The sequence below is a fragment of the Kluyvera sp. genome, from assembly GCF_047971185.1.
Lineage (GTDB): Bacteria > Pseudomonadota > Gammaproteobacteria > Enterobacterales > Enterobacteriaceae > Kluyvera.
Genome location: NZ_JBKDZH010000114.1, coordinates 1 through 57144 on the forward strand (window position 1 = coordinate 1; position 57144 = coordinate 57144).

General features: G+C 55.9%; 54 protein-coding genes and 1 tRNA gene (1 of these 55 only partly in view). 14 read left to right on the top strand and 41 right to left on the bottom strand.

All coding sequences use genetic code 11. The features are described 5' to 3' along the window. The coding region (gene pta, locus ACK5JN_RS22410; protein WP_416872163.1) for a phosphate acetyltransferase at nt 1-607 on the top strand (607 nt) is incomplete at its 5' end. 63 nt (nt 608-670) lie between these two features. Here pta and ACK5JN_RS22415 read toward each other — a convergent pair. The 4 genes from ACK5JN_RS22415 to yfcF form a co-directional block, all read right to left on the bottom strand. Then, nucleotides 671-1399, bottom strand: a complete 729-nt coding sequence (locus ACK5JN_RS22415) for a hypothetical protein (RefSeq protein ID WP_416872164.1) — start codon at nt 1397-1399, stop codon at nt 671-673. Between the two features lie 233 nt (nt 1400-1632). Beyond that, on the bottom strand, nt 1633-2169 hold the full coding sequence (gene yfcD, locus ACK5JN_RS22420; RefSeq protein WP_416872165.1) for an NUDIX hydrolase YfcD: 537 nt from the start codon (nt 2167-2169) through the stop codon (nt 1633-1635). A gap of 57 nt (nt 2170-2226) precedes the next feature. Then, nucleotides 2227-2778: a phosphodiesterase gene (gene yfcE / locus ACK5JN_RS22425; RefSeq protein WP_416872166.1), complete on the bottom strand. Its 552-nt coding sequence runs from the start codon at nt 2776-2778 to the stop codon at nt 2227-2229. Nucleotides 2779-2834: 56 nt separating this feature from the next. Further along, entirely contained in the window at nt 2835-3479 is a 645-nt protein-coding gene (yfcF, locus tag ACK5JN_RS22430) for a glutathione transferase (protein ID WP_416872167.1), read from the bottom strand. Nucleotides 3480-3696: 217 nt separating this feature from the next. On the opposite strand from yfcF, the gene folX reads away from it, so the two are divergent. From folX to ACK5JN_RS22445, 3 genes are all read left to right on the top strand, one after another. Continuing rightward, nucleotides 3697-4059, top strand: coding sequence for a dihydroneopterin triphosphate 2'-epimerase (gene folX, locus ACK5JN_RS22435; protein ID WP_416872168.1), 363 nt, complete (start codon nt 3697-3699; stop codon nt 4057-4059). A gap of 21 nt (nt 4060-4080) precedes the next feature. Continuing rightward, nucleotides 4081-4974: a TIGR01777 family oxidoreductase gene (locus ACK5JN_RS22440; RefSeq protein WP_416872169.1), complete on the top strand. Its 894-nt coding sequence runs from the start codon at nt 4081-4083 to the stop codon at nt 4972-4974. 240 nt (nt 4975-5214) lie between these two features. After that, nucleotides 5215-5727: a GNAT family N-acetyltransferase gene (locus ACK5JN_RS22445; RefSeq protein WP_416872170.1), complete on the top strand. Its 513-nt coding sequence runs from the start codon at nt 5215-5217 to the stop codon at nt 5725-5727. A 12-nt stretch (nt 5728-5739) separates the two neighbouring features. Here ACK5JN_RS22445 and hisP read toward each other — a convergent pair whose 3' ends face one another. The 7 genes from hisP to ACK5JN_RS22480 form a co-directional block, all read right to left on the bottom strand. After that, nucleotides 5740-6513: a histidine ABC transporter ATP-binding protein HisP gene (gene hisP / locus ACK5JN_RS22450; protein WP_416872218.1), complete on the bottom strand. Its 774-nt coding sequence runs from the start codon at nt 6511-6513 to the stop codon at nt 5740-5742. 7 nt (nt 6514-6520) lie between these two features. Then, nucleotides 6521-7237 carry an ABC transporter permease gene (locus tag ACK5JN_RS22455; RefSeq protein WP_065355807.1) on the bottom strand — a complete coding sequence of 239 codons (717 nt, stop codon included), beginning with the start codon at nt 7235-7237 and terminating at the stop codon, nt 6521-6523. After that, the gene (locus tag ACK5JN_RS22460; RefSeq protein ID WP_416872171.1) at nt 7234-7920 is read right to left on the bottom strand and encodes a histidine ABC transporter permease HisQ; all 687 of its coding nucleotides are present in this window, start codon (nt 7918-7920) and stop codon (nt 7234-7236) included. Before ACK5JN_RS22460 ends, ACK5JN_RS22455 begins: the two co-directional genes overlap by 4 nt. A gap of 64 nt (nt 7921-7984) precedes the next feature. Further along, nucleotides 7985-8767, bottom strand: coding sequence for a histidine ABC transporter substrate-binding protein HisJ (gene hisJ / locus ACK5JN_RS22465; RefSeq protein ID WP_416872172.1), 783 nt, complete (start codon nt 8765-8767; stop codon nt 7985-7987). A 221-nt stretch (nt 8768-8988) separates the two neighbouring features. Further along, nucleotides 8989-9771, bottom strand: coding sequence for a lysine/arginine/ornithine ABC transporter substrate-binding protein ArgT (gene argT / locus ACK5JN_RS22470; protein WP_416872173.1), 783 nt, complete (start codon nt 9769-9771; stop codon nt 8989-8991). Nucleotides 9772-10064: 293 nt separating this feature from the next. After that, on the bottom strand, nt 10065-10634 hold the full coding sequence (locus tag ACK5JN_RS22475; RefSeq protein WP_416872174.1) for a UbiX family flavin prenyltransferase: 570 nt from the start codon (nt 10632-10634) through the stop codon (nt 10065-10067). Between the two features lie 41 nt (nt 10635-10675). Then, a complete protein-coding gene (locus ACK5JN_RS22480) occupies nt 10676-11689 on the bottom strand; it encodes a LacI family DNA-binding transcriptional regulator (protein WP_416872175.1) in 1014 nt (337 codons plus the stop codon). A gap of 345 nt (nt 11690-12034) precedes the next feature. On the opposite strand from ACK5JN_RS22480, the gene ACK5JN_RS22485 reads away from it, so the two are divergent. Further along, on the top strand, nt 12035-13435 hold the full coding sequence (locus tag ACK5JN_RS22485) for an MFS transporter (protein WP_416872176.1): 1401 nt from the start codon (nt 12035-12037) through the stop codon (nt 13433-13435). 7 nt (nt 13436-13442) lie between these two features. Beyond that, the gene (locus ACK5JN_RS22490; RefSeq protein WP_416872177.1) at nt 13443-15410 is read left to right on the top strand and encodes a glycoside hydrolase family 127 protein; all 1968 of its coding nucleotides are present in this window, start codon (nt 13443-13445) and stop codon (nt 15408-15410) included. A 47-nt stretch (nt 15411-15457) separates the two neighbouring features. Here ACK5JN_RS22490 and ACK5JN_RS22495 read toward each other — a convergent pair whose 3' ends face one another. The 4 genes from ACK5JN_RS22495 to ACK5JN_RS22510 all read right to left on the bottom strand — a co-directional run bounded on the left by ACK5JN_RS22495 (nt 15458) and on the right by ACK5JN_RS22510 (nt 20925). Then, on the bottom strand, nt 15458-16843 hold the full coding sequence (locus ACK5JN_RS22495; RefSeq protein WP_416872178.1) for an amino acid permease: 1386 nt from the start codon (nt 16841-16843) through the stop codon (nt 15458-15460). Nucleotides 16844-16906: 63 nt separating this feature from the next. Next, on the bottom strand, nt 16907-18010 hold the full coding sequence (locus ACK5JN_RS22500) for an alanine/ornithine racemase family PLP-dependent enzyme (RefSeq protein WP_416872179.1): 1104 nt from the start codon (nt 18008-18010) through the stop codon (nt 16907-16909). Nucleotide 18011: 1 nt separating this feature from the next. Next, nucleotides 18012-19433, bottom strand: a complete 1422-nt coding sequence (locus ACK5JN_RS22505; RefSeq protein ID WP_416872180.1) for an APC family permease — start codon at nt 19431-19433, stop codon at nt 18012-18014. A 94-nt stretch (nt 19434-19527) separates the two neighbouring features. Next, entirely contained in the window at nt 19528-20925 is a 1398-nt protein-coding gene (locus ACK5JN_RS22510; RefSeq protein WP_416872219.1) for a diaminopimelate decarboxylase family protein, read from the bottom strand. Nucleotides 20926-21137: 212 nt separating this feature from the next. Here ACK5JN_RS22510 and ACK5JN_RS22515 point away from each other — a divergent pair, with 212 nt between their 5' ends. Continuing rightward, nucleotides 21138-22565: a sigma-54 interaction domain-containing protein gene (locus ACK5JN_RS22515; protein ID WP_416872181.1), complete on the top strand. Its 1428-nt coding sequence runs from the start codon at nt 21138-21140 to the stop codon at nt 22563-22565. 36 nt (nt 22566-22601) lie between these two features. Here ACK5JN_RS22515 and purF read toward each other — a convergent pair whose 3' ends face one another. The 9 genes from purF to pdxB all read right to left on the bottom strand — a co-directional run bounded on the left by purF (nt 22602) and on the right by pdxB (nt 31747). Then, on the bottom strand, nt 22602-24119 hold the full coding sequence (gene purF, locus ACK5JN_RS22520) for an amidophosphoribosyltransferase (protein ID WP_416872182.1): 1518 nt from the start codon (nt 24117-24119) through the stop codon (nt 22602-22604). A gap of 33 nt (nt 24120-24152) precedes the next feature. After that, on the bottom strand, nt 24153-24641 hold the full coding sequence (gene cvpA, locus ACK5JN_RS22525) for a colicin V production protein (protein ID WP_416872183.1): 489 nt from the start codon (nt 24639-24641) through the stop codon (nt 24153-24155). 285 nt (nt 24642-24926) lie between these two features. Further along, the gene (dedD, locus tag ACK5JN_RS22530) at nt 24927-25604 is read right to left on the bottom strand and encodes a cell division protein DedD (protein WP_416872184.1); all 678 of its coding nucleotides are present in this window, start codon (nt 25602-25604) and stop codon (nt 24927-24929) included. After that, nucleotides 25594-26862, bottom strand: a complete 1269-nt coding sequence (folC, locus tag ACK5JN_RS22535; protein WP_416872185.1) for a bifunctional tetrahydrofolate synthase/dihydrofolate synthase — start codon at nt 26860-26862, stop codon at nt 25594-25596. The genes dedD and folC overlap by 11 nt, the downstream gene beginning before the upstream one ends. A 74-nt stretch (nt 26863-26936) precedes the next feature. After that, complete coding sequence (gene accD / locus ACK5JN_RS22540; protein WP_416872186.1) at nt 26937-27851, bottom strand: acetyl-CoA carboxylase, carboxyltransferase subunit beta; 915 nt, start codon at nt 27849-27851, stop codon at nt 26937-26939. A gap of 196 nt (nt 27852-28047) precedes the next feature. Then, the gene (locus ACK5JN_RS22545; RefSeq protein WP_416872187.1) at nt 28048-28707 is read right to left on the bottom strand and encodes a DedA family protein; all 660 of its coding nucleotides are present in this window, start codon (nt 28705-28707) and stop codon (nt 28048-28050) included. A 24-nt stretch (nt 28708-28731) separates the two neighbouring features. Continuing rightward, nucleotides 28732-29544, bottom strand: a complete 813-nt coding sequence (gene truA / locus ACK5JN_RS22550) for a tRNA pseudouridine(38-40) synthase TruA (protein WP_416872188.1) — start codon at nt 29542-29544, stop codon at nt 28732-28734. After that, nucleotides 29544-30557: an aspartate-semialdehyde dehydrogenase gene (locus ACK5JN_RS22555; RefSeq protein WP_416872189.1), complete on the bottom strand. Its 1014-nt coding sequence runs from the start codon at nt 30555-30557 to the stop codon at nt 29544-29546. The genes truA and ACK5JN_RS22555 overlap by 1 nt, the downstream gene beginning before the upstream one ends. A gap of 62 nt (nt 30558-30619) precedes the next feature. Beyond that, nucleotides 30620-31747, bottom strand: a complete 1128-nt coding sequence (gene pdxB / locus ACK5JN_RS22560; RefSeq protein ID WP_416872190.1) for a 4-phosphoerythronate dehydrogenase PdxB — start codon at nt 31745-31747, stop codon at nt 30620-30622. Between the two features lie 108 nt (nt 31748-31855). On the opposite strand from pdxB, the gene flk reads away from it, so the two are divergent. Continuing rightward, nucleotides 31856-32872, top strand: a complete 1017-nt coding sequence (gene flk, locus ACK5JN_RS22565) for a flagella biosynthesis regulator Flk (protein ID WP_416872191.1) — start codon at nt 31856-31858, stop codon at nt 32870-32872. 150 nt (nt 32873-33022) lie between these two features. Here the strand turns inward: flk and ACK5JN_RS22570 are convergent, their stop codons facing one another. Beyond that, nucleotides 33023-34354 carry a PTS sugar transporter subunit IIC gene (locus ACK5JN_RS22570; RefSeq protein ID WP_416872192.1) on the bottom strand — a complete coding sequence of 444 codons (1332 nt, stop codon included), beginning with the start codon at nt 34352-34354 and terminating at the stop codon, nt 33023-33025. Nucleotides 34355-34652: 298 nt separating this feature from the next. On the opposite strand from ACK5JN_RS22570, the gene ACK5JN_RS22575 reads away from it, so the two are divergent. After that, on the top strand, nt 34653-35390 hold the full coding sequence (locus ACK5JN_RS22575; protein WP_416872193.1) for a GntR family transcriptional regulator: 738 nt from the start codon (nt 34653-34655) through the stop codon (nt 35388-35390). A gap of 3 nt (nt 35391-35393) precedes the next feature. On the opposite strand, the gene ACK5JN_RS22580 is transcribed toward ACK5JN_RS22575, so the two are convergent. Then, nucleotides 35394-36569, bottom strand: coding sequence for an MFS transporter (locus ACK5JN_RS22580; protein WP_416872194.1), 1176 nt, complete (start codon nt 36567-36569; stop codon nt 35394-35396). A gap of 206 nt (nt 36570-36775) precedes the next feature. After that, entirely contained in the window at nt 36776-37987 is a 1212-nt protein-coding gene (gene fabB / locus ACK5JN_RS22585; RefSeq protein ID WP_416872195.1) for a beta-ketoacyl-ACP synthase I, read from the bottom strand. Nucleotides 37988-38147: 160 nt separating this feature from the next. Here fabB and mnmC point away from each other — a divergent pair, with 160 nt between their 5' ends. Beyond that, nucleotides 38148-40148 (top strand): bifunctional tRNA (5-methylaminomethyl-2-thiouridine)(34)-methyltransferase MnmD/FAD-dependent 5-carboxymethylaminomethyl-2-thiouridine(34) oxidoreductase MnmC, encoded by a 2001-nt coding sequence (gene mnmC, locus ACK5JN_RS22590; RefSeq protein WP_416872196.1) that lies wholly within the window; start codon nt 38148-38150, stop codon nt 40146-40148. 40 nt (nt 40149-40188) lie between these two features. Here mnmC and ACK5JN_RS22595 read toward each other — a convergent pair whose 3' ends face one another. The 6 genes from ACK5JN_RS22595 to prmB are packed head-to-tail and all read right to left on the bottom strand — an operon-like array spanning nt 40189 to nt 44733. Continuing rightward, nucleotides 40189-40464 carry a YfcL family protein gene (locus tag ACK5JN_RS22595; protein ID WP_416872197.1) on the bottom strand — a complete coding sequence of 92 codons (276 nt, stop codon included), beginning with the start codon at nt 40462-40464 and terminating at the stop codon, nt 40189-40191. Between the two features lie 26 nt (nt 40465-40490). After that, nucleotides 40491-41036, bottom strand: a complete 546-nt coding sequence (locus ACK5JN_RS22600; RefSeq protein ID WP_416872198.1) for an elongation factor P hydroxylase — start codon at nt 41034-41036, stop codon at nt 40491-40493. Beyond that, nucleotides 41036-41845: a sulfite exporter TauE/SafE family protein gene (locus tag ACK5JN_RS22605; RefSeq protein ID WP_416872199.1), complete on the bottom strand. Its 810-nt coding sequence runs from the start codon at nt 41843-41845 to the stop codon at nt 41036-41038. The genes ACK5JN_RS22600 and ACK5JN_RS22605 overlap by 1 nt, the downstream gene beginning before the upstream one ends. After that, nucleotides 41845-42669, bottom strand: coding sequence for a penicillin-insensitive murein endopeptidase (gene mepA, locus ACK5JN_RS22610; RefSeq protein WP_416872200.1), 825 nt, complete (start codon nt 42667-42669; stop codon nt 41845-41847). Before mepA ends, ACK5JN_RS22605 begins: the two co-directional genes overlap by 1 nt. Nucleotides 42670-42671: 2 nt before the next feature. Then, entirely contained in the window at nt 42672-43757 is a 1086-nt protein-coding gene (gene aroC, locus ACK5JN_RS22615) for a chorismate synthase (RefSeq protein WP_416872201.1), read from the bottom strand. A 43-nt stretch (nt 43758-43800) separates the two neighbouring features. After that, entirely contained in the window at nt 43801-44733 is a 933-nt protein-coding gene (gene prmB / locus ACK5JN_RS22620; protein ID WP_416872202.1) for a 50S ribosomal protein L3 N(5)-glutamine methyltransferase, read from the bottom strand. A 164-nt stretch (nt 44734-44897) separates the two neighbouring features. Between prmB and smrB the strand changes: the two genes are divergently transcribed. Next, complete coding sequence (gene smrB, locus ACK5JN_RS22625; RefSeq protein ID WP_064543774.1) at nt 44898-45449, top strand: endonuclease SmrB; 552 nt, start codon at nt 44898-44900, stop codon at nt 45447-45449. A 104-nt stretch (nt 45450-45553) separates the two neighbouring features. Here smrB and sixA read toward each other — a convergent pair whose 3' ends face one another. The 4 genes from sixA to ACK5JN_RS22645 form a co-directional block, all read right to left on the bottom strand. Next, entirely contained in the window at nt 45554-46039 is a 486-nt protein-coding gene (gene sixA, locus ACK5JN_RS22630) for a phosphohistidine phosphatase SixA (RefSeq protein WP_416872203.1), read from the bottom strand. 172 nt (nt 46040-46211) lie between these two features. Continuing rightward, entirely contained in the window at nt 46212-48371 is a 2160-nt protein-coding gene (gene fadJ, locus ACK5JN_RS22635) for a fatty acid oxidation complex subunit alpha FadJ (protein WP_416872220.1), read from the bottom strand. 8 nt (nt 48372-48379) lie between these two features. Beyond that, nucleotides 48380-49690, bottom strand: a complete 1311-nt coding sequence (fadI, locus tag ACK5JN_RS22640; RefSeq protein WP_416872204.1) for an acetyl-CoA C-acyltransferase FadI — start codon at nt 49688-49690, stop codon at nt 48380-48382. A 185-nt stretch (nt 49691-49875) separates the two neighbouring features. Then, nucleotides 49876-50160 (bottom strand): YfcZ/YiiS family protein, encoded by a 285-nt coding sequence (locus ACK5JN_RS22645; RefSeq protein ID WP_416872205.1) that lies wholly within the window; start codon nt 50158-50160, stop codon nt 49876-49878. A gap of 372 nt (nt 50161-50532) precedes the next feature. Here ACK5JN_RS22645 and fadL point away from each other — a divergent pair, with 372 nt between their 5' ends. Next, nucleotides 50533-51897, top strand: coding sequence for a long-chain fatty acid transporter FadL (fadL, locus tag ACK5JN_RS22650; protein WP_416872206.1), 1365 nt, complete (start codon nt 50533-50535; stop codon nt 51895-51897). A 51-nt stretch (nt 51898-51948) separates the two neighbouring features. Here the strand turns inward: fadL and mlaA are convergent, their stop codons facing one another. Then, nucleotides 51949-52704, bottom strand: a complete 756-nt coding sequence (mlaA, locus tag ACK5JN_RS22655; protein WP_416872207.1) for a phospholipid-binding lipoprotein MlaA — start codon at nt 52702-52704, stop codon at nt 51949-51951. A 289-nt stretch (nt 52705-52993) separates the two neighbouring features. On the opposite strand from mlaA, the gene ACK5JN_RS22660 reads away from it, so the two are divergent. Together ACK5JN_RS22660 and ACK5JN_RS22665 are read left to right on the top strand one after the other, a co-directional pair. Beyond that, a complete protein-coding gene (locus tag ACK5JN_RS22660) occupies nt 52994-53899 on the top strand; it encodes a formate/nitrite transporter family protein (protein WP_416872208.1) in 906 nt (301 codons plus the stop codon). 75 nt (nt 53900-53974) lie between these two features. Then, nucleotides 53975-54049: transfer RNA gene (locus ACK5JN_RS22665), tRNA-Arg, on the top strand. Nucleotides 54050-54083: 34 nt separating this feature from the next. Here the strand turns inward: ACK5JN_RS22665 and ACK5JN_RS22670 are convergent. The 3 genes from ACK5JN_RS22670 to ACK5JN_RS22680 all read right to left on the bottom strand — a co-directional run. Then, nucleotides 54084-54317 (bottom strand): YgdI/YgdR family lipoprotein, encoded by a 234-nt coding sequence (locus ACK5JN_RS22670; protein ID WP_416872209.1) that lies wholly within the window; start codon nt 54315-54317, stop codon nt 54084-54086. Between the two features lie 222 nt (nt 54318-54539). Beyond that, the gene (locus ACK5JN_RS22675; RefSeq protein WP_416872210.1) at nt 54540-55943 is read right to left on the bottom strand and encodes an amino acid permease; all 1404 of its coding nucleotides are present in this window, start codon (nt 55941-55943) and stop codon (nt 54540-54542) included. An 11-nt stretch (nt 55944-55954) separates the two neighbouring features. Then, nucleotides 55955-57144, bottom strand: partial view of an aromatic amino acid transaminase gene (locus tag ACK5JN_RS22680; protein ID WP_416872211.1) — the 3' portion only. The gene runs 4 nt beyond the window's last position; only the last 1190 of its 1194 coding nucleotides appear in the window; its start codon lies off the right edge, out of view; its stop codon occupies nt 55955-55957.

Below are 57144 nucleotides of genomic sequence, written 5' to 3' on the forward strand. Positions count from 1 at the left end.
AGTACACACCACCGCGAACACCATCCGTCCGCCGCTGCAGCTGATCAAAACGGCGCCGGGCAGCTCGCTGGTGTCTTCCGTGTTCTTCATGCTGCTGCCGGAACAGGTTTACGTTTACGGTGACTGCGCGATCAACCCGGATCCGACTGCTGAACAGCTGGCAGAAATCGCTATTCAGTCCGCTGAATCCGCGATTGCCTTCGGTATCGAACCGCGCGTTGCGATGCTCTCCTACTCCACCGGTACCTCTGGTGCAGGTAGCGACGTAGAGAAAGTGCGTGAAGCGACTCGTCTGGCGCAGGAAAAACGTCCTGACCTGATGATCGACGGCCCGCTGCAGTACGACGCCGCGGTTATGGCTGACGTAGCGAAATCCAAAGCGCCGAACTCTCCGGTTGCCGGTCGCGCTACCGTGTTCATCTTCCCGGATCTGAACACCGGTAACACCACCTACAAAGCGGTACAGCGTTCTGCCGACCTGATCTCCATCGGGCCGATGCTGCAGGGTATGCGCAAGCCGGTGAACGACCTGTCCCGTGGCGCGCTGGTAGACGATATCGTCTACACCATCGCTCTGACCGCGATTCAGTCTGCACAGCAGCAGTAATTCTGCCGTTATAAAAAAAGCCCCGCACAGCAATGTACGGGGCTTTTTATTTAAGCGAACGAATTAAATATCATCCACCTCAATTTCACCACTCAGATACAGGTCTTTTTCCGTGCCTTCAAAAAGCACGTAGCTTTCGCCGGTATTATCATCAATCGCCTTCAGCACAAATACGCTATTAATATCCATGCTGTCGGTATCATAAATAACGCTGGCTTTAACCTGCGGATAATCTTTAATCATTACACCATCACGATACAGCTGATAGTGCTGAGTATTTGAATTCGCGCGCGACTTGAATTCAAAAACCTCGGTCCCATCAACCTGGTCGACCAATTTCACCCATTGCGGGGCATGGCACTCAAATTCAGTTTCCAGCAGCTTAACATTATCAACATCAACCGGTGCGCTCGCCGAATTCCATGGGACCTGGATGTGCAAACGTACGCTGAGGGTTCCTTCGAAATCAGTGGTCTTGAAACCATAGGATTCGGTATGCCATGCGGTGTTTTTATCCGGGTTAATATCCCATTCAATCATCGTCTGCAGGTCAAGCAACGTCACAATCGCCAGGGTACCCGTGGCGCCACCGCAGCAATCCAGCATCACTTGATACTTTTTATTCGGCTTCAGCTTGACGGTTTGCATAATCGAGGCCGTTGGATTGATTTCGCAGTAATGGTTCTCTGAATCACCTTCATATTCAATCTGAGATGCACCAGAAAGGGTCCATACTTTATCCGTCGTGTTTTCGAAATCGCCATTCACAATTAAATTAGTGCTGATAATCATATTATTTTCTCCAAAAAATGAGTTTTGCGTTAGTGCCAGAAAATAATAATCAGGAAGGGACGGCGAAAGCACATCACAAAAAACGACGTGAGTTATATTGATAAGATAGAAATATATCACCAGTGGTATATATTCGAAGATGAGGGCTGGTGATGGTAAGGCCATCTATGTTCAGATAAAAAATAGCCGCGATGGCTATCGCGGCTATTATTGGCAGGGGTAAGATGAGGTCGTTAATCGTCAGTCGCGCTATTGTTGTTAGCGTTACGACTGATCCACAGCGACAGCGCTTTCAGCGAATCATCGGTGAATTCATCGCAGCGGGCGGTGATCTCATCCGGCGTCATCCAGCACACTTCGCTCACCTCTTCTTCCTGTAAGGCAAACGGCCCGTGAGAGACGCAGCTGAACAGGCTTCCCCAGACGCGGCAGTTCTTGTCTTCAAAGTAGAACTGCCCGTGGTCGGCGAACGGCACGCCGGCAATACCTAGCTCTTCTTCCGCCTCGCGGCGAGCGGAGTCCAGCAGCGGTTCATCAGCCTGAACGACACCCCCAGCGGTGGCGTCCAGCATACCCGGCTGGTAGTCTTTCGTTTCGGTGCGGCGTTGTACCAGGATTTTGCCCATACCGTCGTGGACGACGATGTAGGTAGCCCGGTGACGCAGGCACTGCGCGCGCATCTGTTCACGGCTCGCTTGCGCGATGACCTCATTGTCTTCGCTGACAATATCGACCCATTCCGTGCTTGCCAAATGATTCTGCTCGACCATCCGAAAACCTTACCTTGAAAGCGCTCTTTACGGCGCGTTTTGTGATTGATGGGTAACTTACGGGTTAATAGCAACCTCTGCAATAACCTGTTGATCATTGAGTGCTAAAACTTGCAGTTTATGCCCGTCAAGCAGCCCATAGCTGGCAGCAAAACCGCCCTTGGGAATGCTAACTGAACCGGGGTTAAATAAAAATATCCGATCGCGTTTTTCTGCCACCGGAAGATGCGTATGTCCGTAAACCAACACATCACCCTCGGCGAGCGACGGAAGATGCTCAGGACTATAAAGATGCCCGTGGGTCAAAAACAGGCGCTGATGTTCGGTGAGCACCTGCTGCCAGGGGGCAGTAATCGGAAATTGCAGCAGCATCTGGTCGACTTCGCTGTCGCAGTTGCCGCGCACGGCGATGATGCGGTCCGCCACGCTATTGAGGCGCTCGGCGACCTGCGCCGGCGCGTAGCCTTCCGGTAGCGCGTTACGCGGCCCGTGGTTGAGCACATCACCCAGAATCACCAGCCAGCGCGCCCCGCTCTCGGCGAACAGCGCCAGCACGCGTTCGGCTGCCGGTAAGGAGCCATGAATATCCGATGCAAACATCAGCTTCATTAATCAAATCCCCACAATGATAAACCCTGATATCATAATGGATTTCATCAACTTTTTCAGCCTGCGCGTTTTGCCGATAGCGCCACATAACGCTGTACCGACGCCCGCTGCCACTGGAAGGCGGCGTAATCAGCCAGCGCCTCCGGGACATCATCACCGTTGAGTACCAGACGGTTGAGCATCAAGGCCAGGTCCGTATCGGCCAGACACCATTCGCCGAACAGGTTGGGTCGTCCATGGGCCAGTAGCGCACCGGCGGTGTCAAACAGTTTAGCCGCGCTTTTACGTCCTGCGTCGGACAGCGACGCTTTTTTCTCTCCGGCAAAAATGACCGACGTTGGCCGCTCTTCGCGAATCGGCATCAGGTCGCTGCGCAGCCACGCCTGAATTTGCCGGGCGCGGGCGCGCTTTTGCAGGTCGTGCGGGTACAGGCGCTCCCACTCCGGCGGGGCGAAGCGCTCATCCAGGAACTCGGTAATCGCGGAGGATTCGCTCAGCTCAAAGCTATCAACCTCCAGCAGCGGCACGCGACGGGTCGCCGAATAGCCTCGCCAGCCCGGCTGTAAATGTTCGCCAAGATCGAGATTGACGGTTTTCAGGGTGAAGGGCAGCCCCTTCTCCTGCAAAGCGACATAGACAGACATCACGTAGGGCGAGAAGAAATCGGCATCGGACCAAAGCGTAAGAGTGGGCTGGCTCATAGTTTCCTCAATGGCGGGCAGGAGAGATGTGAACGATGGACGCCGCAGCGGGTGTCCATCAGACCTGACTGCCAACATAGCCTGTCTTTTCAGCGATGTCACTTGCCCGCGACATGAGGATTTTGCAATCAGCAATGACCGACACCAGACCTTGCGGCGTGACTGACGCTTTCGTGTATGATGGATGAGAAAACAATAATTAGGGAGAACACCTGCAATGTCTCACTCAGACGCGATCATCCGCATCAAAAACCTGCGCCTGCGCACCTTCATCGGCATTAAGGATGAGGAGATCGCCAACCGCCAGGACATCGTGATTAACCTGGAAATTCGCTACCCGGCGGAGAAGTCGCGCAACAGCGAAGATATCAACGATGCGCTGAACTACCGCACCATCACCAAAAGCATTATTCACCACGTGGAGAATAACCGTTTCTCTTTGCTGGAAAAATTAACTCAGGATGTGCTCGATATCGCACGCGAACATCACTGGGTCACTTATGCTGAAGTGGAGGTCGATAAACTTCACGCGCTGCGCTACGCCGATTCGGTGTCAATTACCCTGAACTGGCAACGCTAGGCGCTCCCTGCGGGAGGTCGCATGAAAATTCTGCTTACCGGCGGTACCGGGCTGATTGGTCGCCATTTAATTCCGCGTCTGCTGGCGCTGGGCCACGCGGTTTGCGTCGTGACGCGTTCACCGGAGAAAGCCCGGCAGCGGCTCGACGCCAGCGTCGAGATCTGGCCGGACTTACAGCATGTGTCCAGCCTTGACGGCATCGACGCGGTGATTAACCTCGCCGGCGAGCCGATTGCCGACAAGCGCTGGACCGCCGCGCAAAAGCAGAAGCTGTGCGACAGCCGCTGGACAATCACCCAGCGCATCAGCGACCTGATTCAGGCCAGCCAGACGCCGCCGGCGGTGCTGATTTCCGGTTCCGCCATTGGCTACTATGGCGATCTGGGCGAAGTGGTGGTCACCGAAGAAGAGCCGCCGCATAACGAATTTACCCACAAGCTGTGCGCTCGCTGGGAGCAGATTGCCTGCTCCGCGCAGAGCGAGCGCACCCGCGTCTGTTTGCTGCGCACCGGCGTCGTGCTGTCATCCAAAGGCGGCATTCTGGGCAAAATGGTGCCGCCGTTTAAGCTCGGCCTCGGCGGCCCAATCGGCAACGGCAGGCAGTACCTGGCGTGGATTCATATCGACGATATGGTCAACGGTATCCTGTGGCTGCTGGATAACGACCTGCGCGGGCCGTTTAATATGGTGGCGCCTTACCCGGTGCGTAACGAACAGTTTTCCCACGCGCTGGGCCATGCGCTAAACCGCCCGGCCATTCTCCGTGTCCCCGCGACCGCCATCCGCCTGCTGATGGGGGAATCATCTGTACTGGTGCTCGGCGGCCAGCGCGCGCTGCCTAAACGGCTGGAAGCCGCCGGTTTTACCTTCCGCTGGTACGATTTAGAAGAAGCGCTGGGCAATATTCTGGCTTAGCGTCATTCGTGTCTATCCGGTGATAGCGTTTGGCTATCACCGGCCCTCCTCATCTGGAAGCCGACTCGCATTTGCAGCAAGTATTAGCGCTGCGCGACACAAACCGTGAAGCCCATTCCAACGAGCTTTACCATGCTTTGTCATAACGGTCTGCGCACAGCGGCCCGCGGTTAATAGGCTGTTATCACTCGTTTTCTGGTGCTAAGGTTATCCCTTACGATTTCGCGCAATGGCACTCTTATGGCAATCATCACCACTTCACGGCTACAGCTTTCCCCCTTCAATGAACACGACTGGCCCTTCTTTTTACAGCTGCGACAAAACCGCGAGGTGATGCGCTATATGGGCGAAGTGCTGGATGAAGCGGCGATACGGACGGTGTTTAATGCGCGCTGCCGGGAAGCGGGGATTTTCGTGATCCGCGATGCCGAGGGAACGCCGCTGGGTGATATTGGCCTGCGCGTCAGCAGCAAAAACCCGCATGAGGCCGATGTTGGCTACGCGCTATTACCGCAGGCGCAGGGCAAAGGCTATGCCAGCGAGGCGCTGGCGGCAATTTGCGACTACGGTTTTCAGCAGCTCTCGCTGTGGGCGATTAATGCCTGGGTACTGGGTGATAATCAGAGTTCGGCGCATCTGCTGGAAAAGCACGGTTTCACGCGCACGCAGGTGCTGGAAAAAGCCTATCAGCTTAACGGCGAGTACTTTGACGACTGGGTGTACCGGCGGGAAAACGCCCTCACTCATTCGTGAGGGCGAGCGTAATTATTTCAGCGCGCCGCTGAGGAACTGCTGCAAGCGCGGGCTTTTCGGGTTGCCAAATACCGCTTCCGGGTTTCCTTCCTCTTCAATTTTCCCCTGATGGAGGAAGATAACGTGCGAAGAGACGTGGCGCGCAAAGCCCATTTCGTGGGTCACCACCACCATGGTTTTGCCCTCTTCCGCCAGCTGCTGCATGATGCGCAGCACTTCACCCACCAGCTCAGGATCGAGCGCGGAAGTCGGCTCGTCAAACAGCAGCACTTCCGGCTCCATCGCCAAAGCGCGGGCAATAGAAACGCGCTGCTGCTGACCGCCGGACAGATGCACCGGATACTTACCCTGCTGGCGCTCGTCGATACCCACCTTCGCCAGATACTTCACCGCCCGCTCCCGCGCCTCCTGCTTGCTCAGGCCCAGCACCTGAATCGGCGCTTCCATCACGTTTTCCAGCACCGTCATGTGGCTCCACAGATTGAAGTGCTGGAAGACCATGGTCAGGCGCGTACGCAGCAGACGCAGCTGGTTCTTATCGGCCACCTTCAGCTGGCCGTCATTATCGCGCACCAGGCCAATATTTTGCCCGTTGACGATAATCGTGCCTTCACTCGGCTTTTCCAGAAAGTTAATGCAGCGCAGGAAGGTACTTTTACCCGAGCCCGACGAACCGATAATGCTGATGACGTCACCAGCGGACGCCTTCAGCGACACGCCCTTCAGCACCTCGTGCTCGCCGTAGCGTTTGTGCAGGTCGATTACGTTAAGTTTTTTATCAGCCATCATGTTCTCAGTGCGTAGAAGTCGGTTTCATATGCTGTAGCCAGCGCTTTTCCGCTTTGCGGAACAGGCGAATCAGCACATAAGAGATAATCAAATAAAGCACCGCCGCAATGCCGAAGGCGGTAAACGGCTGATAGGTTGCCGAGTTGATATCGCGGGCAATCTTCAGCAGATCGGGGACGGTGGCGGTGAACGCCAGCGCCGTCGAGTGCAGCATCAGGATCACCTCATTGCTGTAGGCGGGCAGCGCGATGCGCAGCGCCGACGGTAAAATAATACAGCGATAGAGCTTAAACGATGAGAAGCCGTAGGCGCGCGCCGCTTCAATTTCCCCCGCCGGTACCGAGCGAATCGCCCCGGCGAAAATCTCGGTGGTGTAGGCGCAGGTGTTGAGCGTTAAGGCCAGCACCGTGCAGTTCAGGCCGCTGCGGAAAAAGGCGTTCAGCAGCTCGGTGCCCTTAACGATTTCCAGCGTATACATGCCGGAGTAGAACACAAGCAGCTGTACATACAGCGGCGTACCGCGAAAAATATAGGTGAACAGCCACACCGGAAACTTAATGTATTTGTTGCTCGAGACGCGGGCAATGGCCAGAAACAGCGCCATGATGCCGCCCATCACCACCGACAGCACCAGCAGCCACAGGGTGATCGCCACGCCGGTAAAGCGGTAGCCGTCGCTCCACAGCAGCGCTTTCCAGTATTCCTGAATAATCTCAATCACAGGTCAGCCCTCTTAACGCCCACGGAATAGCGGCGTTCGAGCAGCAGCAACACGCCATTGGAAACGGTAGTAAACAGGAGATAAATCAAGCCACAGACGATGGCAAAATAGAACGGTTCCCAGGTGCTTTTCCCGGCAAGCTGGGTCGCTTTAACGACATCTTCCAACCCCAGCAGCGACACCAGCGCGGTGGCTTTGAGGATCACCTGCCAGTTATTGCCGATCCCCGGCAGCGCGTAGCGCATCATGGCCGGAAACAGAATGCGGCGGAAGGTTTGCCCGCCGGTAAAACCGAAGGCGGTGGCGGCTTCAATATGCCCTTTAGGCACCGCCATAAACGCGCCGCGGAAGGTTTCGGTGAAGTACGCGCCGTAGATAAAACCCAGGGTGATGATCCCGGCGATCATCGGGTCGATATCGAACTGCCCGATGCCGAGCGAGTCCGTGATAACGTTGAGCGCCATCTGCAGACCATAAAAGATCAGCAGCATCAGCACTAAGTCGGGCACCCCGCGAATCAGCGTGGTGTAGCCCTCAAAAATTAACGCCAGTACGCGATTTCGGGAGAGCTTGGCTCCCGCGCCGACCAGACCAATAAGCACGGCCAGAACCACTGAGCTGACGGCCAGCTCAAGGGTGACAAGGGCGCCCTGAAAAATTACCTGTGAAAACCCGTACAGCATGCTGCCAGTCCTGTCTTTGCGCCCATCGCCTCGTGCGTGCGAAGCGATGGGTTACTCGTGATGATTATTCGCCGTAAACGTTAAAATCGAAGTACTTCTTCGCCAGCTTGTCGTAGGTGCCGTCAGCACGCATTTCCGCAAACGCCTTGTTCAGCGCGTTCAGCAGTTCAGTGTCGTCTTTACGCAGGCCCATACCGGTGCCCACGCCAAACAGCTTCTCGTCTTTAATCGACGGGCCGCCGAACTGGTAGTCTTTACCGATAGGCTGCTTCAGGAAACCTTCGCTCGCCGCCACTTCGTCCTGGAACGCCGCGTCGATACGACCGGCGGTCAGGTCGGAGTAGATATTGTCCTGGCCCTGATAGGAGACAATTTCAATTCCTTTCGGCGCCCAGTGCTCGTTACCGTAGGTTTCCTGCGTGGTGCCCTGCAGCACGCCCACGCGCTTGCCTTTCAGCGTAGCGAGATCCGGCGTAACCGGGGAACCTTTTCTCACCACCAGACGCGAGTCGGCGGCGTACAGTTTGTCGGTAAAGGCGATTTCCTGCTGACGTTTTTCGGTGATCGACAGCGATGACATGATGGCATCGATTTTCTTCGCTTTCAGCGAGGGGATCAGGGCGTCCAGCGGGTTCTCCACGAAGGTACATTGTGCCTGGATGCGCTTACACAGCTCTTTTGCCAGATCAATGTCAAAACCCACTAATTCACCCTGGGCATTTTTCGACTCGAACGGCGCGTACGTTGGGTCAGTACCGATACGCACTTTTTGCGGGATTGCTGCAAATGCGCTTGAAGCAGAAGCAAGCGCTAAGACCAGAGAAAGCGACAACGCCAGTTTTTTCATAATCATCCTCAACAGACCGAAATTCTTGTGGGTTTTTAGAAATTATCTGAGCAGTTATCGTGCCATCTTTCGGCCCATCAAGGCAAAGTATTCTGCCCTTCCGGCTGGCTTTTTTCTCATTAAAAATGCTTAATTATGCAACCATGCGCAACTTTCGAGCAAAAAACGCACCATCATGGTGCATCGCAACATTCATGCACCATGATGATACCTCTGCCGGTTTAGTCGCCGTAGACGTTAAAGTTGAAATACTTCTTCGCCATCTTGTCGTAGGTGCCGTCGGCACGCAACTCCGCCAGCGCTTTATCCAGCGCCGCCTTCAGCTCGACGTCGTCTTTGCGCAGGCCCACGCCCGTGCCGTCGCCGAAGTATTTTTTGTCTTTCACCGACGGGCCGGCAAAGTCAAAATCTTTCCCGGCGGGCTGCTTCAGGAAGCCTTCGCTGGCGGCGACTTCGTCCTGGAACGCGGCATCAAGACGCCCGGCGGCCATATCCGAGTAGATCAGGTCCTGGTTCTGATAGGCGACAACGTCAACGCCTTTGCTGCGCCAGTTTTCATTGGCATAGGCTTCCTGCGTAGAGCCCTGCAGCACGCCGATATGCTTGCCTTTCAGCCCGTCCAGCGTCGGCTTAATTGCCGAGCCCTTTGCGGCGATCAGCCGTGAATCCGCGGCATACAGCTTGTCGGAGAAGGCGATCTCCTGCTGGCGTTTTTCGGTAATGGACAATGAAGAGATAATGGCATCGATTTTCTTCGCTTTCAGCGAAGGGATCAGCGCGTCAAAGTCGCTCCCCACCCAGGTACACTTGATGCTGGCGCGTTTACACATTTCGTTGCCCAGATCGATATCAAAGCCAATAAAATCGCCTTTGGCATCTTTCGATGAGAACGGTGCGTAGGTGGTATCGGTACCGATGCGAATGCTCTGCGGCAGTGCGGCAAAAACGCTGGCGGCGCTGCTGAGACCCAGCAGTAAAGAGAGAGCAAGAACCGTCTTCTTCATACGTTCCCCTATGAAATCGTGATGTTGTGAACTGCGATATCGTTATGTTGTGTTGTGCTTGCCAGCCTTGTACTGCATCTTCTGTGCCATATTTTCCGTCTTACCGCTAAACGACGTTAAATATGTTAATAAGAAGATAACAAAAGGTGAGCAAGAGGAAAGATATCAGCGGCAGCGTATAAATCGAGCACAAAACCACAATCGGGATGATTAAATAGCGAGGATTTGATCGGCGTTGCAGATTTGCCCTGAAACAGGGCAAAAGATACATAACGTGCGCTTTTGCTACCCGGTCAGGCGCCTGACCAGCGGGTGAACAGATCGTCCGGCAGCGCGATATCAAACTGATCGAGCACCCGGTTGACGGTCTGGTTGATCACGTCATCCAGCGTCTGCGGGCGATGATAGAAGGCCGGGACCGGCGGCATGATAACCGCGCCCATTTCCGCCGCCTGGGTCATCAGCCGCAGATGCCCCAGATGCAGCGGCGTTTCCCGCACGCACAGCACCAGCGGGCGGCGTTCTTTCAGCACCACGTCGGCAGCGCGCGTCAGCAGGCCGTCGGTGTAGCTGTTCACGATGCCGGAAAGGGTTTTGATGGAACAAGGTAAAATCGCCATGCCTGCGGTTTTGAACGAGCCGGAGGAGATGCTGGCGGCGATATCGCGCGCATCGTGCACCACATCGGCCAGCGCCTGCACTTCACGCAGCGAGAGGTCGGTTTCCAGCGCCAGCGTCTGCCGCGCCGCCTGGCTCAACACCAGGTGCGTTTCGACATCCGCTACAGATTGCAGCACCTCAAGCAGACGTACGCCGTAAATGGCGCCGCTGGCGCCGGAGATTCCAATGATGAGTCGTTTCACGCAGACCGCCCTGTTGCCCTAATGGCGCCAACTTTGCCGGATTATGGTGCCAGACGCAACCGTGATGCGCTGGCGTCGGTTACCGAGCTTTCGCGCGCCACCAGACGAACCGGCAGCAGCAGGTTTCTTTCGCTCTCTTCGTTGAGCAGCAGCTGGAAGGCATCGCGCCCCAGCTCGCGTTTATCGACCGCCACCGTCGAAAGCGGCGGATGCGCCCAGGCCGCGGCATCGATATCATCGAAACCGACAATCGCCACGTCTTCCGGCACGCGAATTCCCCGGCGTGCGCATTCACGCATCGCCACCAGCGCCGCCACGTCGTTGTAGGCAAAAATCGCATCCGGCGGCTGCGCCAGCGCCAGCAGCTGCGACATCCCTTCCACCAGCGCCTGCTCGATATCTTTCACCGGCGGCACCTCAATACGGTAGGCCTCAGGCAGAGCCAGTCCGGCATCGAATAACGCCTGCTGGTAGCCCTCGACGCGCTGGCGAATACTGTAGTGGCGCTGAGACGTGCCCAGAAACGCGATGCGCGTTCTCCCCTGCTCCAGCAGATGGCGCGTTGCCACAAAGCCGCCGTGGTAGTTGTCCGGGTTCACGCAGGGAAAGTCGGCCGCCCACAGGTCGACCAGCGCCACCGGCAGCGCCGCCTGACGCAGCTCGGCCAGCACCTCCGGCTCCAGATATCCCGCGCAGATCAGCGCGTCCGGCTGGTGCAGATTAATCAGATCCGCCACCGCGTCTTCCGGGCCAATCGGCTGGAAGCTCATCGCAATGTCGTTCTCGCGGCAGGCGTCCGCCACGCCCAACATCACCGTAGAGTAGAACGGCAAAGCGCTGGCGATATTGTGCTCGCGGTGTAGCAAAAACAGCAGCCGCTTGATACGCCCGCTGCGCAGCCGGCTGAAGTCATAGCCCTCGGCCTGAGCAATCGCCAGAATACGCTGCCGCGTGTCATCGCTCAGCCCTGGCTGCCCCTTCAGCGCACGAGAGACCGCCGCAATCGAGACGCCGCATGCGCTGGCAATGTCTTTGATTCGGGTTTTCTTCGCCATTCTTTCGCTTTACCTCATTCATCGCCTGACGGGACAAAGAGTATCACGAGCGGTCGATCTCCTCGCAATATTAAGTTTAATTTTTACTAAACATTTTAATAAAAAGACAGACAACTGCTCTTGCCTCGCCTGTATCGCCATTATAACCGCCTTTATTGTGACGCATATCACTATTATTATTTTATTTATAGTAAAAACAAGATCAAATTCACTCTTTAAAAAGTACGCTATATACCCGCATTTCGCTCAGGATCTATCCTCACAGCCGTTAGTTATTTACTAAAAATTCGTCAGAGATACGCCGTAATGACTTTTTGAATCATCACCCCTGTCCGAGGATTGGTTATGACCGTTGCTGATAACCTGAACACTGATGTACAGAACGTTGATGCGGGAGAGACGCTCTCTACCCGCGAAAAAATAGGCTATGGACTAGGCGATGCCGGCGGGCATTGCATCTCCGATTTGATAAGCGGTTTTTTGCTCTTTTTCTACACCGACGTCTTTGGCCTGAGCCCGGCTATCGTCGGCGCGATGTTCTTCACGCTGAGGATTTTCGACGCCGTCTCCGACCCGGTGATGGGCGTCATCGCTGACCGTACCCGCAGCCGCTGGGGGCGCTTTCGCCCATGGCAGCTGTGGACGGCGGTGCCGCTGGGGATCATCGGCATTCTGACGTTTACCGTGCCGGATATGGGCCCTAACGCCAAAATCGCCTGGGCCTTCGGCACCTACTTCCTGCTCTCCATCGGCTATACCGCCAACAACGTTCCGTACTGCGCGCTGATTAACGCCATCACCAACCGCCACGACCAGGTGATGTCCTGCCAGTCCTGGCGCTTCGTGCTCAGCGGCGTTGCCGGTTTCCTCGTCTCCGTGGGGCTGCCGTGGATGGTCGAATACTTCGGTAACGGCAATCTGGCGAAAGGCTATCAGTACGGTGTCACCGTGCTGTGCACCATCGGGATGGTGATGTTCCTGCTGTGCTTCTTCTGGGTCAAAGAGCGCGTGCCGCTGTCGCTGGCGGGCAATTTCACCCTACGCGAACACCTGAAAGGGCTGCGTAAAAACGATCAGCTGCTGATGATGCTGGTGATGTCCTTCCTGCTGGTGAACATCCTGTGCATTCGCGGCGGCTATATGTACTTTATCTCCTACGTCCTGCAGGGCGGCGCCGCCTATATGTCGCTGTTCTTCGGCGTTCTGACGATTGCCGGGATCGCCGGCGCGGTGATCGTTAACCCGCTCTCGCGCCGCGTGGACATGGTACGCCTCTACTACTGGACCAACCTGGTGCTGGTCGCTTTCGGGCTGGGCATGTACTTCCTGCCAACCGGCCCGCAGTATCAGACGCTGTGGCTGGTTTGCATCGCCGTGAACAGCGTGATTCAGGGCTTCACCCTGCCGCTGCACTTCTCGATTATGGCCTTCGCCGACGACTACGGCGAATGGAAAACCGGCGTGCGCTCCTCCGGCATGAACTTCGCCTTTAACCTGTTTTTCATCAAGCTCTCCTGGGCCTCTTCCGGCGGCATTATCAGCCTGATCCTGATTATGGTGGCCTACCAGCCGGGGCTGGAAAACCAGACCGCCGCGTCAATTCAGGGCATTACCCTGCTACAAAGCGTGGTACCGGCGCTGTTCCACCTCGCGCTGGCGCTATGCCTGCTGAAGTGCCGTCTCAACGGCCCGATGATGAAGCGTATTTCTACCGATCTTCACCAAAGACATTCACACATTTCCTGAGGTAAACATGATGCAGTCTGATGTGATTGAAGCCGATCTCAAGCGTATTACCGTCACCGACCCGTTCCTGGGCGAATACCAGCGGCTGATCCGCGAGGTGGTGATCCCTTATCAGTGGGAAGCGTTAAACGACAACATTCCTGAAGCCGAGCCGAGCCACGCGCTGGCCAACTACCGTATCGCCGCCGGGCTTGAGCCAGGCGAGTTTTACGGGATGGTCTTCCAGGACAGCGATGTGACTAAATGGCTGGAGGCGGTTGCCTGGTCGCTGAGCCAGAAGCCGGATGCGCAGCTTGAACAGACCGCCGACGAAGTGATTGAGCTGCTGGCGCAAGCGCAGTGCGAAGATGGCTATCTCAATACCTGGTACACCGTTAAAGAGCCGGGCCAGCGCTGGACTAACGTCGCCGAGTGCCACGAAATGTACTGCGCCGGGCACCTGTTTGAAGCGGCAGTGGCGTTTTTCAACGCCACCGGTAAGCGCCGTCTGCTGGATATTGCCTGCCGGTTCGCCGACCATATCGACACCGTTTTTGGTCCGAGCGACGGCCAACTGCGCGGTTACCCTGGGCACCCGGAAATCGAGCTGGCGCTGATGCGGCTGTATGAAGTCACACGTGAGCCACGCTATCAGGCGCTAGCCAGTTTCTTCGTCGAAGAGCGCGGTAAGCAGCCGTACTATTACGATATTGAGTTTGAAAAACGTGGCGGTACCCGGCACTGGATCGGCTGGGGCGATGCCTGGCCGGGCATGATCAAAGATAAAAGCTACACCCATGCGCACAAGCCGCTGTCAGAGCAGAACGAAGCGGTCGGCCACGCGGTGCGTTCGGTGTACCTGATGACCGGCCTGGCGCACATTGCGCGCATGACCCAGGATGAAGAGAAGCGTCAGACCTGCCTGCGTATCTGGAACAATATGGTGCAGCGCCGCATGTACATCACCGGCGGCATCGGTTCGCAGGGTATCGGCGAAGCCTTCACCAGCGATTACGACCTGCCGAACGACACCGCCTACGGCGAGAGCTGCGCCTCCATTGGCCTGATGATGTTTGCCCGCCGCATGCTGGAGATGGAGGGCGATGCCCACTACGCCGACGTGATGGAGCGCGCGTTCTACAACACGGTTCTCGGCGGCATGGCGCTGGACGGCAAGCACTTTTTCTACGTTAACCCGCTGGAGACGCACCCGAAAAGCATTCCGCATAACCATATTTACGACCACATCAAGCCGGTACGTCAGCGCTGGTTCGGCTGCGCCTGCTGCCCGCCGAACATCGCGCGCACGCTGGTCGCCATCGGCCACTACCTCTTCACGCCGCGCCCGGATGCGCTGTTTATCAACTTCTACGCCGGTAGCGAAGCGCAGTTTACGGTGAACGATCGGACGCTGGCGCTGAAAATTGAGGGCAACTATCCGTGGGATGAGCAGGTCACAATTCGCTTTAACCACCCGCGGGCGGTCGAGCATACGCTGGCGCTGCGCCTGCCGGAATGGTGTGAAGCACCGCGCGTACAGGTGAACGGTGAGGCCGCGCAGGGTGAGATCATCAAAGGGTATCTGCACCTGCACCGTCAATGGCAGGAAGGCGACGTGGTTACGCTGCATCTGCCGATGACCATCCACCGGGTTTACGCTAACCCGCTGGTGCGTCACGCCGCCGGGAAAGTGGCGATTCAGCGCGGGCCGCTGGTCTACTGCCTGGAGGAGGCGGATAACGGCACCGAGCTGCACAACCTGTCGCTGCCAAAAACAAGCGCGTTCCGTGAGATTCAGGGCGTGGGCGTGCTGAAGGGGAAAGTGTTGCTACAAGCGGAAGGGCTGCGCGTGCAGACCGCCGAGGGCGATAAGCCGCTGTACAGCTTCGATAACCGCCAGACGGCAGCCGAAAAGCAGACCTTAACCTTTATTCCGTGGTTTAGCTGGGCCAACCGCGGCGAGGGCGAAATGCGGATTTGGGTGGACGAGGCATAATCCGTCCTGAAGAGTAAAGCGTTCTCGCGATGCGGGAACGCTTTTTCCTATTTCAACGCGGGCCTGAAGCAAAACCATGATGCGATAATGCAGGCCATCAACAGCAGTTCGATCAACATAATCAACAGCCCCTGCTTGCTAAACCAGGTGCCAATAATAATCGCGATATTGGTGACCACCACAAAACCTGCCACCCAGGGAAATAACGGCGATCGGTAACGCAGTAAGCTGCGCGAATACACTCCCTGATTGACCGCACGTCGAAAGCGATACTGGCACCAGCCAATCACAATCCACGCCAGACACCCGACCTGCCCGGTACTCGCTATCAGATAGAGATAAAACTGCTGTGCAGAAATATAACGCGTCAACATTGAGACCAGCGCCAGAACGACGGTCAACATAATGGCGTTTACCGGCACGCCATTGCAACTGACTCGACTAAAACACGCCGGGGCAAAACGGTCGCCCGCCATCGACCATAGCATGCGCGAGCTGGCATAAATGGCCGAGTTTGCCGCCGATACCGCAGCAGAAAAAATAACCAATGTCATTAATACCTCAGCCCCGGGGATCCCCGCATGAGAAAATACCCAGACAAAGGGACTTTGCCCATTGGGGATACTGTCTCGGGGATACACCAGTGCCAGAATGGCGATAGCCAGGCCATAGAATAAGATGATCCTCATACCAATGCCAAGAATCACTTTCGGTAAAATAGTCTGTGGTGACTCAGTTTCCCCCGCAGCATTCCCCACTAACTCAACGCCCTGAAAAGAGTAGATAACAACGGTCATACAGACCAGAATTTGCCACCAGCCGTGTGGAAACCATCCGGCAGATGTTTTCAGCGTCGGATGCCAATGGGCTTGTCCGGCCAATGAATAGATCATTACGGCCCCCGCCACAATAAACAGTACGATGGCAAAAACTTTAATGGCTGAAAGCCAATACTCACATTCACCGAAACTTTTCGCCGAACAGAGATTAATGAGCGTTAACGTAACAAGGATAATAAGGCAAAAATAATGTACAGGAATGGAGGGGAAATAGTGATGCGCGATAAAACCTGCGGCGGTTAAATCGGCAGCCAGAGAAAAGACCCAGCTGAACCAGTAAAGCCAGCCGATAGTATAGCTCCACAGCGGATGAGGAATAAAAATCAAGGCATAGTGCTGGAAAGAACCTGAATGGGGAAACGCGCACGACAGCTCCCCCAGACACATCATGGTCGCCAGCATAATTCCGCCGGCCAGAAGATAGGCCAGCAGCGTACCCGCTGGACCAACGTTATACAACGGTTCGGCAATACCGATAAATAATCCCGTGCCGATGGTGCCACCTAAGGACATCATCAACAGATGACGTTTTTTTAAGTTACGACGAAGCTTGCCCTTATGCTCAATAAGAGAGGGCTCTTGCAGGGTACTCATGGTTTCTCCCTGTCTTTTCCAGGATTCGGAATGACGCTACGGGCCCTGCCCGTAGCGTGCTTCTTATCGAGTAAATCGCATGGCAACACCTTTGGTCTGACAAGCCATTAGCAGCCCGGTGTAATCCAGCTCAAAGCGAATCACATCCCCCACCCGTAACGGCTGGGTACACGCCTCAATATCCACAAGCGTATGGTCGCTGGTTTGTCCCAGAATGCTGATCCCATCATCACAGGGAACACAGTTATCCGATGGAACATCCTGGCGGCCAAATGCCAGCAGCGCCCGTTTGCGTACGCCGCTATCGACAAACGTTTTACTTTGCAAAAAGGCATCAACCCCCAGTTCGCCAACGGGAACCGTCGGTTTACTATTCAGCTCAATAATTTCTGCCTCTAGCACGTACATATCCGAGCAGGCCTTATCGACCGGTTTTATCGAGTGGTGAAACTCATCCAGATATTTCATCTCGACGTATTCGATGCCAAACTCATGCAGTCCGCCAATACGGAGATGGTTCAGCCCGCGCGGCCAGATGCCCTTATCTAATAGGTGATAGCTGGTACAGTTACCTGCGGAGAGACGGCGAATGGTAACGCCGCTGTCCTGTTCGAGCCGCGCGGCAAGCGCCAGGAAATCCTCGCCGTTTTTGACGGTTGGCAGGACGGTGCCATAGCAATTGAAGTTAGTCCCAAGACCGTAGAGATCCAGACAAGGTAATTCTTTAATCAAAGAAATTGTGGAGAGAATTTTTTGATATTCGCTAAACCAGATACCTTCGCGTAAATCGCCCATATCAACCATCAGTAAAACCTGATGTGTTTTTTGCTGACGCTGCGCTTCCTGCGAGAGCGCGCGCAGAATAACAGGCTCGCTATTTAAACTGATATCGGCATAACGAACTACATCTTCAATTTCACTAAGACAAGGACTACGTAGCAGGCAGGTGGTACAACCAATATCACGTATTTTTTTCAGGTTATAGGTTCGGGACTCCGCAATAACCTTGATCCCACCATCAAAAACAGCCTGTGCAGTTTCAACGCAGCCGTCGAAAACTTTATTTACCGCCATCACTTCAATACCGCTGCTTGCTAAGAGTGCTTTTTCGGTACGCGCATTCTCTTCAAGCTTCCGTAAATTGATGTGCAGAGTTGGCATATACACTTTACTTTCCCTCAACCACGTTCAGACGTGCATTACGTTTCATTGCCCGATGGTAAATCCATTCAGCGACCAGCACTGCTAACAGCGCACCACCAATAATTTTGCCGGCATATTGAAAGTAGCCGCCCATATCAATTTGTGACGGTGGAATAAACAGAAGAGCTACAGCAAAGGCGATGGAAATAAAGCCCAACGCAGGCAGCAAAGCGGGAAGGATTGTTCCTGGAATTTTAAAGCTTCTTGGGGTATCTGGCTGAGTCTTACGCAAGCGCCAGAACGCAGGGAACATCACCAGATAAGGGATAAAATAAGTTATGGTTGTCAGCGCAGTTAACATCCAGTATGCCGCGGCAACGCTCGGGGAGATAAAGGTTGAGAAGCACAGGACGGTGACAATAATTGCCTGTACGACAAGCGCAAAGGCAGGTGTTTTCCATACCGGATGCAATTGCGCAATTTTATCGCCTAACAGATTATCCTCACGGGAAGCTTCCTGAAGCATATAGATAGGGCCAACAAGCCAGGAGTTAATCTGACCAAGCGCCCCAAAAAACATGCAGATCGCCATCACAGGAATCAGCCATGGCATATGCAGCGTATCGGCAGCGGAATGCATGGCTTGCATCACCCCGGCCACAATATCAGTTTTACCCGCAGGCAGCAGGGTGTTTAGCGCCCACGTACCGACCATGTAAATGCCCACAATCACTGCGGCGGACACGGCCATCGCGCGCGGGAAATCACGCTGTGGATTACGTGTGCGTCCGGCAATCATCGGCGCCACTTCCAGCCCTGCAAACGCGAACATCATGCTGGATAGGAACACTATCGTATCCCAATGACTCAGATCTGGCACCCAGTTTGCCGCTGTTGCATAGTCCGTTTGCATCGGATGCCCGGTGGCTAACCAGACAATGGCCAGAATAATCAAAATAGCAGACGGAATAAATACGCCGCACCAGGCGCTCACGCTATTAATGATTTTAGTCCATTCCATACCGCGAATATTCATCAGCGTCAGCAACCAAAATATAACGGCTGATCCGATGCCAATAAAGGCTTTATTCTCCGCCAGACCATTACCAATCATGTAGCCCAGGGCAGTAAAACCAAATTGCAGCATGAGTGGGAAGAACAGTACGCATGAAAAAAGGAAGCAAACCACGACTATCCACGCAATACGTTTACCAAACGCTTCTTTAATCCAGACAAAAATACCGCCATCTTTCGGCCAGCCGGTAGAAAGCTCACCACACACCATTGCCAGTGGGAAAAACAGACAAAATGCCGCAATAACCCATAACAGCATTGCTGAAGCGCCGTAAGGGGCAACGTTGGGTATTTGTCGTAGACTTAGTATGGCAATGACATTCATAAAAACAATGTCCTTAATGCCAAGTAAGCCAGAACTGTTGTTACTCATGGCCATCTCCTGTTATTCGTACGGAACTTGTCGCACCGTCAGAATCGTTATATCCAGGGGCTTTAGACGCGTGCTAAAGCCCGACAAACCAGAATTAGTAAATATCGTACTTGACCATATCGTCGTAGGTATCTTCCCGGCGGATTAAGCGGTCATTACCCTCTTTATCTATCATCACAACGGCTGAACGTGGGCGGTTGTTATAAACGGTCTGACTTTCAATGGTATAAGCACCTGCATCCAGGAATGCCACAATATCGCCCGGCACGGTGGTTTCCGGCATCAGAAACTCTTCACCTTTTACCCCCATATGGAAATAGTCACCACCATCACATAATGGGCCGGCAAGCTTAATCCATGCATCGTGCGCTTGCGTAATGCGTGAGGCGTTATAAACGTAGAAGAACCAGTCGAAGTGCTGGCTATCGGAAAGAATGCTGTATCCGGCATCAACAAATTTCCATTCAACATGGCACTCTACATTGCCGTTGAGATCGTAATTGGTTTTCCGTTTTTCGCAGGCGACTTCCGTTAGCAGGACCGCGGCTGAACCGGTCACTTTACGTCCCGGTTCAATACAGATCTCCACATCCGTGCGCCATTTATGGACTTCGCTAATCACCGCATCGGCAAAATCCTGTGCAGTAATCCCGGCGTACATATTATCTTTCAGCGGATCGCCGTTTTCTTCATCATATTTATAAGGAACCGGAATCCCGCCGCCGACATTAATCAGATCAAACTTAATGCCCAGCACCTCTTCCAGGCGACGAGACTCATCGACCAGCACTTTGGTGGCTTTTGCAAACGGTTCAGATTCCGGAACCTGATCGCCTACGTGCATGTGCAAACCGCGTAAGTGGACATAAGGCATCTCAAGGATGCGCCGACAGGTTTCTTCCGCCTGTTCCAGATCCAGCCCTGATTTGGCATGGAAAGCCGTCACCAGCTCGGCATGCGTGGCGGATGGAACATTGGGTTCTACGCGCACACAAACATTAGCGACCTTCTTCAGCTTTCTGGAAATAGCATCGATATGGTCCAGTTCATACAGGCTATCGACGTTAATCAGATAGAGATCGTTGGCAATTGCATATTCCAGGTCGGCCGGTTTTTTCACTACGCCGTTAAACACAATCTGGTCGCCACGAAAGCCAATTTCCAGGCATTTACGCACTTCGTACTGCGAGTTAGCTTCCGCGCAGATACCCGCGTCGTGGATCGCCTTTAAAACCCCCATGACGGAACAGGTTTTTGATGCAAAGAACGTTTTCGTTTTTTTATGCGCAGCAAAAGCCTGCTGAATTTCGCTGATATTGCGAATGATCTCAGGTTCAGAGAAAACATAGAACGGCGTGGGATACTTCTGTGCAAGGGCATCCAGATCCACCCCTTCGAAACAAAGATGCCCATCTTTTTGCTGAAAGCGGCGATCGCCCTCCACGACTTTGCTACGTAATTGATTGTAATTTTCAATGTTCATGTCAGTCATAACATCCTCTGCTTTATGTTCACCATAAAAACCCACACTTTGATGATGGATATAAAGCAACAACCGTGCCACATGATTTATACAGTAAAATCAATTAGTTATTTTTTAACGCGTTTTATTATTTTCGTCATTGAGTGTGTTATTCATCACAACGACGAAAATTTGTCACTTATAAAATAGGGTTATTTATTAGGGAGGGAATAAAATTTCACATGGCATCCACTAACGAAGAGCTAGCGACTGCACTCAAGATGTTTTCCCGATTTTTCGACCTGATACACCAGCCACTGGCAGTGATTAATGAGCGAGGGGAATACATCTACTACAACCAGGAAAGCGCGGATCTGGACGGGTACAGCATTAAACAGGCGATGGGTAAGCATATGCTGGATGTGTACCCGAATATGAAAGAGAACCAGAGCACCATGCTTTCCTCGCTGAAAGAGGGGGTGGAATACATTGGTCACTACCAGATTTATTACAATGCTCGTGGCCAGGCCGTCGATTACCAGCACACCACCGCCCCGCTCTATTCCAGCCAGGGCGATATGATAGGCGTCATCGAAATTGGGCGAAATATGTCTGGCGTCAGGCGCCTACAGGAGCAGGTCGTTGAGCTAAACCATCTTCTTTATTCCGATAATCACGAAAAACAGCACGCGATTATTACCGAAAGCCCAGAGATGCTGAGTAATATCGCCAAAGCAAAACGGCTGGCAGTGAGCAATATTCCCGTGACCATTGTCGGGGAAACGGGAACAGGCAAAGAGCTCTTTTCACGCCTGATTCACCAATGCAGCACGCGTGCTGACAAACCCTTCATCGCCCTGAACTGCGGTGCTCTGCCGCCTACTCTGGTTGAAAGCACCCTTTTCGGCACCCTGCGCGGTGCCTACACCGGCGCAGAAAATAGCCAGGGTTATCTAGAGCTCGCCAACGGAGGTACACTGTTCCTCGATGAACTGAACGCGATGCCCATTGAGATGCAAAGCAAGCTCCTGCGCTTTTTACAGGACAAGACTTTCTGGCGACTCGGTGGCCAGCAGCCGATTCATTCTGACGTCCGGATTATTGCGGCAATGAATGAAGCACCCATGCAGTTAATTCAGCAGGGGCGTTTGCGCGCAGACCTCTTTTATCGGCTGAACGTCGGCATGCTCACCCTACCGCCGCTACGTACACGTCCAGAAGACATCCCGTTGCTCGCGAACTATTTCATCGATAAGTATCGACGCGAGGTACCGCAAGATATTCATGGCCTCAGCGAATCCGCACGTATCGCACTTCTTGGACACGCATGGCCGGGTAACGTCAGGATGCTGGAGAATGCGATTGTCCGCAGCATGATCATGCAGGAAACCGATGGTATGCTGAAAAAAATTGTCTTTGAAGAAGAAGAACTTAATTTAGGTATAACGGATAATCCCGCAACCGTTAACCACATCCCTCCTATCGAACAGGGCAATGAGGGCTCTCTGGAGGAGCGGGTTGCAAGCTACGAAAGGGGGCTGATTGAAACGGCACTCGATACTTATCAGGGAAATATCGCGGCGGCGGCGCGTCACCTTAATGTTTCGCGGACAACGCTCAACTATAAGGTACAAAAATATGGGATCCGTTTTGGTGTGATACGGCAATAAAACAAGCCAGCGGCGAGACACCGCTGGCTACAGGACTTACCCTTCGTTATGCATCTCTAAATTCTCTACTTCATTCTGCAGCTGAACGGCTTTCGCATCGTCGTTACGCAGTGAGTCGAGGAAATCGAGATACGCCTGGTCAACGTCTTTGGTCACGTACACACCGTTAAACACCGAGCATTCAAACTGCTGAATGTCCGGGTTTTCCGCACGCACCGCGTCAATCAGATCGTCGAGATCCTGGAAGATAAGACCGTCGGCGCCGATGATCTGGCGAATCTCATCCACTTCACGCCCGTGAGCGATCAGTTCGTTGGCGGTCGGCATGTCGATACCGTAAACGTTCGGGAAACGAATTTCCGGTGCCGCAGAGGCCAGGTAAACCTTCTTCGCCCCGGCTTCGCGCGCCATCTCGATAATCTGCTCGGAGGTGGTGCCGCGCACGATGGAATCGTCCACCAGCAGTACGTTCTTATCACGAAACTCCGCGCGGTTGGCGTTCAGCTTGCGGCGCACGGATTTACGGCGCAGCTGCTGGCCCGGCATGATAAAGGTGCGGCCAACGTAGCGGTTTTTCACGAAGCCCTGGCGGTACGGTTTACCCAGAATACGGGCGATTTCCAGTGCGATATCGCAGGAGGTTTCCGGAATCGGGATCACCACGTCGATATCCAGATCTTCCCACTCGCGCGCAATCTTCTCGCCCAGCCTGGTGCCCATGTTCACACGGGCGCTGTAGACGGAGATTTTGTCGATAAAGGAGTCCGGACGCGCAAAGTAGACGTATTCGAACAGGCACGGGTTGCTGACCGGGTTATCGGCGCACTGACGCGTAAACAGCTGCCCTTTCTCGGTGATGTAAATTGCTTCGCCCGGCGCCACGTCGCGCAGGAACTCAAAGCCCAGGGTATCCAGCGCGACGCTTTCGGAAGCGACCATATACTCGGTACGGCCATCGCCCACGTCGCGTTTACCCAGCACCAGCGGACGGATACCGTTCGGGTCGCGGAAGGCGACCATGCCGTGGCCGATAATCATCGCCACGCAGGCGTACGCACCGCGAATCTGGCGGTTAGTCGCGGCGATAGCGGCGAAGATGTTGTCGGCTTCCAGCGGATAATGGCGGAAGTTATCCAGCTCGCTGGCGAAGATATTGAGCAGGATTTCTGAATCAGAGGTGGTGTTGATGTGGCGGCGTTTTTCTTCAAACAGCTTCTGACGTAACTCATGCGCATTGGTCAGGTTACCGTTATGCGCCAGCGTAATGCCGTACGGGGAGTTCACGTAGAAAGGCTGAGCCTCAGAGGCGCTGGAGCTGCCCGCCGTTGGGTAACGCACGTGGCCAATACCCATATTGCCCTGCATACGCTGCATGTGGCGGGCTTCAAAGACATCGCTCACCAGGCCGTTGGCCTTGCGCAACCGGAAGCAGTTGTTGGCATCAATGGTGATGATGCCAGCGGCATCCTGTCCACGGTGCTGCAGCACCGTTAGCGCATCATAAATCGACTGGTTTACCGGCATGACACCGGCGATACCGACAATACCGCACATACGTCTTTTCCTCGTTAAGCAACGACCCAAAGCTTATACTTTGGGCAAGAAACTTGACGAGCTTTGAAGGTATTCAAAAAACCATCTGATAACCGGCGAAAAATAGGGAATAAACTGCGACTGCTGCCAGTCTTCGCTTTTTGCCATGCCGGTAAAGGTGTCGAGGAAAAACAGGATAGCGGCGATAATCAGCACCCCGCGCAGCGCGCCGAAGCAGACCCCCAATACCCTGTCGGTACCTGACAAACCGGTCTTCTCCACCAGTTGGCCTATCACGTAGTTGACGATAGCGCCGACGATGAGCGTCACGATAAACAGCGCCGCAATAGCAATCCCATTTCGAACCCGTTCGTCTTCAAAGCCCGTAAACCAGACAGACAGGTCGGTGTAGTAATGGCTGGCCACGTAAAAAGCACAACCCCACGTTACCAACGATAGCGCTTCACGAACGAAGCCACGGATAAGGCTCACTAAGCAAGAAAAGCCCAGCACCGCGATAATGGCGTAATCAATCCAGACCATAAATGTCCCACGATTCTACGCCCTGTCATCCAGTTCGGGCGCATTCTAACAGAAAAAGAAAACGTTTGCGTAGGGATTTCCTTCCCTGGCATAAATAAAAAATGGCGCTGAAAAAATGTTCAACGCCATCGTTTTTCTGGTCGCTTTTGGCGTTGTCTGGGCCCCTCACCCTAACCCTCTCCCCAGAGGGGAGAGGGGACCTTAGGGAGCCGTCGATGAGCTTCGCGCCGACTTGCTCCCTCGCCCCTTTGGGGAGAGGCCGGGGTGAGGGGAAAACCCCACGCCTTAGTTTGGCGTATACCCCATCACCACGCCGCTCAGCCCCGACAGCTGCTTCAGCTCGCCAAGCGAACCTTTCAGCTTATCTTTCGAGGCATCCGGACCAACCAGAATACGGGTAATTTTACCCTGAACCGGCGTCGAAGGCGACGTGAAAGCGTGATAGCCCGCACCGCGCAGGTTAGCCACGATCTCGTTAACCTTGTCGGCGTTCTTCAGCGCGCCGAGCTGCACTACGTAGGCTTTACCCACCGGCGCCGGCTTCTCTTCCGGCGCGGCTTTTGGCGGCGGCGTTGTGGCGGCAACCTGTTCGGTCACCGGCTGCGGTTTCGGCTTCGGTTTTTCAACCGGCTTCGGTTTCGGCGGCTCGGCGGTCGGCGGGATCTGCTCCAGATCGCCGTTGCCGTTCACTGCCAGACGGCTGGAGTCGAGCGACGGTGCGGCGGCATCGCCGGCCCGAATTTCTTCCGCCGCGCCTTCCGGCGGCTGCGCAGGCAGCGCCTGCGTCGCCGTCGGCAGCATATCAGGCTCGTCACGGTCGCCAGGCTTCGGCACCAGCGGGATCGCCGCAAACTCATCCTGATAATGTTTTTTTTGCCCATCAAGCAGCCCTGGCAGCACGATAACCCCCAGCGCAACTAACACTATCGTCCCGACAAGACGGTTCTGAAACTTACTTGCCACCGGCTCTCCCCGCGTCCAGCTCTTCCATCACATGCGCTACCGTGTGGAAGGACCCACACACCAGCACCGTATCTTCCGGCGCGGCGTCCGCCATCGCGGCATGCCACGCCTGCGCCACGCTGTCGTACACCGCGCCCGCGCGCAGATGTTCGTGCAGCTGCTCTGCCGTCGCACCGCGCGGCCCTTCAAGAGGGGCACAGTACCAGCTGTCGACAACGCTTTCCAGACACGCCAGCGTACCGGCGATGTCCTTATCATGCAGCATACCAATAACCGCCAGCACTCGCCCGGTTTTCGGCAATGATTTGAGACGCCCGGCAAGGTAGCCTGCGGCATGCGGATTATGCGCCACGTCGAGAATCACCCGCGGTTGCTGCTGGATGGTCTGGAAACGGCCTGGCAGAATCGCGCTGGCGATGCCCTCGCGAATGGCCTCTTCGCTCACCTTCAGCTTGCTGGCGCGCAGCGCAGCCAGCGCGGTGGCGGCATTCGGCTGCGGAACGTTTGGTAAGGGCAGATCGCGTAGTTCGCCCTGAGCGTCGCTGAAGGTCCAGCTCTGGGCCTCAACCGTATAGCGCCAGTCGACGTCGCGCTGCATCAGCTGCGCGCCTTTTTCCCGCGCCACGTCGGCGATAGTGTGCGGCATATCCGGCTCACCGACAACTGCCGGTCGGCCACCGCGGAAGACGCCCGCTTTTTCGCGGCCAATACTTTCCCGATCCGGGCCGAGCCAGTCGGTGTGGTCCAGCGCGATGCTGGTCACCACCGCGACGCTGGCATCGACAATATTGGTCGCGTCCAGCCGTCCGCCGAGGCCAACTTCCAGAATCGCCACGTCAACCTGCTGCTGCTTAAACAGCCACAGCGCCGAGAGCGTACCGTATTCAAAATAGGTCAGCGAGGTGTCGCCACGCGCGGCTTCAATCGCGGCAAACGACGCGGTATGCGCGCTTTCCGCCAGCTCTTCCCCCTGCACACGCACGCGCTCGGTGTAGCGCACCAGGTGCGGCGAGCTGTACACGCCAACCTTATAACCGGCGGCCATCAGAATGGTTTCCAGCGTGCGGCAGGTGGTACCTTTGCCGTTGGTGCCCGCAACGGTAAACACAAACGGCGCCGGTTGCAGTACGTCGAGCGCCCCGGCGACCAGGCTGACGCGCGCCAGCCCCAGATCGATGGTTTTTGAATGGAGGTTTTCCAGATAAGAAAGCCACGTAGCCAGGGGCGACGTGGCCTGAGGAATAAGATGTTTGTCCATGGTGCCCGCAACTTTCAACGGTGAATACAATAAAAGCAAAAGGGCAGAGCCAGCTGGCCCTGCCCTCGATATTATCAGGCCTCTGGTTCCTGATCCGGTACCGGCGGTACCACCACGCTTTCGCGCGGCGCGTCCGGATTCGGTGCCGGGAGATTCATCAGCTTCGCCAGAATGCTGGCCAGCTTGAGACGCATTTCCGGGCGGCGAACGATCATGTCGATCGCCCCTTTTTCGATGAGGAACTCACTGCGCTGGAAGCCCGGCGGCAGTTTCTCACGCACGGTCTGTTCGATAACGCGTGGGCCGGCAAAGCCGATCAGCGCTTTCGGTTCCGCGATGTTCAGGTCGCCCAGCATCGCGAAGCTGGCGGAGACGCCGCCCATGGTTGGGTCGGTCAGCACGGAAATATACGGTAAACCGCGTTCCTGCATTTTCGCCAGCGCAGCGGAGGTTTTTGCCATCTGCATCAGAGACATCAGCGCTTCCTGCATGCGCGCGCCGCCGGAGGCGGAGAAGCAGATCAGCGGGCAGTTGTCTTCCAGCGCCTGCTCAACGGCACGGACGAAGCGCGCGCCGACGACAGAACCCATCGAGCCGCCCATAAAGGAAAACTCGAAGGCCGCCGCGACAACCGGCATCTCATGCAGGGTACCCTTCATGACTACCAGCGCGTCTTTCTCACCCGTCTCTTTCTGAGCGGAAGCCAGACGATCTTTATACTTTTTAGAGTCACGGAACTTCAGCACGTCTTTCGGCTCAAGTTCGCTACCCAGTTCTACCAGGGACCCTTCATCCAACAGGCTATGCAGGCGATTACGCGCTGACATACGCATGTGGTGATCGCACTTCGGGCAAACCTCGAGGTTACGCTCCAGCTCGGCGCGATACAAAACCTGACCACAGCTATCGCACTTGGTCCATACCCCTTCCGGGATGCTCGCCTTGCGGGTAGGTGTGATGTTGCTTTTAATTCGTTCAATCCAGCTCATTGATAACCTTTCTGCCTGAACCTGGTCGATGCCAGTTTTGCCATTAAGGGGCCGCGCATAATGCCACTTTTCCCCTTCATAGACCATGAATGTTGCACATTAAAACATAACAGCCCGAAACTTGGCATAAAAAAGTGGTCGAACCGCGAAACATGTCGTAACAGGGCACGGCTGAATCGTGCCCCGTGTGCAGGGTTTATTTTGCCTGTTTCGCCGCCTTGCGACGGTGGCGAATCACTTCGATTACCCCCGGCAGCACCGACAGAACGATGATAGCCACAATCAGCAGCTTCAGGTTCTCTTGCACCACCGGCAGGTCGCCGAACAGATAGCCTGCGTAGGTGAACAACAGCACCCACAGCAGCGCGCCCGCGACGTTATAGAGCGCAAAATGACGATAGGACATGTGGCCCATTCCCGCCACAAAGGGCGCAAATGTTCTGACGATGGGGACAAATCGCGCCAGAATAATGGTTTTCCCACCATGTTTATCGTAGAAGGCGTGAGTCTTATCCAGGTAGCTGCGCCGGAAAATTTTCGAATCCGGATTGCTGAACAGCTTCTCGCCGAACAGCTTGCCGATGGTGTAGTTCACCGCATCGCCAATAATCGCCGCGATCACCATCAGCACCACCATCAGGTGCACGTTGATGTCGTTGGTCGGCAGCGCGGAGAGCGCACCGGCCACAAACAGCAGCGAATCGCCCGGCAGAAACGGTGTCACCACCAGCCCCGTTTCACAGAACAAAATCAGGAACAGAATGGCATACACCCAGACGCCATACTGCGCGACCAGCTCCGCCAGATGCACATCAATGTGCAGAATGAAATCAATTAAAAAACGGATAAGATCCATATTGTTTAGCCCCAAATGACTACGTTAGTCCGCCAGGAAAAGCGGGCCCATCGGCACGGAAGGCAGCGCAAAGTGCGCGGGGTAGTCCACCGCCACCAGATACAGCCCTTCCGCTTTCGCCGTTGCGGCGGCAAGCGTCCTGTCTTTTGCCGCCAACAGTTCTGCAATCCAGCTCTCCGGCTGGTTTCCTGCGCCAACTTCCATCAGGCTGCCAACAATATTCCTTACCATGTGGTGTACAAAGGCGTTCGCCTTGATATCCACAACAATATAAGCACCGTAACGGGTCACGTTAATGTGCATGAGATTACGCCACGGCGTACGCGACTGGCACTGCACCGCGCGAAACGAAGTGAAGTCGTTTTCGCCCAGCAGGCTTTGCGCCGCGCGGTGCATGCGCTCGGCGTCCAGCGGCTGGTGATAGTGCGTCACCCCCTGACTCAGCACCGCCGGACGCAGCCGGTGGTTATAAATCACGTAGCGGTAGCGGCGCGCCGTCGCGCTGAAGCGCGCGTGAAAATCGTCGGGAACAGCTTTCACCCAACGCACCGCAATGTCACCAGGTAAATTCGCATTTACGCCGAGCGTCCACGCCGCATCTTTACGCGCCGCGTGGGTTTCGAAGTGCACAACCTGCCCCGTGCCGTGAACGCCCGCGTCGGTACGACCGGCGCAGAAGACGTTAATCGGCTCGTTGGCCACCTGCGAGAGCGCCTTTTCCAGCTTCTCCTGCACGCTGCGCACTTCATTTTGCCGCTGCCAGCCATAGTATTTGCTGCCGTCGTACTCAATGCCCAGCGCAATTCGATAGACCGGCAGTTGCTCCATCTCAGACATCAGTACAGATACTCCTGCACCAGCTTCTCGGCGACTTTCACCGCCATCAGCGCGCCGCCAAAGCGGACGTTATCGGCAACCGACCAGAACTGAACCTGCTCCGGCATGCCGTAATCGTTACGCACGCAGCCTACGGAAAGATGCGCGCTGCCGGTAGCATCGCCGACCTGAGTTGGGAACTCGCTCTCTTCGGAGAGCACGATATCTTCGCCGCGCGCAAAGGCGTCACGCGCTTCTTCCGCCGACAGCGGGCGCATCGCTTCGAAGGTCACCATCTGCGCATGGCCGTAGAACACCGGCGACTGAATGCAGCTGGCGGAGATCATCAGCCCGTCGTCCTGCATGATTTTGCGCACCTGATCAACGATACGGCGCTCGTCGCGCACCGCGCCTTCGCGGTCCGGCAGCATCGGCAGCATGTTGAAAGCCAGCTGGCGACCGAAGAAATCGTCTTCGTCGATCGGCATACCGTTGAGCAATTTGGCGCTCTGCCCGGCCAGCGCGTCGACGGCCTTTTTACCGTGAGCGGAGGCGGAGATCAGGCTGGTGACGTTGATGCGCGACAGGCCGCCGTCATCAATCAGCGGCTTCAGCGCGGCCAGCAGCTGGCTGGTCTGGCTGTCCGGCACGGCAATCACGTTACGGTTGCGGTAGTCGGCCAGCACAAACGGGTTCACTTCCGGTACCACCAGCGGTACGTCCGGCTCCAGCGCAAACAGGCCGCTGAGGTCGATAACCAGGCAGCCGGAGTTGGTGGCTTCTTCTACATAGGTGGCGCTGGCTTCCGCACCGGCGGCAAAGAACGCCAGCTGCGCCTGCGTCCAGTCAAATTCCGCCGCGTCCTGCACTCTTACCGATTTACCGTTAAAACGCAGATGTTCACCCGCGCTCTCATTGCGCGCCAGCGCGTAGATATCACCCACCGGGAACTGACGTTCAGCTAGGGTTTCAAGCAGGGCTTCGCCTACGGCGCCGGTTGCGCCCAGGATGGCAATATTCCAGCCTTCAGACATGGTGATTTACTCCAGAAAAAAGCGGCTCTGCCGGCGTATCCGGCAGAGGCATTAAGAAGACATTAACAGCGTACGGCGTTAAACCCGAGTTTTTGCAGCAGCGCGGCCGCCTCGGCGTCATCACACTCGACGGTCAGCGATGACCATTCGCGACGCTCAAGGTAATTCTTGCGCAGCTTGTCGAATTCGCCCGGGATCCCCGCCACTTTTCGCAGTGGCGCGTCATCGCGGCGCACATCATACACTAAATGGACCAGTCTTTTCAGCGTAGGCTGATCGAGCGGGCCATGCAGGCTGATACGCCCGAACTCCGGCGCGGGCAGCAGCGATGAAAGCGCCACCTCCTGCGGCTGGCCGATAAACTGGCTATAGGCTTCAAACACCTGGGTGGTGCCGCGCGCTTTCCCTTCCAGGGTGTAGCCCGCAATGTGCGAGGTACCGAGATCCACTTTCTCCAGCAGCGCCAGGTTGAGATCCGGCTCCGGCTCCCAGACGTCGAGTACCACGCTCAGCGCCTGCCCTTCTTGCAGGCACTTCAGCAGCGCGGCGTTATCCACCACCGGGCCGCGGCAGGCGTTGATCAGAATCGCGCCCGGCTTCAGGCGACGAATCAGCGCCTCGTCGGCCAGATGCAGCGACTTATACGGGCCGTCTTTATACAGCGGGGTGTGGAAGGTCAGCACGTCGGCCTCGGCAACCAGCTCGTCCAGCGAGCGGAAATCGCCCTCTTCTCCGTTGTCGGCACGCGGCGGATCGCACAGCAGCGTTTTGATGCCCAGCGCCTCCAGGCGTTTTTGCAGACGGCCGCCAACGTTACCCACGCCGACGATACCCACCGTGCGATCGGCCAGCGCAAAACCGTCGCGCTCGGCCAGCATCAGCAGCGCCGAGAACACATATTCCACCACCGCAATCGCGTTACAGCCCGGCGCGGCGGAGAAACCAATCCCTGCTTGTTGCAGCCACGCCCGATCGACGTGATCGGTGCCCGCCGTCGCGGTGCCGACAAACTTAATCGCCTTATCGCCGAGCAGCGCTTCATTCACCTTCGTGACTGAACGGACCATCAGCGCATCGGCATCGGTTAACGCATCGGTCGGGATCGGGCGGCCAGGAACAGCCTTGACTTCACCCAGGCGGCTAAAAAGTTCGCGGGCGTAGGGCATATTTTCATCAACAAGGATTTTCACGGTTCAGTACCTGTCTGAGAACGAGAGTAAACCGGGGAAGTGTGCCATAATCTGGCCGCCAGGCATACTTGCGCCGGGCATGAGTATTCGGTTTGGAAAGGATGAATCATGACGCAACCCATTTCAGGTATGCCCGCGCGCCCTCCGGGGACAGGCACCCCTCCGCTCTCCACCGCCGGAGAACAGCCGCTTAGTACCCAGCAGCGCACGGTGCTGGAACGACTGATCACGCGCTTAATTGCGATGACCTCACAGCAAAATGCTGAGGTGTGGGCAGGCGTAAAGCACGATCTGGGGCTGAAAAATGATACGCCGCTGCTGGCGCGTCACTTTCCCGCCGCCGAGCAAAACCTGAATCAGCGCATTGGCACCGCCGAGCAAAATCTCAGCACCCGCCAGACGCTGTCGCAGCTGACCGAGCTGCTGAGCCAGGGCAACAACCGCCAGGCCGTCAGCGACTACATCCGTCAGCAGTTTGGGCAAACCGCCCTTAGCCAGCTGACGCCGCAACAGTTGAAAAACGTGCTGCTGCTGCTCCAGCAGGGGCAGCTATCGATTCCACAGCCGCAGCAGCGCCCGGCGACCGACAGGCCGCTGCTGCCCGCCGAACACAATACGCTGAACCAGCTGGTGACCAAGGTTTCCGCCGCCACCGGCGACTCCAACAAGCTAATCTGGCAGTCGTTGCTCGAGCTTTCCGGCGTGAAGTCGGGCGATCCGCTACCGGCAAAGCACTTTAACGCGCTGGTCACGCTGCTGCAGGCGCGTCTGACCCTCAGCACGCATCCGGCGCCGACGCTCAACGTGCTGCAGGCGGCGCTGAAACAGCCGCTGGAGCCGCAGGAGGCCCAAACCCTGCGCGATTTCGCCCAGCAGAACTGGAACGCCACGCCGCAAACGGTGCTCACGCAGGTACAGGTGCAAGAGTTGCTGAACCTGCTGTTCCTCAAACGCATCGAGCGCGAACGCGTCGCCCACGCCCAGACGCTGGAAGCGCGCGATATCCAGCCGATTTATGCGCCGTTCGTGCCGGTCATCACCACGCTAAAATCGCTGTCGGCGCGTCCGGGGCTGGCCTTTGTGGTGCTGCTCGCGGTGATGCTGCTGCTGTGGCTGCTGCTGTAGTCCTCTCCTTATCCCGTTCTTATTATTCAATAAAAAAACCCGGCCGTTACGTCTAAGATCGCGAACGGCCGGGTCTGTCAGAAAGAACGTATTCCCATTTTTCTATTTCCCCCGCCGATTACAGACAGGGGAAATAGCGCTGACAGAATATTATGAATTCTGTTCTGCTGCGGCTGACATATTGACCTTGTTAGCGGCAATGACGAACGGCAGATAGATAAGCGTCGCCACCGCCAGGCACAGGATGCCAACAAACAGCGCCATCCAGTTACCGCCGGTGCCAAAGAAGGCGATGAGCGGCCCCGGCGTTGTCCACGGCACGGCGTAGGCAATGGGCGGAATAATTTCCAGAGTGATGAAGAAATAGCCAATCAATGCGTTCACGAATGGCACCAGAATAAAGGGAATCACCAGAATCGGGTTCAGCACGATCGGCAGGCCAAACATCACCGGTTCATTAATGTTAAACAGCCCCGGCACAAAGGCCATTTTCGCTAAGTCGCGGTAGTCTTTACGGCGGGAGGCGATAAAAATAGCCAGCAGCAGGCCCAGCGTCATGCCTGAACCGCCACAGTTGGCGAAGGCATCGTTGATGCCGGTCCAGGTAATCGGATACGGCGCACCCCAGGTCGAACCGTGGGAGGCCGCATACGATAGATTCTCCAGGTTGGCTTCCGAGAAGATGGTTTCACGAATGGCCGCCACGGTATTCGGCCCATGAATCCCCAGGATCCACAGGAAGTTAGCCACCAGCCCCAGAATCAGCACCGTCACGATATTGGTGCCCATGTCCTTCATCGGTGCCTGAATCAGGGTATAAATGAGATCGTTCAGGCCGTTGGGCGAGACTTTCGACAGCAGGAAGTTCAGCACCGAGAAAAAGATCATCACGAAGAAGATCGGCAGCAGGACCTTGAAGGAGCGCGCCACCGCTGGCGGTACCGCATCAGGCATGGAGATAGCCACCTTAGGGTTTCGCGCCAGACGGCAGAAAATTTCGCTGGAGAGCAGCGCCACAATTACCGCGACAAACAGTCCCTGCGGCCCAAGATATTTAGTGGTGAGATAGGCCTGACCATCAATAATCACGTATGGGGTATACACCACGAAGAACGCGCCAATCGCCGTCAGGCCACACAGCAGGTCGTCCTGCTGGTAGCTAATCGCCACATTGCGCGCCACCAGGAAGGTAATCAGCACCGCCATAATATTGACCGAACCGTTCATCACTGGTGTAAATATTTGCTGTGCGTCGGCGAGATTAGGGAATAGCGTACCCAAATGCAGAATACTGGCGATAAAGCCGTCCGGCGACAGGATAGCAAAGTTGATAAGAATAATAAGCGAGCTTGCCATAACTATCGGGAATGACAAAATAAAAGCATCGCGAATGGCCGAAACGTGTATCTGCGAGTTTAATTTAATAGCAACCGGAACGAGGATTTTTTCCATTCCCCGTTCAAATGAATTCATTAACCCCATAGTGATCCCTTAGATTTTAAGCAAAACGATTTTTAATTAATTCGCTAACCGCACTCTCAGAAATAAAATCCAGTCCATCCCTGCGGATATCATTTCTCCTGTTTCTTATTCCTCGCGTTAAATAGGTCATTAATTGACGACCACTTTAATTATTGTTAATTTTCGTAACCCGTGGTCCGATCACAGTTAACCATACTTAAGTTGTTCAATAATCATGAAGTTTATGAACATGTCATCCCACTTTTGCGAAAATGAATTCATAACCAATTGTTTAAAAAGGATTTAAGGAGGTTCAAAAGTGGTGTATCAGAACATCGTTAATTTGCTGAAAAACCGATTAAACAGCCCCATTTACAACGTCGGCGATCTGCTGCCATCGGAAAAAGCGCTGGCAGAGCTTTATGACGTTTCGCGTAATACGTTACGCAAAGCGCTTAAAGCGCTGGAAGAAGAAGGGATGATTGAACGGCGGCACGGGTCGGGAACCTACCTGCGCAACAAACAGTTTCAGGCATCGGTGACGCATCTCGATAGCTTTACCGAAATCGCCAAAAATGAAGGGAAAACCCCGACCAGCCAAATTCTGAAATTTGAGCTGCAGAAGGCATCAGAAGAAATAGCGGCGAGCCTGCGCGTTGCCTATGGCGAGCCGGTCTATTACGCCAAACGGCTGCGCTTTATCGACAATATCGCCATGCAGGTTGAAGAGACCTGGCTGTCGGCCAGCCGCTTTCCTGACCTGACCATTGCTCATATGAAGAACTCAAAATTCTCATACATTGAGAACGAATGTGGAGTGAAGATACTCGGCTGCTATGAGTCTATTCAGCCCATCCTGCCGTCGCCGGAGGTGGCGAAACTGCTACATATCAGCGCGCTGGATCCCATCATTCGTATGCAAACCCAGGCCATTGACGAGCAAAAGAATCCCATCGATTATTCGATTCTCTACACCAATATGTTCGAGTTTCAGGTGAAATATTTTCTGCCGCGCAAAACCCTTTCCGGCCCTCATGCACTGAGAGCCGGACAGTAGCATTTACTTGCGGAATGACCAGAGAGTAACGCCAATTCCCAGTACGGCGGAGATGGCGCCACCGAGGAACACGGACGGATAGCCGAACGAGGTCGCCAGCATGCCCGCCAGCGGCCCGGAGACGCCGAGCGCGATATCCTGGAACGCCGCATAGCCGCCGAGCGCCGTGCCGCGCACCTGCTGGGGCACGCGTTTGACCACTTCCACGCCCAGCGCCGGAAAGATCAGCGAGCAGCCCGCCCCGGTTAACGCCGCGCCGGCCAGCGCAAACCACGCGTCAGGCGCCTGCCACAGCAGCAGCAGCCCTACGGTTTCCACCAGCAGCGAACCGACCGCAACCTTCACACCGCCATACCGGTCCGGCATCCAGCCAAACAGAATACGTACCAGCACGAAGGTGCCGCCGAAGGCCGTCAGGGTAAAGCCCGCCATCGACCAGCCTTTGCTGACGAAATAGAGCGAGACGAAGGTGCCAATCACCGCAAAGCCCACGCCCTGCAGCGCCAGCCCCAATCCCGGCTTCCAGATAAGGCCAATCACGCTGAACAAGGACGGCCGCTCCCCGGCCATCGCCGCGACCTTACGCACCGAACCGTTAAACGCCCACGCCAGCAGCGGCAGCATCATCGTCACCCCGGCCAGCACGGCAAAACCGTAGCGGCTGTTGATGAACAGCCCCAGCGGCGCACCGGCCGCCAGCGCGCCGAAAATCGCCATTCCGTTCCACGACATCACTTTGCCGGAGCGCTTCGGGCCAACCAGCCCCATGCCCCAGGTGAGGGTGCCGGTCAGCAGCTGGCTTTCACCAAAACCGAGGATTAAACGCCCGACGATCAGCAGGCCAAATTTAACCATGGCATCCACCGGCAGCAGCGCCGCGCCAAGCCACGCCGCCCCGGCAAAGGCACAAGCAAACATGCCCTGTAGGGCAGAACGCTTGCCGCCGTACTGATCGGCAAGACGGCCCGCATAGCCGCGGGTTAATACGGTGGCGAAGAACTGAATGCCCACCGCGATACCGACCATGGTGTTGCCGTATCCCAGCTCCTGGTGCACAAATAGCGGAATGACCGGCAGCGGAATGCCGACGGTTAAATAGGTCAAAAATACCGCGAACGCGATGCGAAATAGCGGCCAGTTTGAAGAAGATGTTGCTTCAGTTTGAGTTACTGCGGTCATGCTTTACTCCGAATGCTGAGTAAGGCGAGGATCTGTAGCCACGCCCCCTCTACCTGGTAATCAGGATTAAGGTGCGTTGGATGACGTTAAACGCTTACGCACTATCATGATGATAATGTTGAGCCGGGAGTTTGCCTGTTCTCTCAGGCCGTTGTCAACGCATAAAAAAAGGAGCCAGAAGGCTCCTTTTTTCGTCAGCCGTCAAATTACAGCTTACGCATCACCAGCGTGGCGTTGGTGCCGCCGAAGCCGAAGCTGTTGGACATCACGGTGTTCAGCTCGCGCTCGGTCGGTTCGGTCACGATGTTCAGGCCAGCCGCCTGCTCGTCCATCTCGTCAATGTTGATGCTCGGGGCGATAAAGCCATGTTCCAGCATCAGCAGCGAGTAGATAGCTTCCTGTACGCCCGCGGCGCCCAGAGAGTGGCCGGTCATCGCTTTGGTGGCGGAGATAGCCGGGCTGTTGTCGCCGAAGACTTCACGGATCGCGCCCAGTTCTTTCACGTCGCCAACCGGCGTAGAGGTGCCATGGGAGTTCAGGTAGTCGATTGGGGTATCAACGCCGTGCATCGCCATCTTCATGCAGCGTACCGCGCCTTCGCCAGATGGAGCAACCATGTCTGCGCCATCGGAAGTTGCGCCGTAGCCAACGATCTCTGCATAGATATGCGCGCCGCGTGCCAGAGCGTGTTCCAGCTCTTCCACGACGACCATACCGCCGCCGCCAGCAATGATGAAGCCATCGCGGTGCGCGTCATAGGTACGGGACGCTTTTTCCGGCGTTTCGTTATATTTGGTGGACAGTGCGCCCATCGCGTCGAATTCGCAGGCCATTTCCCAGCCCAGCTCTTCGCCGCCGCCGGCAAACACGATGTCCTGTTTGCCCAGCTGAATTTGCTCTACCGCGTTACCGATGCAGTGTGCGGAGGTTGCGCAGGCGGAGCTGATAGAGTAGTTAACGCCGTGGATTTTGAAGGGTGTCGCCAGGCACGCGGAAACCGCAGAACCCATCGCTTTAGTCACCACGTACGGGCCAACCGCTTTCAGGCCACGCGGGCTACGCATAGCGTCAGCGCCGAACACCTGCGCTTTGGAAGAACCGCCGGAACCGGCAATCAGGCCGACGCGCGGGTTATTCTGGTAGTCTTCTGCTTTCAGGCCAGAGTCTTCCACCGCCTGCTGCATGGAGAGATAAGCGTAGATAGAGGCATCGTTCATGAAACGGACCACTTTACGGTCGATAAGACCCGTGGTGTCCAGTTTGACGTTACCCCATACGTGGCTACGCATACCAGAATCTTTGAACTCTTGAGAGAAAGTGATCCCAGAGCGTCCTTCACGCAGGGATGCCAGGACTTCCTGCTGGTTGCTACCGATGCTGGAAACGATACCCAGGCCAGTAATCACTGCACGTTTCATTCAATACCTCTGTAAGTCATCACTATTTTAAAGTTTCGAGTCGCAAGATAGCGTACACTTGTACGCCGAACAAGTCCGATCAGCAATTTTATGCAGAAATTTGCGCCAGCGGGCACGCATCGTTAAGATCGGCTGACTCCTTGCCGCACGAGTAACTTACGTGAAACATAACGCCATACAATCCGCCAACCTCGAATTTAACAGTGAGGGTACACCTGTTTCCCGAGATTTTGACGACGTCTATTTCTCCAACGACAACGGTCTGGAAGAGACCCGCTACGTCTTTCTCGGCGGTAACCACATCGAGGTACGCTTCCCTCGCCACCCGCATCCGCTTTTCGTGGTCGCAGAGAGCGGCTTTGGCACCGGTCTCAACTTCCTGACGCTGTGGCAAGCTTTCGACGCCTTTCGCCGCCAGCATCCTGACGCTACGCTACAAAGATTGCATTTCGTCAGTTTTGAAAAATTCCCGCTGAAGGCCGAAGACCTGCGGCTGGCCCACCAGCACTGGCCGGAGCTGGCGCCCTGGGCCGAGCAGCTACAGGCGCAGTGGCCGCTGCCGCTGGCGGGCTGCCATCGTCTGCTGCTCAATGAAGGGCGCGTCACGCTGGATCTGTGGTTCGGCGATATCAATGAGCTGACCGATAAGCTCGACGATACCTTTAATCAGCAGGTTGATGCCTGGTTCCTCGACGGCTTCGCCCCGGCTAAAAACCCGGATATGTGGACGCCGGCGCTGTTTTCTGCGATGGCGCGGACCGCGCGCCCGGGCGGCACGCTGGCCACCTTCACCTCGGCGGGCTTTGTGCGCCGGGGGCTGCAGGAGGCCGGGTTCACCATGCGCAAAAGCAAAGGTTTTGGCCGTAAGCGCGAAATGCTGACCGGCGAAATGATTGAACCTCAGCCAGACGCCACCCGCGCACCGTGGTTCGCCCGTACCGGTAGCCAGGCGCGGGAAGCGGCGATTATCGGCGGCGGCGTCGCCAGCGCTCTGCTGTCGCTGGCGCTGCTGCGCCGCGGCTGGTCGGTCACCCTCTACTGCGCCGATGCGGAGCCCGCGCAGGGCGCATCCGGCAACCGCCAGGGCGCGCTGTACCCGTTATTAAGCGCGCATGACGCGGCGCTGGCGCAGTTCTTCCCGGCGGCCTATCTCTACGCCCGTCGCCTGTATGACACGCTGCCGGTCGCCTTCGATCATCAGTGGTGCGGCGTCACGCAGCTTGGCTGGGATGAAAAAAGCGCGCAGAAGATTGCGCAGATGCTGACGCTGGGCCTGCCCGAAGAGGTAGCCCACGCTGTGACGGCCGAGGAGGTGTGCGACAGCATTGGCCTCGACACCGGCTGCGGCGGCATTCAGTACCCGCTCGGCGGCTGGCTATGCCCGGCGCAGCTCACCGCCAGCGCGTTTGAACGGGCGCGCCAGCAGGGGCTACAGGCGCGCTGGGGGAAAACGCTGACCGCTCTCACCCGCCAGGACGACGGCTGGCAGCTGACCTTTAGCGACGGTGATACCGCCATCGCACCGTGCGTGGTGCTGGCGAACGGCCACAATATCAACCAGTTCGCGCAAACCGAGGCGCTGCCGGTGTATGCCGTTGGCGGCCAGGTCAGCCATATCCCGACGACCGAAAGTCTCGCTCAGCTCAAGCAGGTGCTGTGCTACGACGGCTATCTCACGCCGCAGAACCCGCAAAATCAGCAGCACTGCATCGGGGCCAGCTATCATCGCGGCGAGCGCGAGATGACGTTCAACGCGCAGGACCAGCAGCATAACCGCCAGAGATTGCTGGACTGCTTCCCGCAGGCAGCCTGGCCGCAGGAGGTTGACGTCAGCGCTAACGACGCCCGCTGCGGCGTGCGCTGCGCCACGCGCGATCATCTGCCGATGGTCGGCAACGTGCCGGACTATGCCGCGACGCTCGCCGGGTACGCCACGCTGAACGACAGCCCGGAAACGGCGATGTCGTCACCGGTTTATCCCGAGCTGTTTATGCTGGGTGGGCTGGGTTCGCGTGGGCTGTGCACCGCGCCGTTAACCGCAGAAGTGCTGGCGGCGCAGATGAGCAACGAGCCGCTGCCGCTGGACGCGCAAACGCTGGCAGGCCTGAATCCAAACCGTTTGTGGGTACGAAAACTGCTGAAGGGAAAAGCGGTGAAGTAGCGGAGGAAACTTGCCCGGCAGCGATACCGGGCAAGTAAACTTAGCGGGAGGCCTGCTGGTAGAGGTTGTCCCACATGTCTTTGACCAGCGCCTGGTCGCGCGGCGACAGCTCGCCCGCGCCGATAGCCGTTTCCAGGCTTCGCGTGACGTTGCGATACAGCGTTTCAGCAGAGTGCGCTTCGCCATCGCCCAACTCGGCGACCGCCAGCGTCAGGTGACCGCGCAGATAACCGCTGGCAAACAGCTCATCATCACTGGCGTGTTCCACCATGTCATCAATTAACGCCAGGATGCGTTCTTCAAACTCCGCGATCATCGTCTTTCCTCTTTCTGTAACATGGCTTAGAGATCCTCCGGCCATGGGAAGTGTTCCGCCGTTAGGGTCGGCGTCTGGTAATAATTCTGTAGGGCCTGGATAAATTTGGCCGGGCGCGGCGGAATGCCTTCGTTAAGATAGGCCATCACCTGCGCGTGCACGCGTCGCTGAAAGACGATGCGGTCCGGCTCAAAGTCGCCTTCGAGGTTGTCGCAGCTGACGTTAAACGGGAAACCCGCCGCCACGCAGAACAGCCAGTCAAAGGCCTGCGGTTTTACCTCAACGTCTTCAAACTGCCCCTGGGTTTTAGCATCGCGCCCATCCGGGCAGTACCAGTAGCCAAAATCGACCTGCTCCCGGCGCGCCTTGCCGGCAATGCACCAGTGGGAGATTTCGTGCAGCGCGCTGGCATAAAAACCGTGGGCGAAAACGATGCGGTTGTACGGCACCTCGTCATCTGCCGGAAGATAGATCGGTTCGTCGTCGCCTTTAATCAGACGAGTATTAAACTCATCGGCAAAGCAGCTATCGAAGATGGCAATCAGCTGCTGATAATCATGTTTAGCGGTCATCAATTCATCCCTAACCATTGCAAAATTTCCTGTCCGTGGCTGTCATACAGCAGTTTGGCGCTCATCACCGCCGAAACCACCACAATCATCGGGCGGATCAGCGACTGGCCCTTACTGAGCACCAGACGGGAGCCCATGCGCGCGCCGAAAAACTGCCCGACCATCATCACAAAGCCGGTGGCCCAGATAACCTTGCCGCCGATAATAAACAGCAACAAGCCGCCGACGTTAGAAGTCGCGTTCAGCACCTTGGCGTGCGCGGTGGATTTAGCAAGGTTAAAGCCCATCAGCGTAACGAAGGCCAGGGCGTAAAATGACCCCGCGCCGGGGCCGAAGAAGCCGTCGTAAAACCCGACGCAGCCGCCGGCAACCAGCGCGAACGGCAGACCATACAGACGCTGCTGGCGATCGGCTTCGCCAAGCTTCGGCGTGAGCAGAAAATAGAGGCCAATGCCGATCACCAGAATCGGCAGAATCTGCCGCAGGATATCGGACTGCACGTGCTGCACCAGCAGCGCGCCGCTCATCGAGCCGATAAAGGTCATCAGGATATTGAGCTTCTGGTCGGCCAGATTCACCACTTTGCGGCGAATAAAATAGAGCGAGGCGGAAAGCGAGCCGCCGCAGGCCTGTAGCTTGTTGGTCGCCAGCGCCTGCGCGGGCGGCATGCCCGCCGCCAGCAGCGCCGGGACGGTCAGCAAACCGCCGCCGCCCGCCAGAGAGTCAATAAAACCCGCCAGAATGGCAATGAAAAACAGCGCCACCAGCATCAGCGGCTCAACCATAAATAACGCGGAGAAACTGTCCATCAGAGTACGTGTTCATCCAGTAGCGCCTGGCAGGAAGGCGGCAACGGTGGCGGCGTCTTCTTCACAGGTTTGGTGGTGCCAGGTTTTGGCGGTTCGAACCAGCTTTGCAGCTCAGCGCCGCAGCCGTCGCCCGCAGGCGGTGGCGCCTGCTCTTCACATTCGAAGCTGTTGGCCGGGCACTTCAGCCGCACGTGCATATGCGCACGGTGCTGGAACCACGGGCGCACTTTGCGCAGCCAGTCACGATCGCTGCCGGCTTCCAGGCACAGCTGTTGTTTGATTGCCGGGTTGACGAAAATGCGCGTCACTTCGCTGTCCTGCGCCGCCAGCTTGATTAACTGGCCGATTTCCGGTTTCCACAGCGCAGGCGTTACGCCTTTGCCGTCGACGCGGACTAAATCCAGCGCCTGCGGCTTCAGCAGCTGCGCCGAGCTCCAGCGCGTTTTCGGTAATTGCAGGAAAATATCGACATCCAGCCCGCTCTGGTGGCTGGCGTGTCCGCCGTTAAAGCGCCCGCCAGCGGGCATCCCCATGTCGCCAATCAGCATCGTCCCCATTCCGTGCTGCTGCACGCTGCGGCCCAGACGCTGGATAAACTGCACCAGATCCGGGTGGCCGAAATAGCGGCGCTGATCGGTCCGCATCACCTGGTAGGTTTCGGACTGCAGCGGCAGCGCTTCGGCGCCGACGATGCAGCCGTTGGCAAACGCGCCGATAGACTGGGCGCTGCCGCTGATAGGCTGGGTGATTTTTTGCCACGGCGTTGCCGCCAGCGCGGTGCTGCTGGCCACCAGAGCCAGCAGCGCAATAACGGTTTTTTTCATGTTTACCAGCGTGGAATTGACGTCGTCACATCGGCATTCTGCGCCCGTTGGCGCATAAAGTGATCCATCAGCACGATCGCCAGCATCGCTTCGGCAATCGGTACCGCGCGGATGCCCACGCAAGGATCGTGACGACCTTTGGTGATCATCTCAACTTCTTCGCCAAAACGGTCGATCGTTTTTCCCGGAACGGTAATGCTCGAGGTCGGCTTCAGCGCAATATTGGCCACGATCTGCTGGCCGCTGCTGATACCGCCCAGAATCCCGCCGGCGTGGTTGCTCTGGAAACCGGCTTTGGTAATTTCATCGCGGTTTTCGCTGCCGCGCAGTTTAACCACCTCAAAACCGTCGCCAATTTCCACGCCTTTCACCGCATTGATGCTCATCAGCGCGTGGGCAATGTCCGCATCCAGACGGTCAAACACCGGCTCGCCAAGGCCCGCCGGAACGCCGTCGGCCACCACGGTCACCTTCGCGCCGATGGAGTCGCCCTCTTTCTTGAGGCCGCGCATCAGCTCGTCCAGCGCCTCGATTTTGTCCGGATCCGGGCAGAAGAACGGGTTCTGTTCAACCTGATCCCAGTCTTTAATCGCCAGCGGAATATCGCCCATCTGGCTCAGACAGCCGCGAATCACGATACCGAACTTCGCCGCGAGGAATTTCTTGGCAATGGCCCCTGCCGCCACGCGCATCGCGGTTTCACGGGCGGAAGAACGACCGCCGCCGCGATAGTCGCGAAGGCCGTATTTCTGCTCGTAGGTATAGTCCGCATGGCCTGGACGGAAGACGTCTTTAATGGCACCGTAGTCCTGCGAACGCTGATCGGTATTTTCAATCAGCAGGCCGATGCTGGTGCCGGTGGTCACCCCTTCGAACACGCCGGAGAGGATTTTCACCTGGTCCGGTTCGCGGCGTTGGGTGGTGTAGCGCGACGTGCCCGGGCGACGACGGTCGAGGTCGTGCTGGAGGTCCGCCTCGGTTAACGGAATGCCGGGCGGCACGCCGTCAACGATGCAGCCCAGCGCCAGGCCGTGCGACTCGCCAAAGGTGGTTACGCGAAAGAGTTGTCCAATTGTGTTTCCTGCCATCACGGCTCCGTTATCGTTGTTCTGTTGTTGCGTGCTGGATAAATCAGTCTTTGTACTGCCCGAAGTGGTTCTGCGCGGCAACCAGCTGCGCTTTGGTCAGCATAAAGACGCCGTCACCGCCGTTATCAAACTCAAGCCAGGTGAACGGAACATCCGGATATTGGTCCATCAGATGTACCATGCTGTTACCCACTTCACAAATCAGAATACCGTCGTCGGTCAGATAATCCGGCGCGCAGCCGAGGATGCGGCGGGTCAGGTGCAGACCATCGGAACCGGAGGCCAGTCCCAGCTCCGGCTCGTGGCGATATTCTGACGGCAGGTCAGACATATCTTCTTCATCGACATACGGCGGGTTGGTGACGATCAGATCGTACTGCAGCTGCGGCGCGTCGCGGAACAGATCGGAGCGGATCGGCGTGACGTTGTGGATCATGCCGTGCTCTTCAATATTGTATTCGGTAACGGCCAGCGCGTCGGTGGAAACATCAATGGCGTCGACTTCCGCTTCCGGGAAGGCATAAGCACAGGCAATCGCGATGCAGCCGCTGCCGGTACACATATCGAGAATATGCTCAGGGCGATGGTTAATCAGCCCGGCGAAACGGTTGTTGATCAGTTCGCCAATCGGCGAACGCGGCACCAGCACGCGCTCGTCAACGTAGAATTCATGACCGCAGAACCAGGCTTTATTGGTCAGGTAGGCCACCGGAATACGCTCGTTCACGCGACGGATCACGCGTTCAACAATCAGCTGCTTTTCACTGGTGGTCAGGCGCGCGTTGCGCATGTCTTCAGGGATATCCAGCGGCAGGTACAGCGTAGGCAGCACCAGCTGGACGGCTTCGTCCCACGGGTTATCGGTGCCGTGTCCGTACCAGATTTCAGCCGCGCTAAAACGGCTCACCGCCCAGCGCAGCATGTCCTGAATGGTGTGCAGCTCATTGACTGCTTCTTCAACAAAAATCTTATCCACGTTGTCCTCCAGGGCATGCGTCGGGGTAAATTCGGCGGCTAGTTTGCCATGAAGGCGGCGATAAATCAGCATTCTTGCGTAGGCCACGGGGAAAAAAGCGTTTTCGCTGCAGGAAGTACGATGAAAAGGTAAACTAGGGGAAAATGCGAATTTGAGAAGAATCGATGAAAAACAAAAACTCACTGAGCGAGGAGGATCAGGCGCTCTTCCAGCAGCTGATGACGGGCACGCGAAAAATCAAGCAGGACACCATTGTCCACCGCCCGCAGCGTAAGAAAATCAGCGAAGTGCCGCCCAAGCGTTTATTGCAGGAGCAGGCGGACAACAGCCACTACTTTTCCGACGAATTCCAGCCGCTGCTGAATACCAACGGGCCGGTGAAATACGTGCGCCAGGACGTCAGCCATTTTGAACTGAAAAAGCTGCGTCGCGGCGATTACTCGCCGGAGCTGTTCCTCGACCTGCATGGTTTAACACAGATGCAGGCCAAGCAGGAGCTGGGGGCGCTGATCGCCGCCTGTCGTCGCGAACATGTGTTCTGCGCCTGCGTGATGCACGGCCACGGTAAACATATTCTCAAACAGCAAACGCCGCTGTGGCTGGCACAGCATCCGCACGTGATGGCGTTTCATCAGGCATCGAAGGAGTACGGCGGCGACGCCGCGCTGCTGGTGCTGATTGAAGTAGAAGAGTGGCTGCCGCCAGAGCTGCCTTAAGTCAGCGTAGGCCGGATAAGCGCAGCGTCATCCGGCAATGTGCGCTGGATGCCTGATGGCGCTGTGCTTATCAGGCCTACAGAAGGACGTAAGCCGCGATCGCGTTAAATTGCTTTCGCCATTTTGAGATTGCAGGGGCTCATTTGCCAGTTCAGGGTCCCTTTCCCATTAGCGTCGAGCGTGACGCTGGCAATGGCAGACGTGGTGAACATCGGCGGAACTTCACCAGGACAGAGTTCAGCGACCAGATAGCCGACCAGCGGCAGGTGGGAAATCACCAGTACCGACTCGATGCCTTCGTTCGCCAACGCCTGCAGATAGGCGCTCACCAGCCCGATATCGCCGCACGGCGTCAACTCGGGCAGAACATCGACCTCTTTTGGCAGGTTCATACACTCCCCTACCACTTCCAGCGTCTGTTCCGCACGCAGATAGGGGCTCACCAGAACGCGACCGATATCCACTTTTTGGTCTTTCAACCAGCTTGCCATCTGACGAGATTCATCACAACCGCAGCCGGTAAGAGGACGAACCGAGTCACTGGCTGCATCGAGGGCAGCGTCGCCGTGACGCATAATAAACACTTGCATATTGCACCGCTTTTGTTAACCAGAAGCACCAGCGTCACCCTGAAGGTGACGCGGTGGCCGGGCATTGTGCCTTATCCATTCACTGAATGAAACGCTGATTTTTACCTTACTGGCGTAAGTATAGTCAACATCTGTTTACAAAATAGCCAGAAACCTTGCGATTCATCAGGGTTCACCTACTTTGACCATGATTCAGCGAATCTGTTTCATCCACAGGCCAAAAGGTTTCACCCCGCTCCGCCCGCTGCACAAGCGCATCGCACGGCGTGAAGCGCGGGCCGTACTGACTGGCCAATCGTTGCAGCCTGGCAACCACTTCACCCGCCCCCAGCACATCCATATAGCGGAGCGGGCCACCAAGGAACGGCGGGAACCCAATGCCAAACACCGCGCCGATGTCGCCATCGCGCGCGCTACGGACGATGCCTTCATCGACACAACGCGCCGCTTCGTTAAGCATCAGCAGCACGCAGCGCTCGGCAATCTGTTCCGCCGAGCAGCGACGATTCCGCGCCGACATCCCCGGCAGGGCGTAGACGGCGGCATCAACCTGTTTCTTGCTTGTACGCCCTTTTGCAGCATAAAGATAGAAACCGCGGCCATTTTTTCTGCCTTTGCGATCGTCATTCAAAATTGCCTGAATCAACGTTGCGGGCGCGCTAAAACGTTCGCCGTAGGCCGCTTCCAGCACCGGCAAAATTTTGGTACCGGTATCGATGCCGACTTCATCCAGCAGTTGAATAGGACCAACCGGAAAACCAAATTTAACTAATGCATTATCAATATCTTCCACCCGCTCGCCGTCAACCAGCATCCGCATCGCTTCCGCGATGTACGGCGCCAGAATGCGGTTTACGTAGAATCCAGCCTTGTCAGCAACCACAATCGGCGTTTTACCCTGTTTCTTCGCCAGCTTGACGGTTGTCGCGATGGTCTGTTCGGACGTGCCCGCGTGCGGAATCACTTCCACCAGCGGCATCTTTTCTACCGGACTGAAAAAGTGTAAACCGATCACCTGTTCAGGGCGCTGGGCATGAGCCGCGATGTCACTAATGGGTAAAGAAGAGGTATTCGACGCAAAAATGGTATTAGGTGAACAATATTGCTCAATCTCCCCGACCATCTTCTGCTTCAGCGTGAGATCTTCAAAAACAGCTTCAATCACCAGGTCCCGATGGGCAAAACCCCGGTAGTCAGTGCTGCCGGAAATCAGCGCCAGCTGCGCATCACGCTCGGCGGGTTTCAGGTGGCGGCGACGGACTTTTTGCTCCAGCTGATCCCAGCTGTATTTCAGCGCATGATTAATGCCGTTGGCGTTGATATCTTTAATGCGTACCGGCAGCCTGCCCTTAATGGCGGTAACGTAGGCGATCCCTCCGCCCATCAGGCCACCGCCCAGCACGCCGACCGAGCGCAGCGGCCCTGCCTCAACGCTGGCGCCGGGATCTTTTTTGATATCGATACTGGCAAAGAAAATACTGCGCAGCGCACGTGACTGCGGGGTCATCGCCAGCTCGCCAAAGGCGCGGGCCTCCGCCTCGTAGCCGCTGCTGGCGCCGTGCGACAGCCCGGTTTCGATCACCTGGAGAATCTTATCGGTCGCCGGATAGTTGCCCTGGGTCTTCTGCGCGGTTTTCTTTGCCGCCATGCTGAACAACAGGTTGCGCCCCAGCGGGCCTGCGAGGATACGTTCACGTACCGGCAGGCGGCGCTGTTCATGACGCGGTTTTCGCGCGTATTCCGCAGCGGCGTCCAGCAGAATCGCGCGCGGCACGACTTCATCCACCAGCCCCGCTTTCAGCGCCTGACGCGCGCGCAGCTGTTTACCGGTCAGAATCATATCCAGCGCGGTACTGACGCCAATCAGGCGCGGTAAACGCTGGGTACCGCCCGAGCCGGGCAGCAGGCCAAGCTGAACTTCCGGTAGCCCCAGCACCGTTCGCGGGTCGTCGGAGCAGATACGCGCATGACAGGCCAGCGCCAGCTCCAACCCACCGCCAAGACACGCTCCGTGAATCGCCGCCACTACCGGAATCGACAGGCTTTGAATTTCCGCCATCACCTGCTGCCCCTGACGCGCCAGCGACTCGGCTTCCTGAACGCTTTGGCAGCGGCCAATCATATTGATGTCGGCACCGGCGATAAAGTTATCGGGCTTGGCGGAGATAAACACGACGCCCAGCAACGCTTTGTTATCCCGGATCTGCTTCAGGATGGCGCGCACCTGGCCGCCAAACTCCGCTTTCAGGGTATTCATTTTTTCATCGGGTACGTCGATAGTCACCACCGCCACGTTGTCCGGGCGAACGGTGAAGGTAAATGCCGATTTCATCGCGTCCATTACTCCGCCTCCAGAACCATCGCCGCACCTAATCCACCCGCCGCACAGGCGGTCACCAGCCCGAAGCCGCCGCCGCGACGGCGCAGCTCGTTAAGGGTCTGGGTTATCATGCGCGCGCCGGTCGCGGCAAACGGGTGACCGTAGGCTATAGAACCGCCCAGCACGTTAAATTTACTCTCTTCAATTTCGCCGGTGGCCTGACTGCGCCCCAGCACCTCACGGGCAAATTTATCGCTGGCCAGGCACTGGATGTTCGCCAGCGTCTGCGCGGCAAAGGCTTCGTGCATGTCGATAAGCGTCAGGTCGGAAAAGCTTAGCCCGGCACGGTCCAGAGCCAGCGGCGTAGACCAGGCTGGCCCCAGCAGCATGTCCTGCCAGACGTCAATGGCGGTGAACGCGTAGCTGCGCAGATAGCCCAGCGGCGTCAGCCCCAGTTCTTTCGCGCGAGATTCGGTCATCAGAATCACTGCCGCCGCGCCGTCGGTGAGCGGCGTACTGTTGGCCGCCGTAACGGTGCCGTGCTGCCTGTCAAAGGCCGGGCGCAGTTTGGCGTAGTCCGCCAGCGTGGAGTTGCTGCGAATATTATTGTCCTGCTCAAGCGGGTGGCGATACGGCGGCGCGTAGGCCGTCATCACTTCATCATTCAGTTTGCCCGCCGCCCAGGCCTGCGCGGCCAGCTGATGTGAGCGATTGGCCAGCGCATCCTGCTGCTCGCGGGTTATGCCGTAGGTTTTCGCCATCTGTTCTGCGGTATCGCCCATGCGCAGCCCGGTGGAGTACTCGGCCACCGCGGGCGGTACCGGCAGCAGATCGCGCAGGCGCAGCCGGGAAAATAGCTTGAGCTTCTGGCCGATCGTGCGCGCCTTGTTAGCATCAACCAGCGTGCGCGCCAGCTTTTTACTGACGCCAATCGGCAGGACGGAAGAGGAGTCGGCCCCACCGGCGATGCCCGCGCGGATGGTGCCCGCCATCAGGCTTTCCGCCACGTTGGCCACCGCCTGGAAGCTGGTTGCGCAGGCGCGGCTAACGCTGTAGGCGTCGGTGTGTACGTTCATGCCGGTTCCCAGCACGATCTCACGGGCGATATTGGGCGCAGCGGGCATCTGGACAACCTGACCAAAAACCAGCTGTTCGATAACCTCAGGAGGGATTTCGCTGCGCGCCAGCATTTCGCCCACCACCATTTTGCCTAAATCTACCGCCGGAACGCCATGAAAAGCCGTCGCCTGTCGGGCAAAAGGGGTACGTAACCCACTGACAATTGCAATGCGATCGCCCTGGCGGGTGATTAGCGGTAACGCCTGACTCATAACTCTCCCCTGTTATCGGAAATCGACCAAGTGGTCTGACCTGATAACATTCTTAACTAATTTTTTACACTTAGCCAATCGGCGAGAGGAAAAATTGCGAGCCAAAACACACTGAGGAGCAAAGAAAACGCCCCCGTGGCATCCGCAACGGGGGCGTCAAGAGACAGGGCGTTCGCGAGAGGTGATTAACGCAGGCCGAGCTGGAAAATCAGCGTTTCCGCTTCACAGGCGAAGACAAAGTCGATATCCAGCTGTACGCCGCCTTCGACCTCTTTGAAATCTGCAGTGATTTTGCACGGATCGGATTCTACGCCACGGGCTTTTGCCGTCAGCGCAGTCAGGGTTTCTTCCGCTTCAGCGCGGTTAGCAAACACGCGGCTGTAAGATGCGGTGCAGTCGGAGTTGTCCATAATGGTTCCAACATCCATGCAGCAGCATACCGGGGTTTCATCAGCACTACATTTACTCATCGTAGATTTCCTCTGTTTGGCGCACTTTGGGTGCCAGATAAACTATGTGCCTATTTTACGCCCGCCCGTTGCACGCCTCCAGTTGAGAATGTGATCCACGCCGATAAGTGACCGAAATCACAATTAAAAATGATCTAAAACAAATTCTGGCATTCATGCACTATGAGCTACCCCGCAATTTTGCCAACCAGATCTCGTTTCAAACAACATCCTGGAAAAATCCAATAAACAATATTGCAACATACCAGCTGGTCAGACCTATACTCTCGTCACTGGTCTGATTTCTCTGTCGTAGTCCAGCCCCTACACTTCGCGCTTCTGTTACTACATGTAACATTGTTTGTATAAAAATAACTCAATGAGGTTATGGTCATGAGCCAGAAAACCCGTTACACGAAGTCCGCTCTTGCTGTCGCAGTGGCACTTGTTTCATCCCAAGCCTGGTCAGCGGGCTTCCAGCTTAATGAATTTTCATCCTCTGGTCTGGGCCGTGCCTATTCTGGTGAAGGCGCTATCGCCGATGATGCAGGTAACGTTAGCCGTAACCCGGCGCTGATTATGATGTTCGATCGCCCGACGCTCTCTGCGGGTGCAATTTTTGTCGACCCGGATGTCAACATCACGGGCAGATCGGCATTGAATGATGCCAGCCAGGACAATATTGCGCCTACCGCCTGGGTACCTAACTTCCACTACGTTGCCCCAATTAACGATCAGTTTGGTTGGGGGGCTTCCGTAACCTCTAACTATGGTCTGGCGACGGAGTTCAATAACAGCTACGCCGCGGGTTCCATGGGCGGGAAAACCGACCTTGAAACCATCAACCTGAATTTAAGCGGTGCCTACCGTTTAAATAACCACTTCAGCTTCGGTTTAGGCTTTAACGCCGTGTATGCCAAAGCGAAGCTCGAACGCTACGCGGGCGATTTGGGTCAGTTGATTGCCGGCCAGATTAGCCAGACCCCGGGCTATGCCCAGAGCCCGGCGCTGCAAGGCGCGGCCGGGTATGCCAATAGTATTCAGCCGGATACGCAAATTGCCCGTCTGAAAGGCGATGAGTGGGGCTTCGGCTGGAACGCCGGTCTGTTGTATGAAGTGGACAAAGATAACCGCTACGGCTTCACCTACCGTTCTGAAGTCAAAATTGACTTCGACGGCGACTACCGTAGCTCACTGCCATCATCACAATCGCTGCCAGCCGCGTTCCGTCCGCTGTTCGCCAGCCTGCCGCTGCCAGCGGGCACCGATGGCAGAACTATCGATGGTTCTCTGGACCTGAACCTGCCGGAAATGTGGGAAATTTCAGGTTACAACCGCGTTGCGCCGCAGTGGGCTATCCACTACAGCATGGCGTACACCAGCTGGAGCCAGTTCCAGGAGCTGAAAGCGAAAAACAGCAACGGCGAGACGCTCTTCTATAAAGAAGAAGGCTTTAAAGATTCTTACCGCATTGCGCTGGGTACCACATATTACTACGACGATAACTGGACCTTCCGTACCGGTATCGCTTTCGATGACAGCCCGGTTCCAGCTAACCGCCGCTCCATCTCGATTCCGGATCAGGACCGTTTCTGGCTGAGCGCCGGTACAACCTATGCGTTTAATAAAGATGCCTCTGTCGACGTCGGCGTGTCTTATATGCATGGTCAGAAAGTGAAGTTCGAAGAAGGCCCGTATAGCTTCGAATCTGAAGGTAAAGCCTGGCTCTACGGCGTGAACCTGAACTACGCGTTTTAATTCTTAAGACGTGAAGACAAAAAAGGGTGAACCTTGCGGTTCACCCTTTTTTTATTCCGAATCGATATCTTTCAAATCGTCCTGAATCGCCTGCGCGTTCGGGTTCTCTTCCTGCTTCAGCTTGCCGCCGTTGGCGATAAAGTCGTGCTGCTGGAAGTAGGCTTCGCGTACCATAATATACGGGTCGGAAGACTGGCGCAGCAGACCATCGGAGTCGAGCAGCTGGGCACGCGTTTCTACGCCTTCAACCATCCACTTGCCGATAGACATCGGCCAGGTCAGCCATGAGAGCACCGGATAGGTGGTATCGACCATATCACCGCCTTCGTCGCGCAGGGTGAAGCTGCCATAGAACGGAAGCTGCAGATACGGGCCATAACCCACGCCGTAATGCCCCAGCGTGCTGCCGAAACGGTGCGGTTGAACGCGCTGGAGTTTCGGGTTCGCCATCCCGGCGACGTCAATAAAGCCGCCCATACCCAGCACAGTGTTCAGGAAGAAGCGGGTGAAGTGCACCATCCCCGTGTACGGGTCGCCCTGCAGGAAGGAGTTGACCATAATGGCCGGTTCTTCCAGGTTGCTGGTAAAGTTGCCAAGGCCATTACGCGCAGGTTGCGGAACGTAGTCGCGCCATGCGACGGCAACCGGGCGAACGATGTACGGATCCAGCACGTCAAAGTTGAAGCTGTACATCGTGCGGTTGAAACCTTCGAAGGGGTCGGAGCGCCCCTGCTGTTCTGTTCCGGAACCTGCACAGCCCACCAGCAGTGTTGTTCCGAGGGCAAGCGCCGACAGGCGAAGCTTCATAAATGTCTCCCTGGTGATTATGGCTATCACTGATTGCCATCCATGACGGACCTCAATCGTATCCGCCTGTTTAGGTGTAAGTGATTGTAACAGCACGCCGACGATGTCTATATAGCCAATTTTGTTGATCTGATCATAGCCTGGTAAAGGTCACACCGCGGCGCTTATATTCTAACGACGAGAAAAAAACAAATATTACCATTTTTGCACTTTCAGAATATATCTACCTCTCCCCCGCGCCAACAGCCGCTACGCTTTAGCCATATCCCTTTATTTCAGGATCAGTGCGATGGATGACACCAAAGTAGAAAGCGAAGAGAAACTTAGCGGCGAAAAAATCGAAGTGGATGAAGAGCGGCTCCCCTCTCGCGCCATGGCGATTCATGAGCATATTCGCCAGGAAGGTGAAAAGGAGATGGAGCGCGATGCGATGGCACTGCTGTGGTCGGCGATTGCCGCCGGGCTATCGATGGGGGCATCGCTGCTCGCCAAGGGCATTTTTCATGTTGAACTGGCGGGCATTCCGGGCGGTTTTTTGCTTGAAAACCTCGGCTATACCTTCGGTTTTATTATCGTCATTATGGCTCGCCAGCAGCTGTTCACCGAAAATACCGTCACCGCCGTCCTGCCGGTCATGCAAAACCTGACGCTGGGCAATTTTGGCCTGTTAATGCGCCTATGGGGCGTGGTTCTGCTCGGCAATCTTATCGGTACCGGCGTGGCGGCGTGGGCATTCGAGTACATGCCGATCTTTAATGAAGAGACCCGCGACGCGTTTATCACGATTGGCCAGGACGTCATGAAGAACAGCCCCACGGAGATGTTCGCCAACGCCATTATTTCCGGCTGGCTGATTGCGACCATGGTGTGGATGTTTCCCTCCGCCGGCGCCGCGAAGATTGTGGTTATCATCCTGATGACCTGGCTCATCGCGCTCAGCGAGACTACCCATATCGTGGTGGGGTCGGTAGAGATACTCTATCTGGTGTTCAACGGCACGCTGCACTGGAGCGACTTTATCTGGCCCTTTGCTCTGCCGACGCTGGCCGGCAACATTTTTGGCGGCACGTTTATCTTTGCCTTAATGAGCCACGCCCAAATTCGCAACGATATGAGCAATAAGCGCAAAGAAGAGGCGCGGCTACAGGCACAACGAGAAGCCAAAGCGCAGAAACGTGAGCAAAAACAGCTCTGAATGGCGACTGTTTGAGCAGTCAGGCGGCGGCGTACTTACCCGGCAGGGCAAAAAACGCTATACTCGTGCCGCTTCGTCCCCTTAGTTAAATGGATATAACGAGCCCCTCCTAAGGGCTAGTTGCAGGTTCGATTCCTGCAGGGGACACCATTTGCCTCTCATGCACGTGCCTCTTCCTTATTTATCACCAATCCATCGTCGTTTTTCCCTTGGTGGTCTGCACAATCTCGCTGGTATTTATCACCCGCTGATAGCCGAAGGTATCCGCGTACGTCGTCAGGCCGGTGGCGGCGTCAGCGACCGGCTTTCCCTGTGTGTCGATGGTTTTTCCCGTGCGGGTAGTCATGGTGTAGGCCGTGGTGCAGCCAGAAAGCAGCGTCGTCAGCAGGATAAGCGCAAGGTGATGGCGTTTTAGCATGTTGAATTCCCATTCAAAATCTTAAAGCGCGGACGCTACCGGAATTTGGGCAAACGGGATGGATATTTGATGCGCAATATCGTGGCGAAGTCTGATTACGGAATTTCGCTGCGGGCTCCCGCTGGGCAGCGGGAGCTATGAGCGGCTTCTGGAGCGTCAGACGTCGAGCGCGGTACAGCCGTGGTTAAAACACCACGGCTCTGCTAATGACCTATGTCCTCACTAGGATATCCGTTCAACGTCACGTTGTGTAGGTAGAACAGCTTGCCCGCGACGGCTATAAAAATACGTGGCGACTAATAATAAAGTAAACGGAATGCCAAACCACAGCGTCATCCGGAAGAAATCGGTAAAAGCAGTCGAGACTAATAAAGCGAGCATCAAGCCAGCGCCAAGCAGCGTCGTGAATGGGTATCCCCATAAGCGAAACTTTAACGCCGTAGAGGTATGCTGACGTCTGAAAAACAGATGCGTAATGAAAATCATCAGCCAGGTAAAACAGGCACCGTACACTGAGATGGACATCATTGCCGCAAAAGATTGTTCAGGCCAAAATATACTTAATATGATGGACACCATGATACCTACGCAGGAAATCACCAACGCATTCACCGGGATCCCTCGACGGCTCACGCGCCCGAACATCGTCGGGGCCTGACCTGCACGTGACAATGAAAACATCATTCGGGTGGTGATATAGAGCTGGCTGTTCATCGCCGACAGGGCCGCAATCAATACGATGAAATTAAATATACTTCCGGCATAGGGCAAATGAATCACATTCATAGCGACCAGGAACGGACTTTCCTCAGTTCCTGATTGCTGCCATGGAACAATAGCCAGCATTAGCGCAATGGATAACATATAGAAGATAAAGAGCCGCAAAATGGTGCCTTTAAACGCGGTTCTTACAGCTACAACCGGATTTTTAGCTTCCCCTGCCGCAACCGCAATCATTTCGATACTCAGGTAGCTAAAGATCGACACAATCGTTGCAAACCACATTCCACTTATCCCAAACGGCATAAATCCACCACCGCTGGTAAAATTATGCACGCCATAGGCTGGGTTAGCAGAAAAGGCTAAAATACCGACCCCAATAACAATAAATGCGACAATCGCTAAGACTTTTATCGTCGATAGCGTATATTCCACCTGACCAAACCATTTCACGCCAATAATATTGATCGCCACCACCATGGCCGAGAACATTAATACCCACGGCCAGGCTGCGGATCCCGGAAACCAGTACTGCATATACATGCCGATCGCTGTGACTTCGGTTCCTACGGCCAGAACCACGCAAGACCAGTAGGAGTAACGCACCAGATATCCACATAATGGGCTCAGGTAAAACTCTGCGTAATCTCCAAACGAACCCGATGTGGGATGCTCCGATGTCATCTCAGCAAGGCAGCCCATTAACAGTAAGGCAATAACGCCGCCAATCAAGTAGCTGAGTAATACCGAGGGGCCCGCCATCTGAATGGCATAGGCGCTTCCCAGAAATAAGCCGGTGCCTATCGCCCCACCAATCGCTAACATCGACATCTGCCCAGCGGTGAGCTGTTGCTTTAATCCGCCCTGACGTTGGGCGATTTTTGCAAAATATTTAGGATCTTTCATCTCAACCTGCCTTAGCGACGGGAAGCGGTCACATCCAGAATGGCGGTAGTGACATAATCAATATTGTGACTATTCAGCCCTGGTAAACACATTCTTCCCGGGGTCACCAGATAGATAGCGTAACGCTGGCGCAGATCGTTAAGCTGTTGTTCATTCAAACCGGTATAGCTAAACATGCCGCGCTGATCGCGTATGCGCCGGTAGTCCAGCGTAGAGCCCCCTTCCTCCAGACCCGCAGCCAATCGCTGGCGCATCTGTTTGATACGCTGGCGCATATTGTTGAGCTCATCTCGCCACAGCTGGTTAAGCGTTTGGTCGGTGAGTAACAGTTCGACAATTCGGCTGCCATAGGTCGGTGGGCAGGAGTAACTACGGCGAATCAGCGTTTTCAGCGCGCCCAATACATTGTCGGCAATTCCTTTGTTAGCGCAGCGCACGGTTAAACCGCCGACTCGCTGGCCATAGAGTGAAACGTTTTTTGAAAATGAGTTCGCAATAATGAACTGCAAATCGCTTTCCTGCGCCAACCGCAGCGCATAGCTGTCCTCATCCAGCCCTTCGCCGAATCCCTGATAGGCGATATCAAATAGCGGTAACAGACGCTGCCTCTGCATCAGGGCAATGACTTCTCGCCACTGTTCCGGAGTCAGATCGGTTCCGGTAGGGTTATGACAGCAGGGGTGCAATAACACGACGCTTCCCTCAGGTAATGATTGCAGCGTGTCAATCATCTCGGCATAGCGCAGCTCGCCGCTCGCATTATCGAACCAGGGATAATAATTCACGTCCAGGCCGGCACCGGAAAAAATGGCCTGATGATTGGCCCACGTAGGGTCAGAAACCCAGATAGCCCGGCATTGCAGGAAGCCAACCAGAAAATCTGCCGCGAGTTTAAGCGCGCCGGAGCCACCGATGGTTTGTACCGTAGCCAAAGCGTGTTGCTGCGCCATCTCGCCCAGAAGGAGAGTTTGCACGCCTTTTGCAAAGCCGATGCTACCTTCTATGGGCGGATAACCGTGGGGCTGCTGCGCGGCAATGAAGTGCTGCTCCGCCTGCCTTACGGCAGCCATTAATGGAATTCGACCTTGTTCGTCATAATACAAACCGATACCTAAATTCACTTTCTGTGGGTGACTATCCTGTAAATAAGCCTCCATCAACGACATAATTGGGTCCGGTTGCGAAGGTTTGATTTCAGTAA

Excerpts from the sequence above, each read along its gene's own strand:
- ACK5JN_RS22415 (WP_416872164.1), bottom strand. The coding sequence starts at position 1,399 with ATGATTATCAGCACTAATTTAATTGTGAATGGCGATTTCGAAAACACG.
- yfcD (WP_416872165.1), bottom strand. The coding sequence starts at position 2,169 with ATGGTCGAGCAGAATCATTTGGCAAGCACGGAATGGGTCGATATTGTC.
- yfcE (WP_416872166.1), bottom strand. The coding sequence starts at position 2,778 with ATGAAGCTGATGTTTGCATCGGATATTCATGGCTCCTTACCGGCAGCC.
- yfcF (WP_416872167.1), bottom strand. The coding sequence starts at position 3,479 with ATGAGCCAGCCCACTCTTACGCTTTGGTCCGATGCCGATTTCTTCTCG.
- folX (WP_416872168.1), top strand. The coding sequence starts at position 3,697 with ATGTCTCACTCAGACGCGATCATCCGCATCAAAAACCTGCGCCTGCGC.
- ACK5JN_RS22440 (WP_416872169.1), top strand. The coding sequence starts at position 4,081 with ATGAAAATTCTGCTTACCGGCGGTACCGGGCTGATTGGTCGCCATTTA.
- ACK5JN_RS22445 (WP_416872170.1), top strand. The coding sequence starts at position 5,215 with ATGGCAATCATCACCACTTCACGGCTACAGCTTTCCCCCTTCAATGAA.
- hisP (WP_416872218.1), bottom strand. The coding sequence starts at position 6,513 with ATGGCTGATAAAAAACTTAACGTAATCGACCTGCACAAACGCTACGGC.
- ACK5JN_RS22460 (WP_416872171.1), bottom strand. The coding sequence starts at position 7,920 with ATGCTGTACGGGTTTTCACAGGTAATTTTTCAGGGCGCCCTTGTCACC.
- hisJ (WP_416872172.1), bottom strand. The coding sequence starts at position 8,767 with ATGAAAAAACTGGCGTTGTCGCTTTCTCTGGTCTTAGCGCTTGCTTCT.
- argT (WP_416872173.1), bottom strand. The coding sequence starts at position 9,771 with ATGAAGAAGACGGTTCTTGCTCTCTCTTTACTGCTGGGTCTCAGCAGC.
- ACK5JN_RS22480 (WP_416872175.1), bottom strand. The coding sequence starts at position 11,689 with ATGGCGAAGAAAACCCGAATCAAAGACATTGCCAGCGCATGCGGCGTC.
- ACK5JN_RS22485 (WP_416872176.1), top strand. The coding sequence starts at position 12,035 with ATGACCGTTGCTGATAACCTGAACACTGATGTACAGAACGTTGATGCG.
- ACK5JN_RS22490 (WP_416872177.1), top strand. The coding sequence starts at position 13,443 with ATGATGCAGTCTGATGTGATTGAAGCCGATCTCAAGCGTATTACCGTC.
- ACK5JN_RS22495 (WP_416872178.1), bottom strand. The coding sequence starts at position 16,843 with ATGAGTACCCTGCAAGAGCCCTCTCTTATTGAGCATAAGGGCAAGCTT.
- ACK5JN_RS22505 (WP_416872180.1), bottom strand. The coding sequence starts at position 19,433 with ATGAGTAACAACAGTTCTGGCTTACTTGGCATTAAGGACATTGTTTTT.
- ACK5JN_RS22510 (WP_416872219.1), bottom strand. The coding sequence starts at position 20,925 with ATGACTGACATGAACATTGAAAATTACAATCAATTACGTAGCAAAGTC.
- ACK5JN_RS22515 (WP_416872181.1), top strand. The coding sequence starts at position 21,138 with ATGGCATCCACTAACGAAGAGCTAGCGACTGCACTCAAGATGTTTTCC.
- purF (WP_416872182.1), bottom strand. The coding sequence starts at position 24,119 with ATGTGCGGTATTGTCGGTATCGCCGGTGTCATGCCGGTAAACCAGTCG.
- cvpA (WP_416872183.1), bottom strand. The coding sequence starts at position 24,641 with ATGGTCTGGATTGATTACGCCATTATCGCGGTGCTGGGCTTTTCTTGC.
- folC (WP_416872185.1), bottom strand. The coding sequence starts at position 26,862 with ATGGACAAACATCTTATTCCTCAGGCCACGTCGCCCCTGGCTACGTGG.
- accD (WP_416872186.1), bottom strand. The coding sequence starts at position 27,851 with ATGAGCTGGATTGAACGAATTAAAAGCAACATCACACCTACCCGCAAG.
- ACK5JN_RS22545 (WP_416872187.1), bottom strand. The coding sequence starts at position 28,707 with ATGGATCTTATCCGTTTTTTAATTGATTTCATTCTGCACATTGATGTG.
- truA (WP_416872188.1), bottom strand. The coding sequence starts at position 29,544 with ATGTCTGAGATGGAGCAACTGCCGGTCTATCGAATTGCGCTGGGCATT.
- ACK5JN_RS22555 (WP_416872189.1), bottom strand. The coding sequence starts at position 30,557 with ATGTCTGAAGGCTGGAATATTGCCATCCTGGGCGCAACCGGCGCCGTA.
- flk (WP_416872191.1), top strand. The coding sequence starts at position 31,856 with ATGACGCAACCCATTTCAGGTATGCCCGCGCGCCCTCCGGGGACAGGC.
- ACK5JN_RS22570 (WP_416872192.1), bottom strand. The coding sequence starts at position 34,354 with ATGGGGTTAATGAATTCATTTGAACGGGGAATGGAAAAAATCCTCGTT.
- ACK5JN_RS22580 (WP_416872194.1), bottom strand. The coding sequence starts at position 36,569 with ATGACCGCAGTAACTCAAACTGAAGCAACATCTTCTTCAAACTGGCCG.
- fabB (WP_416872195.1), bottom strand. The coding sequence starts at position 37,987 with ATGAAACGTGCAGTGATTACTGGCCTGGGTATCGTTTCCAGCATCGGT.
- ACK5JN_RS22595 (WP_416872197.1), bottom strand. The coding sequence starts at position 40,464 with ATGATCGCGGAGTTTGAAGAACGCATCCTGGCGTTAATTGATGACATG.
- ACK5JN_RS22600 (WP_416872198.1), bottom strand. The coding sequence starts at position 41,036 with ATGACCGCTAAACATGATTATCAGCAGCTGATTGCCATCTTCGATAGC.
- ACK5JN_RS22605 (WP_416872199.1), bottom strand. The coding sequence starts at position 41,845 with ATGGACAGTTTCTCCGCGTTATTTATGGTTGAGCCGCTGATGCTGGTG.
- mepA (WP_416872200.1), bottom strand. The coding sequence starts at position 42,669 with ATGAAAAAAACCGTTATTGCGCTGCTGGCTCTGGTGGCCAGCAGCACC.
- aroC (WP_416872201.1), bottom strand. The coding sequence starts at position 43,757 with ATGGCAGGAAACACAATTGGACAACTCTTTCGCGTAACCACCTTTGGC.
- smrB (WP_064543774.1), top strand. The coding sequence starts at position 44,898 with ATGAAAAACAAAAACTCACTGAGCGAGGAGGATCAGGCGCTCTTCCAG.
- sixA (WP_416872203.1), bottom strand. The coding sequence starts at position 46,039 with ATGCAAGTGTTTATTATGCGTCACGGCGACGCTGCCCTCGATGCAGCC.
- fadJ (WP_416872220.1), bottom strand. The coding sequence starts at position 48,371 with ATGAAATCGGCATTTACCTTCACCGTTCGCCCGGACAACGTGGCGGTG.
- fadI (WP_416872204.1), bottom strand. The coding sequence starts at position 49,690 with ATGAGTCAGGCGTTACCGCTAATCACCCGCCAGGGCGATCGCATTGCA.
- ACK5JN_RS22645 (WP_416872205.1), bottom strand. The coding sequence starts at position 50,160 with ATGAGTAAATGTAGTGCTGATGAAACCCCGGTATGCTGCTGCATGGAT.
- fadL (WP_416872206.1), top strand. The coding sequence starts at position 50,533 with ATGAGCCAGAAAACCCGTTACACGAAGTCCGCTCTTGCTGTCGCAGTG.
- mlaA (WP_416872207.1), bottom strand. The coding sequence starts at position 52,704 with ATGAAGCTTCGCCTGTCGGCGCTTGCCCTCGGAACAACACTGCTGGTG.
- ACK5JN_RS22660 (WP_416872208.1), top strand. The coding sequence starts at position 52,994 with ATGGATGACACCAAAGTAGAAAGCGAAGAGAAACTTAGCGGCGAAAAA.
- ACK5JN_RS22670 (WP_416872209.1), bottom strand. The coding sequence starts at position 54,317 with ATGCTAAAACGCCATCACCTTGCGCTTATCCTGCTGACGACGCTGCTT.
- ACK5JN_RS22675 (WP_416872210.1), bottom strand. The coding sequence starts at position 55,943 with ATGAAAGATCCTAAATATTTTGCAAAAATCGCCCAACGTCAGGGCGGA.